53 protein-coding genes and 4 pseudogenes (2 of these 57 running past the window's edge) are annotated in these 56628 nt (G+C 66.3%); 18 read left to right on the top strand and 39 right to left on the bottom strand.

The annotated features are described in order from the left end of the window. From AC1Z3W_RS02085 to AC1Z3W_RS02120, 8 genes are all read right to left on the bottom strand, one after another. Positions 1–537, bottom strand: the 5' end (the start) of a protein-coding gene (locus tag AC1Z3W_RS02085) for an aldose epimerase family protein (RefSeq protein ID WP_260428409.1). The gene continues 582 nt to the left of window position 1, outside the view; only the first 537 of its 1119 coding nucleotides appear in the window; its start codon is at positions 535–537; the stop codon falls past the left edge of the window. After that, complete coding sequence (gene zwf / locus AC1Z3W_RS02090) at positions 513–1985, bottom strand: glucose-6-phosphate dehydrogenase (protein ID WP_124835532.1); 1473 nt, start codon at positions 1983–1985, stop codon at positions 513–515. The genes AC1Z3W_RS02085 and zwf overlap by 25 nt, the downstream gene beginning before the upstream one ends. Further along, positions 1982–2914, bottom strand: a complete 933-nt coding sequence (locus AC1Z3W_RS02095) for a carbohydrate kinase family protein (RefSeq protein ID WP_483506821.1) — start codon at positions 2912–2914, stop codon at positions 1982–1984. Before AC1Z3W_RS02095 ends, zwf begins: the two co-directional genes overlap by 4 nt. A gap of 16 nt (positions 2915–2930) precedes the next feature. Then, complete coding sequence (gene pgi / locus AC1Z3W_RS02100; RefSeq protein ID WP_175827228.1) at positions 2931–4529, bottom strand: glucose-6-phosphate isomerase; 1599 nt, start codon at positions 4527–4529, stop codon at positions 2931–2933. Between the two features lie 33 nt (positions 4530–4562). Continuing rightward, positions 4563–5504: an ABC transporter substrate-binding protein gene (locus AC1Z3W_RS02105; protein WP_483506824.1), complete on the bottom strand. Its 942-nt coding sequence runs from the start codon at positions 5502–5504 to the stop codon at positions 4563–4565. Positions 5505–5590: 86 nt separating this feature from the next. Then, on the bottom strand, positions 5591–6625 hold the full coding sequence (locus AC1Z3W_RS02110; protein ID WP_057924349.1) for an ABC transporter permease subunit: 1035 nt from the start codon (positions 6623–6625) through the stop codon (positions 5591–5593). Positions 6626–6665: 40 nt separating this feature from the next. Continuing rightward, on the bottom strand, positions 6666–8219 hold the full coding sequence (locus AC1Z3W_RS02115; protein ID WP_124833086.1) for a sugar ABC transporter ATP-binding protein: 1554 nt from the start codon (positions 8217–8219) through the stop codon (positions 6666–6668). After that, the gene (locus AC1Z3W_RS02120; protein WP_057930274.1) at positions 8206–9453 is read right to left on the bottom strand and encodes an ROK family protein; all 1248 of its coding nucleotides are present in this window, start codon (positions 9451–9453) and stop codon (positions 8206–8208) included. The genes AC1Z3W_RS02115 and AC1Z3W_RS02120 overlap by 14 nt, the downstream gene beginning before the upstream one ends. Before the next feature lie 644 nt (positions 9454–10097). Here AC1Z3W_RS02120 and AC1Z3W_RS02125 point away from each other — a divergent pair. The 3 genes from AC1Z3W_RS02125 to AC1Z3W_RS02135 are packed head-to-tail and all read left to right on the top strand — an operon-like array spanning position 10098 to position 11693. After that, positions 10098–10646: a DUF4142 domain-containing protein gene (locus AC1Z3W_RS02125; RefSeq protein ID WP_057930273.1), complete on the top strand. Its 549-nt coding sequence runs from the start codon at positions 10098–10100 to the stop codon at positions 10644–10646. After that, on the top strand, positions 10627–10992 hold the full coding sequence (locus AC1Z3W_RS02130; RefSeq protein WP_057930272.1) for a cupredoxin domain-containing protein: 366 nt from the start codon (positions 10627–10629) through the stop codon (positions 10990–10992). Before AC1Z3W_RS02125 ends, AC1Z3W_RS02130 begins: the two co-directional genes overlap by 20 nt. Then, positions 10989–11693, top strand: coding sequence for an RNA polymerase sigma factor (locus AC1Z3W_RS02135; RefSeq protein ID WP_057930271.1), 705 nt, complete (start codon positions 10989–10991; stop codon positions 11691–11693). The genes AC1Z3W_RS02130 and AC1Z3W_RS02135 overlap by 4 nt, the downstream gene beginning before the upstream one ends. 202 nt (positions 11694–11895) lie before the next feature. Here the strand turns inward: AC1Z3W_RS02135 and AC1Z3W_RS02140 are convergent, their stop codons facing one another. From AC1Z3W_RS02140 to AC1Z3W_RS02150, 3 genes are all read right to left on the bottom strand, one after another. Next, entirely contained in the window at positions 11896–13152 is a 1257-nt protein-coding gene (locus AC1Z3W_RS02140) for an MFS transporter (protein ID WP_057930275.1), read from the bottom strand. 166 nt (positions 13153–13318) lie between these two features. Next, positions 13319–14497, bottom strand: a complete 1179-nt coding sequence (locus AC1Z3W_RS02145) for a chromate transporter (RefSeq protein ID WP_483506827.1) — start codon at positions 14495–14497, stop codon at positions 13319–13321. Next, the gene (locus tag AC1Z3W_RS02150; protein ID WP_185734610.1) at positions 14494–15471 is read right to left on the bottom strand and encodes a chromate resistance protein ChrB domain-containing protein; all 978 of its coding nucleotides are present in this window, start codon (positions 15469–15471) and stop codon (positions 14494–14496) included. The genes AC1Z3W_RS02145 and AC1Z3W_RS02150 overlap by 4 nt, the downstream gene beginning before the upstream one ends. A 184-nt stretch (positions 15472–15655) precedes the next feature. On the opposite strand from AC1Z3W_RS02150, the gene AC1Z3W_RS02155 reads away from it, so the two are divergent. From AC1Z3W_RS02155 to AC1Z3W_RS02175, 5 genes are all read left to right on the top strand, one after another. After that, a complete protein-coding gene (locus AC1Z3W_RS02155; RefSeq protein ID WP_057926231.1) occupies positions 15656–15928 on the top strand; it encodes a metal/formaldehyde-sensitive transcriptional repressor in 273 nt (90 codons plus the stop codon). Positions 15929–15939: 11 nt separating this feature from the next. Then, the gene (dmeF, locus tag AC1Z3W_RS02160) at positions 15940–17262 is read left to right on the top strand and encodes a CDF family Co(II)/Ni(II) efflux transporter DmeF (protein WP_483506830.1); all 1323 of its coding nucleotides are present in this window, start codon (positions 15940–15942) and stop codon (positions 17260–17262) included. Between the two features lie 15 nt (positions 17263–17277). Then, positions 17278–17463: a DUF1289 domain-containing protein gene (locus AC1Z3W_RS02165; protein ID WP_057926233.1), complete on the top strand. Its 186-nt coding sequence runs from the start codon at positions 17278–17280 to the stop codon at positions 17461–17463. A gap of 7 nt (positions 17464–17470) precedes the next feature. Continuing rightward, positions 17471–18676: an MFS transporter gene (locus AC1Z3W_RS02170; protein WP_483506832.1), complete on the top strand. Its 1206-nt coding sequence runs from the start codon at positions 17471–17473 to the stop codon at positions 18674–18676. Between the two features lie 397 nt (positions 18677–19073). Then, the gene (locus tag AC1Z3W_RS02175; protein ID WP_057926235.1) at positions 19074–20378 is read left to right on the top strand and encodes a dicarboxylate/amino acid:cation symporter; all 1305 of its coding nucleotides are present in this window, start codon (positions 19074–19076) and stop codon (positions 20376–20378) included. Between the two features lie 288 nt (positions 20379–20666). Here AC1Z3W_RS02175 and AC1Z3W_RS02180 read toward each other — a convergent pair whose 3' ends face one another. Next, positions 20667–21719: an RNA-guided endonuclease InsQ/TnpB family protein gene (locus AC1Z3W_RS02180; protein WP_483506834.1), complete on the bottom strand. Its 1053-nt coding sequence runs from the start codon at positions 21717–21719 to the stop codon at positions 20667–20669. A 149-nt stretch (positions 21720–21868) separates the two neighbouring features. Here AC1Z3W_RS02180 and AC1Z3W_RS02185 point away from each other — a divergent pair, with 149 nt between their 5' ends. Continuing rightward, positions 21869–23803 carry an SMP-30/gluconolactonase/LRE family protein gene (locus AC1Z3W_RS02185; protein WP_483506836.1) on the top strand — a complete coding sequence of 645 codons (1935 nt, stop codon included), beginning with the start codon at positions 21869–21871 and terminating at the stop codon, positions 23801–23803. A gap of 51 nt (positions 23804–23854) precedes the next feature. On the opposite strand, the gene AC1Z3W_RS02190 is transcribed toward AC1Z3W_RS02185, so the two are convergent. The 8 genes and pseudogenes from AC1Z3W_RS02190 to AC1Z3W_RS02225 all read right to left on the bottom strand — a co-directional run bounded on the left by AC1Z3W_RS02190 (position 23855) and on the right by AC1Z3W_RS02225 (position 31145). After that, on the bottom strand, positions 23855–24304 hold the full coding sequence (locus tag AC1Z3W_RS02190; protein WP_175825985.1) for a GNAT family N-acetyltransferase: 450 nt from the start codon (positions 24302–24304) through the stop codon (positions 23855–23857). After that, positions 24301–24570: pseudogene (locus AC1Z3W_RS02195) on the bottom strand (hypothetical protein); the annotation flags it as partial. The pseudogene AC1Z3W_RS02195 and the gene AC1Z3W_RS02190, both read right to left, overlap by 4 nt. A gap of 24 nt (positions 24571–24594) precedes the next feature. Then, on the bottom strand, positions 24595–25560 hold the full coding sequence (locus AC1Z3W_RS02200) for an amidohydrolase family protein (protein ID WP_483506838.1): 966 nt from the start codon (positions 25558–25560) through the stop codon (positions 24595–24597). Then, positions 25538–26485: a YncE family protein gene (locus AC1Z3W_RS02205; RefSeq protein WP_057926239.1), complete on the bottom strand. Its 948-nt coding sequence runs from the start codon at positions 26483–26485 to the stop codon at positions 25538–25540. The genes AC1Z3W_RS02200 and AC1Z3W_RS02205 overlap by 23 nt, the downstream gene beginning before the upstream one ends. Before the next feature lie 70 nt (positions 26486–26555). Further along, positions 26556–27848 carry an MFS transporter gene (locus AC1Z3W_RS02210; protein ID WP_175825982.1) on the bottom strand — a complete coding sequence of 431 codons (1293 nt, stop codon included), beginning with the start codon at positions 27846–27848 and terminating at the stop codon, positions 26556–26558. 101 nt (positions 27849–27949) lie between these two features. Next, entirely contained in the window at positions 27950–28867 is a 918-nt protein-coding gene (locus tag AC1Z3W_RS02215) for a dihydrodipicolinate synthase family protein (RefSeq protein ID WP_057926241.1), read from the bottom strand. Positions 28868–28875: 8 nt separating this feature from the next. After that, on the bottom strand, positions 28876–30048 hold the full coding sequence (locus tag AC1Z3W_RS02220) for an L-rhamnonate dehydratase (protein ID WP_057926242.1): 1173 nt from the start codon (positions 30046–30048) through the stop codon (positions 28876–28878). A 50-nt stretch (positions 30049–30098) separates the two neighbouring features. After that, positions 30099–31145, bottom strand: coding sequence for a 4-hydroxythreonine-4-phosphate dehydrogenase PdxA (locus AC1Z3W_RS02225; RefSeq protein WP_057926243.1), 1047 nt, complete (start codon positions 31143–31145; stop codon positions 30099–30101). 155 nt (positions 31146–31300) lie between these two features. Here AC1Z3W_RS02225 and AC1Z3W_RS02230 point away from each other — a divergent pair, with 155 nt between their 5' ends. After that, on the top strand, positions 31301–32248 hold the full coding sequence (locus AC1Z3W_RS02230) for a LysR family transcriptional regulator (RefSeq protein ID WP_057926244.1): 948 nt from the start codon (positions 31301–31303) through the stop codon (positions 32246–32248). A 327-nt stretch (positions 32249–32575) separates the two neighbouring features. Here the strand turns inward: AC1Z3W_RS02230 and AC1Z3W_RS02235 are convergent, their stop codons facing one another. Further along, positions 32576–33862, bottom strand: coding sequence for an MFS transporter (locus tag AC1Z3W_RS02235; RefSeq protein ID WP_483506840.1), 1287 nt, complete (start codon positions 33860–33862; stop codon positions 32576–32578). A gap of 293 nt (positions 33863–34155) precedes the next feature. On the opposite strand from AC1Z3W_RS02235, the gene AC1Z3W_RS02240 reads away from it, so the two are divergent. Beyond that, positions 34156–34836, top strand: a complete 681-nt coding sequence (locus tag AC1Z3W_RS02240; RefSeq protein ID WP_175825978.1) for a hypothetical protein — start codon at positions 34156–34158, stop codon at positions 34834–34836. A 212-nt stretch (positions 34837–35048) separates the two neighbouring features. On the opposite strand, the pseudogene AC1Z3W_RS02245 reads toward AC1Z3W_RS02240, so the two are convergent. Further along, positions 35049–35187, bottom strand: a pseudogene (locus AC1Z3W_RS02245) (two-component sensor histidine kinase); the annotation flags it as partial. Continuing rightward, positions 35182–35298, bottom strand: a pseudogene (locus tag AC1Z3W_RS02250) (DNA-binding response regulator); the annotation flags it as partial. The pseudogenes AC1Z3W_RS02250 and AC1Z3W_RS02245, both read right to left, overlap by 6 nt. On the opposite strand from AC1Z3W_RS02250, the pseudogene AC1Z3W_RS02255 reads away from it, so the two are divergent. Next, positions 35288–36016, top strand: a pseudogene (locus tag AC1Z3W_RS02255) (acyl-CoA dehydrogenase family protein); the annotation flags it as partial. The pseudogenes AC1Z3W_RS02250 and AC1Z3W_RS02255 sit on opposite strands and share 11 nt — an antisense overlap. A 107-nt stretch (positions 36017–36123) precedes the next feature. On the opposite strand, the gene AC1Z3W_RS02260 reads toward AC1Z3W_RS02255, so the two are convergent. Continuing rightward, positions 36124–36279 carry a DUF3309 family protein gene (locus tag AC1Z3W_RS02260; protein WP_071290498.1) on the bottom strand — a complete coding sequence of 52 codons (156 nt, stop codon included), beginning with the start codon at positions 36277–36279 and terminating at the stop codon, positions 36124–36126. 208 nt (positions 36280–36487) lie between these two features. Here AC1Z3W_RS02260 and AC1Z3W_RS02265 point away from each other — a divergent pair, with 208 nt between their 5' ends. From AC1Z3W_RS02265 to AC1Z3W_RS02290, 6 genes are all read left to right on the top strand, one after another. Continuing rightward, a complete protein-coding gene (locus AC1Z3W_RS02265; RefSeq protein WP_057926264.1) occupies positions 36488–37162 on the top strand; it encodes a histidine phosphatase family protein in 675 nt (224 codons plus the stop codon). A 20-nt stretch (positions 37163–37182) separates the two neighbouring features. Beyond that, positions 37183–38214, top strand: a complete 1032-nt coding sequence (locus tag AC1Z3W_RS02270; RefSeq protein ID WP_057926265.1) for a phosphotransferase — start codon at positions 37183–37185, stop codon at positions 38212–38214. A gap of 76 nt (positions 38215–38290) precedes the next feature. Further along, positions 38291–39055: an SDR family oxidoreductase gene (locus tag AC1Z3W_RS02275; RefSeq protein WP_057926436.1), complete on the top strand. Its 765-nt coding sequence runs from the start codon at positions 38291–38293 to the stop codon at positions 39053–39055. A 7-nt stretch (positions 39056–39062) separates the two neighbouring features. Continuing rightward, on the top strand, positions 39063–39821 hold the full coding sequence (locus tag AC1Z3W_RS02280) for an SDR family NAD(P)-dependent oxidoreductase (RefSeq protein ID WP_124833997.1): 759 nt from the start codon (positions 39063–39065) through the stop codon (positions 39819–39821). Positions 39822–39854: 33 nt separating this feature from the next. Further along, entirely contained in the window at positions 39855–41099 is a 1245-nt protein-coding gene (locus tag AC1Z3W_RS02285; RefSeq protein ID WP_124833996.1) for an acyl-CoA dehydrogenase family protein, read from the top strand. A 363-nt stretch (positions 41100–41462) separates the two neighbouring features. Continuing rightward, entirely contained in the window at positions 41463–42368 is a 906-nt protein-coding gene (locus AC1Z3W_RS02290; RefSeq protein ID WP_483506843.1) for a LysR family transcriptional regulator, read from the top strand. A 50-nt stretch (positions 42369–42418) separates the two neighbouring features. Here AC1Z3W_RS02290 and AC1Z3W_RS02295 read toward each other — a convergent pair whose 3' ends face one another. From AC1Z3W_RS02295 to cynR, 15 genes are all read right to left on the bottom strand, one after another. Then, complete coding sequence (locus AC1Z3W_RS02295; protein WP_057926269.1) at positions 42419–43546, bottom strand: J domain-containing protein; 1128 nt, start codon at positions 43544–43546, stop codon at positions 42419–42421. A 98-nt stretch (positions 43547–43644) separates the two neighbouring features. Continuing rightward, entirely contained in the window at positions 43645–44352 is a 708-nt protein-coding gene (locus AC1Z3W_RS02300; protein WP_175825974.1) for a GntR family transcriptional regulator, read from the bottom strand. Between the two features lie 64 nt (positions 44353–44416). Beyond that, complete coding sequence (locus AC1Z3W_RS02305; protein WP_483506845.1) at positions 44417–45463, bottom strand: proline racemase family protein; 1047 nt, start codon at positions 45461–45463, stop codon at positions 44417–44419. A gap of 15 nt (positions 45464–45478) precedes the next feature. Beyond that, entirely contained in the window at positions 45479–46960 is a 1482-nt protein-coding gene (locus tag AC1Z3W_RS02310) for an aldehyde dehydrogenase family protein (protein ID WP_483506847.1), read from the bottom strand. Positions 46961–46975: 15 nt separating this feature from the next. Beyond that, positions 46976–48268 (bottom strand): NAD(P)/FAD-dependent oxidoreductase, encoded by a 1293-nt coding sequence (locus tag AC1Z3W_RS02315; RefSeq protein WP_483506848.1) that lies wholly within the window; start codon positions 48266–48268, stop codon positions 46976–46978. Beyond that, positions 48265–49281, bottom strand: coding sequence for a 4-hydroxyproline epimerase (locus AC1Z3W_RS02320; RefSeq protein ID WP_124833991.1), 1017 nt, complete (start codon positions 49279–49281; stop codon positions 48265–48267). Before AC1Z3W_RS02320 ends, AC1Z3W_RS02315 begins: the two co-directional genes overlap by 4 nt. A 63-nt stretch (positions 49282–49344) precedes the next feature. Next, complete coding sequence (locus AC1Z3W_RS02325; protein WP_483506850.1) at positions 49345–50223, bottom strand: dihydrodipicolinate synthase family protein; 879 nt, start codon at positions 50221–50223, stop codon at positions 49345–49347. A gap of 34 nt (positions 50224–50257) precedes the next feature. Further along, positions 50258–50923: an amino acid ABC transporter permease gene (locus tag AC1Z3W_RS02330; RefSeq protein WP_124833989.1), complete on the bottom strand. Its 666-nt coding sequence runs from the start codon at positions 50921–50923 to the stop codon at positions 50258–50260. A gap of 10 nt (positions 50924–50933) precedes the next feature. After that, positions 50934–51605 (bottom strand): amino acid ABC transporter permease, encoded by a 672-nt coding sequence (locus AC1Z3W_RS02335; RefSeq protein ID WP_124833988.1) that lies wholly within the window; start codon positions 51603–51605, stop codon positions 50934–50936. A 10-nt stretch (positions 51606–51615) separates the two neighbouring features. Further along, positions 51616–52455 carry an amino acid ABC transporter ATP-binding protein gene (locus AC1Z3W_RS02340; protein WP_483506852.1) on the bottom strand — a complete coding sequence of 280 codons (840 nt, stop codon included), beginning with the start codon at positions 52453–52455 and terminating at the stop codon, positions 51616–51618. A 100-nt stretch (positions 52456–52555) separates the two neighbouring features. Further along, positions 52556–53389 carry a substrate-binding periplasmic protein gene (locus AC1Z3W_RS02345; protein WP_483506854.1) on the bottom strand — a complete coding sequence of 278 codons (834 nt, stop codon included), beginning with the start codon at positions 53387–53389 and terminating at the stop codon, positions 52556–52558. A 406-nt stretch (positions 53390–53795) separates the two neighbouring features. Beyond that, complete coding sequence (locus AC1Z3W_RS02350) at positions 53796–54119, bottom strand: DUF4148 domain-containing protein (RefSeq protein ID WP_057926270.1); 324 nt, start codon at positions 54117–54119, stop codon at positions 53796–53798. Between the two features lie 153 nt (positions 54120–54272). Further along, on the bottom strand, positions 54273–55238 hold the full coding sequence (locus AC1Z3W_RS02355) for a LysR family transcriptional regulator (RefSeq protein WP_244104888.1): 966 nt from the start codon (positions 55236–55238) through the stop codon (positions 54273–54275). Between the two features lie 37 nt (positions 55239–55275). Further along, positions 55276–55581 carry a hypothetical protein gene (locus AC1Z3W_RS02360; RefSeq protein WP_124833985.1) on the bottom strand — a complete coding sequence of 102 codons (306 nt, stop codon included), beginning with the start codon at positions 55579–55581 and terminating at the stop codon, positions 55276–55278. Positions 55582–56034: 453 nt separating this feature from the next. Next, on the bottom strand, positions 56035–56628 hold the 3' portion of the coding sequence (gene cynR, locus AC1Z3W_RS02365) for a transcriptional regulator CynR (protein WP_242431812.1). 354 nt of this gene lie beyond the right edge of the window; 594 of the gene's 948 nt are visible here — the last part of the coding sequence; its start codon lies off the right edge, out of view — the gene reads right to left on this strand; its stop codon occupies positions 56035–56037.

Raw genomic sequence — 56628 nt, forward strand, 5'->3', positions numbered from 1 at the left:
GTCCAGGGCGGCGCAAGCCGGATCGGCGCGCACGATGCGGGTGAGTCGCGCGATTGCCGACGTTTCCGGATATTCGATGCCGATTTCGATCTCATGCGGCGTCCGTCTGACGAGCGACCACGTGCCGGTGCACCCATAACCATGCTGCAGATCGTCGCTCGCATCACGTGCGGCGTCATGCGGGGTCGACGGCGTCGCAGCGGTTTCCCGCCAGCCGGCGGGCAGTTGATCGGGGGAGTATGGGACACCGAACGGTACGCACGGGAATTCGCTGCGCATGACGCCCAGCAGCCCGGAGGGTTGTGGTTCGGCTCGGCCGATCCACGGGGCTTCATAAAACGGACGGATCGTTCGGTTGCCTTGCTGAAGCGCAACGCCGCCAAGCATGCCTCCGGCTGCATGGAGATCGAACGCACCGTGCGTCCATTCGAGATGCCAGACTGTATCCATAGCTTCGTCAGGTGTAATCGGATAGGGCGTTGGGTCGATAGGAAGAGGCATGCTCGCGCGGATCAGTTCTCTTCCTCGCTCCAGCATGTGCCGTGTCTCGCCAGCAACGCGCTTGCCTGTGCGGGGCCCCAGTTTCCGGCGGAATACGGTCTGGGCTCCGTCTTCAAGCCGAGAATCGGCGCGACCCAGCGCCATGCGGCCTCCTGTTCGTCGCGACGCACGAACAGGGCGAGTCGGCCGGCGATCACGTCGAGCAACAGGCGCTGATACGCTTCCATCCGGTCTTGCTGAAAGAAGCGGTCGAACGCGAGGTCAAGGGAGACGCCTTGCAAGGTCATGCCGAGCCCCGGCCGCTTCGCGAGGGTGCTCAGGCGAATCGATTCGTCCGGTTGCAGCTGAATCGTCAGCCGGTTCGGCCCCGCCCAAAGTGCCGTCGGGCCGAGCGTCGAATGCGGCGGGCGCTTGAACGTAACGACGATCTCGGCCACGCGTCGCGCCAGTCGCTTGCCGGTGCGGAGGAAGAACGGAACACCGGCCCAGCGCCAGTTTTCGACCTCGGCCTTCAGCGCCACGAACGTTTCGGTCGTGCTGTCGGCCCGGATCCCGGATTCGTCGCGGTAGCCCGGTACCGGCTGCCCGCGGACCACGCCCGCGCGATACTGTCCGCGCACGACGTTCTGATGCAACGTTTCTTCGGTGAGCGGCTTGAGCGCGCGCAGCACGCGCAGCTTCTCGTCGCGGACCGCGTCGGCTTCCATCGAATGAGGCGGTTCCATGGCGACGATCGCGAGCAACTGCAGCAGATGGTTCTGCACCATGTCGCGCAGTGCGCCAGTCTGGTCGTAAAACCCGCCGCGCCCGCCGACGCCGAGTTCCTCGGCAACCGTGATCTGAATGTTGTCGATCCATTCGCGACGCCACAAAGGCTCGAACATCACGTTGCCGAACCGCAGCGCGAACAGGTTTTGCACGGCTTCCTTGCCGAGGTAATGATCGATACGGTAGATCTGCTCTTCCGAAAAGATCTGGCCGACCGCGTCGTTGATCGCCGTCGACGAGGCGAGATCGTAGCCCAGCGGTTTCTCGAGCACGATGCGCGAGGTCGGCTGGGCGAGCCCTGCCTGTGCCAGCGCGCGGCAGATCGGCACGAAAAGCGACGGCCCGGTCGCCAGATAAAAAATCTGGCGCGACGATGTCGGCGAAAGCACGCTGGCCAGGCGCGAGAAGCTGCCGGGCTGGCTTGCGTCAAGTGCCACGTACGAGAGCCGTGCGCAGAAATCGCGCCATGCGCTTTCGTCGAACCGGGCCTCCGTCAGGTGCGGCCGCACCGACGCGTCGACCCAGTCCAGGTAGCCGGCGGTATCGAGCTCGTTCTGCGCAACCGCGATGATGCGGCCTTCGGGGGCGAGCAGGCCATCGCGATGAGCGGAATAGAGCGCCGGCAGGATCTTGCGCATCGCGAGATCGCCGGTGCCGCCGAACAGCACGAATTCGAACGGCGCCGGGGTAGAGGAAGACGGGGTGTGCGCATTCATTGGGCTGCGCTCGCGGTTGCGATTGACGCTGCGATCAGCGCTTGTACTTCGGCCGCCGTCGGCGCATAGGCGCCGGCGCGCGAGGCGACGAGCGCCGCACAGGCGGCAGCGAATCGCAGATGCTCGGCCGCGGCGGCTTCCGGGTGCGTCAGCAGGCTTGCCATCCAGCTGCCGACGCATGCGTCGCCGCAGCCGACCGTGTCGGCGACCGTGACCTTGAATCCCGGCTGCACCACCGTTTCCTCGCCTGCGAAGAGTTCCATGCCAGCCGCTCCGCGCGTGACGAGTACCGCAGCCTGCGGTGCCCATGCACGGATTCGCGCGAGCGCAGCTGCCTCGTCGAGCTCGGGGAACAGGCCGGTGAGATCCTCGTCGGACACTTTGATGTAGTCCGAGAGACCTACCATCGTGCGCAAGGTGTCGCGGTACGACGGATCGGCCATCGGCGCGCGAAAGTTGGGGTCGAACGAAATCCGCTTGCCGGCAGCACGCACGACACGCGCAATGTCGATCAGACGCGACGCGAGGGGCTCGCGCACCAGGCCGAGGCAGCCGAAATGAACGATTTCGACGGCCTCGAGCCAGTCCGGAGGCAGTGCGGTCGGATCGAACGCGAGATCGGCGCTATTCTCGCCGACGAAGAAATACTGCGGCGGCCGCGTCGCTACCACCATGGCAAGAAGCGGCGCGCGGTCGACCTGCTGCGTGAAACGCATGTCGAGGCCGGCTTCGGCGCTCTTTCGCATGAGTTCGTCGCCGAATATGTCGGCGCTCACGGCACCGGCAAAGCCGGTCGGCGCGCCGAGGCGCGCGCCGACGCGCGCGACGTTCCAGCATGCGCCGCCGGCAACGCTGTGCCAGCGGTTCGTGTCGTCTCGAATGAAATCGGTCAGGGCTTCGCCGAAGATGACCAGTCGCGGTAACTTCATCATGGGATCCGGGATGTCAGGCCGCGGCGTGACGCTGCGTCTTGAAGCGGTTGATCAGTTGGTTCGTCGAACCGTCGTGCGAGTGAACCTGCCCTGGGGTGAGCAACTCGTCCTCAATCGCCACCGCGAGCTTCTTGCCGAGTTCGACGCCCCACTGGTCGAACGAATTGATCCGCCATACCACGCCTTGCACGTACACCTGGTGTTCGTACAGTGCGATCAGCGCGCCGAGCGACGCCGGATCGAGCGTGTCCAGGCAAATCGTGTTGGTGGGCCGGTCGCCTTCGAAATTGCGGTGCGGCTCGGTCGTCGAGCGCGATCCGTTCATCAATGCCTCGGACTGTGCGAAACAGTTTGCGACGAGGACGGCATGGTGATCGTCGAACGCGTGATGCGGCCGCATGCACACGATGAAGTCGGTAGGGATGATGGCGGTACCCTGGTGCAGGAGCTGGAAGAACGCGTGCTGCCCGTTCGTACCCGGCTCGCCCCAGATGACCGAACCGGTGGCGTAGTCGACGCGCTCGCCGCCGAGCGTCACCGACTTGCCGTTGCTTTCCATGTCGAGCTGCTGAAGATACGCGGGCAGCCGGTGCAGATAGTTGTCGTACGGCGCGATCAGATGGCTCGTCATGCCGAGGAAATTCTGATGCCAGATGCCGATCATCGCGAGCAGGACGGGCAGGTTGCGTTCGAGCGGGGCTTGCGCGAAGTGACGGTCCATCGCGTGCGCGCCGTCGAGCAGCTGCTCGAACGCATCCATGCCGGCCATGATCGCGATGGGCAGCCCGATGGCGGACCATAGCGAGTAACGTCCGCCCACCCAGTCCCAGAACTCGAACATGTTGTCGGTATCGATGCCGAATGCCGAAACGGCCGCGGCATTCGTCGAGACGGCGACGAAATGCTTCGCGATCGCCGAGTCCGGCATACCGCTTTCGAGCAGCCAGGCTCGGGCGGTGTGGGCGTTCATGAGCGTCTCGCGGGTCGTGAACGTTTTCGACGACACGATGAACAGCGTCGTTTCCCGGTTCACGCGCTTGAGCACTTCGGCGATGTCGGCCGCGTCGACATTCGAGACGAAATGCATCTGCAACCGTTCATGCGCGTACGGCTTGAGCGCCTCGCACACCATCTTGGGGCCCAGGTCCGAGCCGCCGATGCCGATATTGACGATATCGGTGATCTGACGGCCCGTATGACCGCGCCATTCACCGGAGCGCACGGCATCGGAGAAGCGCCGCATCCGGGCAAGCACGTCTTTCACTTGCCGCGACACGTCGACGTCGTCGACGATTCGCGGCGTACCCGAACGGTCACGCAGTGCGACGTGCAGCACCGCACGGTTTTCCGTGCGATTGATTCTCTCGCCGGCGAACATTGCGTTGCGATGCACGTCGACATCCGCCTCGCGGGCGAGCGCGACGAGCAGGGCGATGGTTTCGTCGTCGACAGGGTTCTTCGAGTAATCGACGAAGAGCCCGGCCGCCTCGAGGCTGAAGCGTGATGCGCGCGCCGAGTCGTGGTCGAATCGTGCACGGATCGAGACGCCGGACAACGCGTCCCGATGGCTGGCGAGCGCGCGCCACGCGCGCGTTTGGGTCAATGAGGTCATGTTCGTGTCAGGCCCGGAATGTGTTGGGACAGGTTAGTGCGAGCTCCAGCCCTTGTAGCTCTTCACGTTGTCGCGCGTGACGAGCGTCGGCTCGATCAGGATCATCGGGTTGGCCGGCTTCTGGCCGTTCATGATTCCGTAGCCGACGTTGACGGCCTGCTGCGCCATCGCCCACGGATCCTGGCTCGACGACGCCTGCACGAGCGTGTTGGACTTCAGCGCCACCTCGATGTCCGGCGCGCCGTCGACCGACGTGATCACCACGTTCGGGCGATTCAGCTGCTTCGCCGCGAGATCGCTGCCGATCGCCTGCGGGTCGTTGATCGTGAACACGCCGTCGAGCTTCGGAAAGCGCGTCAGGTAACCCTGCATCGTGTTCATCCCGCCTTCGCGCGAGCCCTTGCCGTCCTGGTCGCTCGACAGCAGCTTGATGCCCGGATTCTTCGCGAGCGCGGCCTTGCAGCCGTTCACGCGATCGATCACGGCCGACACCTGCGGGCCGTTCTCGATGATCACGTTCCCTTTACCGTTGAGCTTCTTCGCGAGGTAGTCGCACGCCAGCTCGCCGGCCTTCACGTTGTTGGTCTGCACGGTCGCGTTCGCGCCGGCGGCCGCGACGTCCACCGCGACGACCGTGATGCCGGCCGCCTGCGCCTTCTTCACCGCCGGCTCGATCGCCTTCGGATCGGTCGCGTTGAGCAGGATCATGTCGACGTGCGCGGAGATGAAGTTGTCGATCTGCGTGAACTGCTTGTTCAAGTCGTAGTCGGCCGATACCGCGGTGACCTTCGCGTTCGGATTGAGCTGTTTCGCGCGCGCTTCGGCGCCTTTCACGATCGTGACGAAGTACGGGTTGCCGAGCGATCCGACCGTGACGCCGATCGATTTCAGCGGCTTGTCGGCTGCATGGGCGGCGGCAGTGCCGAAGGCGAGCGCGCAGGCGACGGCGGTCAGGGCGGCTTGGTGCTTGAACATGTCGTTGTGTCTCCGGAAGGTCCGTTGGCGAACGGGCGCAGGAGGACCTGCCCGCGCCCCGATGGTTGAACGGTGAGGAATGCGTGTCAGGTACGAGCCGAGTCGCGCTGGCGATAGCGGTCGAGTGCCACCGCGCCGATGATCACGAGCCCCTTGATGATGTATTGCCAGATGTCGGACACGCCGAGCAGCACGAGGCCGTTGGTCAGCACCGCGATGATCAGCGCGCCGATCAGCGTGCCGACGATCGAGCCGACGCCACCGACGAAGCTCGTGCCGCCGAGGATCACCGCGGCGATCGCATCGAGCTCGTACGACTGGCCGAGCTGCAGGCCGTTGGCCGCATAGAGGCGCGCGGCCGACATCACCGCGCCGAGACCGGCGAGCAGGCCCGACGCCGCATACACGAACAGCTGGATCGCCCGCACGTTGATGCCCGACAGCCGTGCGGCTTCCGGGTTGCCGCCGACCGAATAGATCCGCATCCCGAGCACGGTGCGACGCAGGATGAACCACGACAGCGCGATCACGGCGCAGGCGATCACGACGAGCCACGGCACGCCGAGGATGGTGCCGTTGCCGATGAACGCGAACGGCAGTTGCGGGTTGAAGATGGTCGTGTCGTTGCCGATCAGGCGGGCGACCCCGCGCACGGCCGTCATCGCGCCGAGCGTGACGATGAACGGCGGCAGGCGCAGGAACGAGATCAGGCCGCCGTTGATCGCGCCGAACACGAGGCCGACGGCGAGCGCGATGGGCACGCCGAGCCAGCCCCAGCCGGGGATGGTCGAGGCGAGCAGCGCGGCGACGGCCGACGCGGCGAGCACCGAGCCGACCGACAGGTCGATGCCGCCCGTCAGGATCACGAAGGTCATGCCGGCGGCGAGCACGATGTTGATCGAGGCCTGCTGGGTGACGATCGACAGGTTCTGCAGCGTGAAGAAGCCGTCGGTCAGGAATCCGAAGCCGATGCAGAGGACCAGCAGAACCGGCAGCATGCCGGCGGTGCGCATCAGCGACTGCATGCGCGCGCGATGATCGGCGCCGCGCAAGAGCGGCGTACGGTTGGCCACCGGGGCCGTCGCGGAAGCGAGGTTCCGCTGCTTGGTCGGGTTGATCATTTCGGTACCTTGAATGAAGAGGGAAATGAAGGGGCCGTGGTCAGTGCGCGTCGGCGAGTTCGGCCTGCGAGCCGGTCGCGAGCGCGATGATGGCTTCCTGCGTGATCGGGGTGTGCGTGTGGCCGCCGAGTTCGCCGGCGATCTCGCCTTCGCGCATCACGAGCACGCGGTCGGCGACACCGATGATTTCCGGCAGTTCGCTCGAGATCACGATCACGCCGACGCCCGCGCGGGCCAGTTCGTTGATGATCCGGTAGATCTCGGATTTCGCGCCGATGTCGACGCCGCGGGTCGGTTCGTCGAGGATCAGCACGCGCGGCTTCGTCTCGAGCAGGCGCGACAGCAGCACTTTCTGCTGGTTGCCGCCCGACAGCGCGCCGACGTTGACGTTCGCGTGCGGCACGCGGATCGACAGCGAGGCGATCGCGTCGCGTGCGCGTTCGGCGCCGCGCGCGAGATCGAGCGCACCGAGCCGCGCATCGCGGTTGCATACGGAGATGTTGATGTTGTCGCGCACGCTCATGTCGAGGAACAGGCCCTGGCGCTTGCGGTCTTCGGTCAGGTAGATGAGGCCGGCGTCGATCGATTCGCGCGGCGAATGGGTGCCCAACGTGCGCTCGCCGAGCTTCACGTCGCCGCGGGTGCGCGTCTCCGCGCCGAAGATCAGCCGTGCGAGCTCGGTGCGGCCGGCGCCGACGAGCCCGGCGATGCCGAGCACCTCGCCGGCATGCAGGTCGAGGCTGCAGCCGCGCACGCGTTCGCCGTCGGCGATGTCGCGCACCGACAGCAGCAGGTGGCCGGGGTCGTACGGGGCATGTTCCTTCTTGTAGAAGCCGGAGATGTCGCGGCCCACCATCATCGCGACGAGCCGCTCGGCCGACAGCGATTCGCGCTCGAGCGTGCCGACGTACGAGCCGTCGCGCAGCACCGACACGCGGTCGGACAGTTCGTAGATTTCCGCCATCCGGTGGCTGATGTAGATGATCGCGAGCCCTTCCTCGCGCAGCTGGCGGATCAGGCCGAACAGATGCTCGGTCTCGCGCGAGGACAGCGGCGTCGTCGGTTCGTCCATCACGAGGATGCGAGCGCGGGTGTGCACGGCGCGGGCGATCTCGACGAGCTGCTGTTCGGCGATCGACAGCGTGCCGACGAGCGTGTCGGGCCCGAACGGCGCACCGAGGCGCGCGAGCACGTCCTGGCAGCCGCGCGCCATCGCCGCGCGGTCGATGGTGCCCCAGCGCCGGTTGCCGCGCCGCAGTTCGCGGCCGACGTAGATGTTTTCCGCGACGGTGAGGTTGGGTGACAGGCACAGCTCCTGGTAGATCACCGCGACGCCGGCATCGCGCGCGGCGAGCGGGCCGTCGACGTCGATGCGCTCGCCGTCGATCAGGATCTCGCCGCCGGCGTCGGCGCGGTAGGCACCCGAGAGGATCTTCATCAGCGTCGATTTGCCCGCGCCGTTCTCGCCCATCAGCGAATGAATCTCGCCGGGATAGACGGTCAGGCTGACGTTGTCGAGTGCGCGCACGGCCGGGAACGTCTTGCTGATTCCGCGCATCTCGAGCAGCGGTCGGGGCGAGTTAGAACGAGACATAGGCGACCTCTTGCGTATCCAGACCTGCACCTCTCAGAATCCCGGAGCGCGGTGAAAAGTTGAAGAACATCGGCAGCGTCGCGGCGCCGATCGCACCGGCGTCGGCACCGAACGTGCCGCGCACGAGTTCCGGAGCGCTGCGCGCTTCCGGCGTGATGTCGGCGAGCGCGACTTGCAGGCGTTGCATGAGCGTGTCGAGCAGGCCGGCATCGATGTCCGAATCGAGGACGACAACCGGCGAATCGAGTACCGACAGCACCGCGCGCAGGGCGAACGCGAGGGCATCGACACAGTCGTCGATCCATTCGTCGACGGCCGGCAGGCCGCGCGCGATGCAGTCATCGAGATCCGCGCGGTTCTCGACCGTCTCGCCGCAATAGCGCAGATGCCGGATCAGCGCGCTCAACGACGCACGCGTCAGGAGGATGTCCCAGGCGCCGTGCGGCGCGGGCGCCGAGCGCAGGCGACTCGGTTGCACGGGCATCACGGCGAAATCGCCGGCGTTGCCGGTGCGGCCATGCAGGCAGTCGCCGTCGATCGCGATCCCGCCACCGATGACCGGTCCGAGGAACAGATAGACGAAATTGTCGCGTTGACGGCCGCAGCCGTAGAAGAGCTCGGCGATCGCGGCGGCATTGCCGTCGTTCTCGCTGAACACCGGCAGCGGAATGACGCGGGCGAGTTCTCTGGCCAGGTCAATTTCCGCCCACGCGCGGAAGGCTTCGGCCGGAAGACCGAGTTCGCGCAGCCAGCTACCCAGGTTGAAAGGGTGGGCAACGCCGACGCCCGCCAGCCGATCGCGGTCCTGTGCGGGCAGAAGCCGTTGCAGTTCCTCGATGTCGCGGCGAACCAGTTCGAGCACGGTCGCGGGCGGCGGGAGAAGGGTGTCATGGGAGCGGCGGCCGATGACGTCGCCCGCGAAATTGACCAGCGCAGTTTCGATGCGCATGCGGTCTACGCGTACGCCGATGCCGAATGCCCCATTGGGATCGAGACGAATCAGCGACGCCGGCTGGCCGCGCTGGCCTTCGGTGCGGCCGGCGAATTCGATCAGCTTCGCGTCGGCAAGGGACGTGATGATGCTGCCGACCGCCGTGCCCGTCATGTTCGCGTGACGGGCGAGATCGGCCTTCGACGCACTGCCGGCACGGCGCAGCGCCTTCAGCAACAGGCGCTCGTTGTAACGGCGCACGTTGACCGAGTTGCTTCCCTGGCCGATGTGCGGGCTTCTCATGGCGTCTCCGTCTCCTTCCATATCGCGCCGTCTGTCGACGCATTAAATAAATCAAGTTGATTTATTTAAGCATGCGCCCTTGGCAAAGTCAGTTAGGTAAAACCCCGGAAGTGGCAGGGTCGCGGTCGACCATGGTTGGAAACCTCGATTAATCAGATGGTTGCCGTTCTCATCGGTTTCCTGTTCTTCCCGTCGATCCGTGCTGCTCGTGACTGCAGCGGGCGTGTCTCGCGCGATGTTTTGTAGGGTGTTTGTAATATTTATCTGGTTCGTGGCGTTCAGAGGGAGTCGAATGGCGCGGCACTGCTCGTCTCGGTACGGGGATTCGCGGCCGCCGGGCGGATTTGCTTTGCGACGTCATTTCACTCGAGACGGGAGCGCCGGAATGAAGCAGCGAACGTACGTTCCGGGTCTGCAAGCATCCAAAATCGATCTGCATCAGTGGCAGTCATCAATCGCGGAGTGGCGTGACCATGTGGGAGGTCTCCCAAAGACGACGTGTCCGAGAATTTCCGTGCCCAAGGAAACCTTTTCCGAGCGCCCATGGAAACGCAGCCGAAAGTCGTGACGTCTATCGCCACAGAGCCATCCATCGTCGAGCGACGTGGATGATCGTTCCGCTTCGATTCCACTGGAGAAATCACATGACACTCATGCACAAGCTATCCGTCGCGGCATTGCTTTCCACGCTGCCGCTTGCGGCCTCCGCGCAAGGGACGCAACTGACGGACCCGCAGATCGCGGCGATCGTCGTGACGGCCAACCAGGTCGACATCGATGCCGGCACCCTCGCGGAAAACACGACGCATACGAAACCGGTCAAGAACTTTGCCGAGTTGATGGTCACCGATCACACCAATGTGAACAAATCGGCGGTCGCGCTCGCGACCAGGCTGAACCTGAAACCGGAAACCAACGCGACGAGCGACGCGTTGAAGAAGGAGGGCGATGACAACGTCGCCGCGCTCAAGGCGCTCAAGGGGCATGCATTCGACAAGGCGTATGTCGATCACGAGGTGGCCTATCATCAACAGGTGATCGATGCGATGGACAAGATGCTCATTCCGTCGGCGAAGAACGACGAACTGAAGGCGCTGCTGGTGAAAGTGCGGCCGGCATTTGTTGCCCATCTCGAGCACGCTCGCGCGTTGCAATCAACACTCGGCGGCGGCAATGAGAAGAAGTCCTACTGAGCCCCGGCGCTCGACGGCGCGGCGGCGCGCCGCGTGCCGGTTCATCGTGCTGGCGGCGCTGGCGTGTGTGGCCGCGGACGTCGCGGGCGGCACGACGCACCGGATCACCATCGAAGGCATGCGCTTTAACCCGGCCAGCCTGACGGTCGAGCGCGGCGACACGATCGTCTGGGTCAACCGGGATCTCGTCGCGCACACGGCCACGGCAGCGGATGTGTTCGATTCGCACGAAATCGCACCCGATGCGTCGTGGACGTATGTCGCGAATACGCCAGGCCGCCATGCGTATATCTGCACGTTTCATCCTGCGATGAAAGCGACACTGATCGTAAAGGGCAAGCCATGATGCGCAATGCGGGCGATCGTGAATCGCCCACCGTGCCGCTTTCCGAGGAAGACGACCGCACGCTAGCCGCGCGCGTCGCGAGCGGCGACCGCGCTGCGTTTGAACAGTTGATGCGTCGCTACAACCGGCGGCTCTACCGGCTGGCCCGTGCGACGCTGCGCGACGACGCGGAAGCCGAGGACGCACTGCAGGAGGCCTATCTGGCGGCGTTCCGCGCGATTCCGCATTTTCGCGGTGACGCGTCGCTGTCGACCTGGCTATCGCGGCTCGTGCTCAACGAGTGCCATACGCGCCAGCGCCGCAGCGCACGGCGCGACACGATCGCGCCGATGGTCGCGCTGTCGGCGATCACCGACTTCGAGCGGGAAATCATGGATGCAGACCAGAACGAATCCCCGGACCGGGCGCTGATGCGAGCCGAATTGCGCGCATTGCTGGAGCGCAAGCTCGATGCATTGCCCGAAGCGTTTCGCATCGTGTTCGTGATGCGCTGCGTCGAGGAATTCAGCGTCGAGGAAACCGCCGAGTGCCTCGGCATACCCGAGGCGACCGTGCGCTCGCGGCATTTCCGCGCAAGGAGCCTGCTGCGCGAGTCGCTCGCGCGCGAAATCGACCTGGCCGAGCGCGACGTGTTTTCATTCGACGGGGAACGCTGCGACCGGATCGTGCTCGGGGTGCTGGCGAGAATCGGTCCGGTTTGACGGTCGGCGGCCGCGGCAACGGCCGATAGGCCGCCGAGCGTTTCAGATCGGTCGGGGAGGTGTCGCGTGACGCAGGGTGTCACCGATCTTCCTCGCCGTCACGGCGTCACGTTTTTGCACCCTTCGCCAGATCGACGGCCTTGCCCTTGATGCGTCGCGTTGCATGGTCCCTCGTTTCCCTGTCGTTCGAACATGGGCGCATTTAGCGCGCTCGGTCGTCGTTTGGTTTGACGTGCCGAAAAGCGGTCAGCAGCGACAGGTCATACGCGATTTTCAGTGCGCCGCATGCAACCAGTGGTGCACCAAGCCAGCCAAGGCTGAACAGACCTCCGGCCAACGTCGGCGCGACAGCAGCCGCAAGGCTGCGCGGGACGGATGTCAAGCTGGCCGCTGCCGGTCGCTCCGCCGGCGTGACGACCGCCATCACGTAGGCGGTCCGTGTCGGTACATCCATTTGCGACAGTGCGCTTCGCATCAACAGCAGCGTCAACGTCAGCGGCAGCGACGGTGCGAGAGCGGCGCCGATCAGGCATACGCTCGACGGGATATGCGTGAACACCATCGTGTTCAGCAGGCCGATCCTGCGGGATAGAGGAGCGGCCGCGAGCTGCGAGCCGGCCGAAAGCAGGCCTGCCCAGAAGAAGAACTGGCCGGCAGCGGCGATCGAGAGCCCGAAACGCTGCATCAGCCACAGCGACAATAGCGAGTTGACGACGAGACCACCCGCGAACGCGTCGACGCTGAACAGCATCGCAAGCCGCATGACAATCGGGCGCGACGGGCCGAGCGGGGGAGCGGCCTTCGACGCGTGGATATCGGAGTGCGGCAATCGCCGGTACAGCACGAAGACGGCAACGCCCGTCACCGCATAGACGAGAAACATGCCGCGCATCGCGCCAAGCGCGGGGATTCCGGCATGCGACGCAATCCAGATCGGCAGTCCCGCCGTCAGGGAGCCGACCGCCGCCGATACGGCCCCGACGAGGCTGTATCGTGCAAACAGCGTCGTGCGCGCGTCGCCGTCGGCGGCTTGCGCCAGACGCGACTGTTCGAGCGGCAGAAACAGGCTGACATCGCCGGAACTCGGATTGAGCGTGCCCGCGAATGCGATGACGAACAGCGGCCACAACGTGGAGAAGCTCGCGAAGCCGATGCCTGTTGCCGCCATCAACGCCGCCGCGAACGTCAACATGCGTCGCTGCGTGAAGCGACTCGCCAGCATGCCCACTATGATCGTCGCGATCGCGGAGCCCAGCAGCGTCGTGGTGCCGATCAGCCCGACGTCCAGTTTTGATAACCCGAGCGACAGCAAATACGCGGGCAACAGCACGGCAATGAATCCATCGCAGAAGCCACGCATGCCGCGGCTTGCGAGGATGAGCCATGCGGCCCGATCGGCGCCTGCCGGTAGCATCCGGCCGGCGAGCCATGACGCGGACCGGCCGCTAGGCAAGTGCATCACGCCGGCACCATGCGTCGCGTGCGTCTGCGGTGCGATCGATATTCGCCCGTTCACGCGTCATCCGCTTCATTGCGTTTCTCCTGTTCAGCGGGCCGAGGTTACGCGGCAACACCGCTGCACGAACGTCGTCCGATGCGTCTAGATCGCTCCCCCGCAGCGCGGATCAATGATGGAGCAACGGGTAGGCCACCAGCCCGACGAGCGCGGCGGCGGTGACGACGACCGGCTCCTGCAGCTTCTTGAAGCGCCACAGCAGCAGCACGGTCGCGACGGCGAGCAGTGCGGTCGGCATGTCGACGATCGAGCGCTTTGCGATCACGAGGACGGAGCCCGTGATCGCACCGACGGCTGCGGCGGTGATGCCGTCCACGAACGCCTTGACGGCTGGACGGTGCCCGTACTTCTTCACGTACGGCGCGGGAATGATCGTGAACAGGTAGCAAGGCAGGAACGTGCCGAGCGCCGCGACGCACGCGCCGGGAAAGCCTGCCACCAGATACCCGATGAAGCCGACGGTGATCACGACCGGGCCGGGCGTGATCATCGCGACCGCGACGGCATCCACGAACTGCTTGTCGTTCAGCCAGTGATGTTCGGTGACGACGCCGCCATAGAGGAACGGCACGATCGCGAGCCCCGAGCCGAACACGAACGCGCCGGCCTTCATGAAGAACGCGCCGATCTGGACGAGCTGCGGCAGATCGATGCCGCTCAATATTCCGCTGGCCGCCGGCAGGTTGGCGGCGGCAACCGCACTCAGCCCGCCCCGGTGCAGCCACTTGGGCGGGGCGCGCCACAGCCAGCCGACCAGGCCCGCGACGACGAACAGCCACGCGATTTCCGATTCCGTGATGAAGGTCACGGCGGCAAGCGTCAGGAAGATCGCCCGGAGCAGCTTGTCGTGGCCGACGGTTTTCGTCGTGAGCTTGTAGGCGCTCATCGCGATGATGCCGACTACCGCGGCGCCGACGCCGTAGAAGACGGCCTGCATCCAGGACAGCCCGCCGAAATGCGCGTACGCGAACCCGAGTGCCAGCACCATCAGGAACGACGGCAGCACGAACGCGAGGCCGACGAGTGTCGCACCGAGAATGCGGTAGTGAACGAAGCCGAGATAGATCGCGAGCTGGGCCGCCATGGGCCCGGGCGCGAGCTGGGCCAGCGTGAGTCCTTCCTTGTAGTCGGCTTCCGTGATCCAGCCGCGACGCTCGACCAGGTCGCGGCGCATGTAGCCTGCGAGCGCAACCGGCCCGCCGAAACCGAACGTACCGAGACGCAGCATGTAGGCGACCAGCTCGCCGAGCGAATAGGTCGGTTCGGTCGTGGCGATGGCAGTGGTCATGACGTGGTTCCGGCGTCGTTCTTTCCGGTCGACGAGAAATGCGCGTACACGGCGTCGAGCACGGCGCCCATCTGCTCGAGCAACTGGTCGTCGTTCTCCGCGCGCTGGCGCGTGCCGGCCATCACGGCCTCGAAGCCGACCGCTTCGGGCGCCACGCGGCCGCCCACGTCGAGCGCGTGCACGATCTCGCCGAGCCGCAGCAGCGCAGGGTCGTCGTCGAGCCCGAAACTGGCCAGCAGCACCTCGAACGTCACGCGTTCGCCGACATGCGTGAATGTCGCACCGTCGAAATCGAAGCCCAGTGCGTCAGCCGGGCAATCTGCGGGCGACGCGAGCCAGATGAAGCGGGCGCGTGCGTCGATGAAGCGGCGGATCAGCCACGCACTCGAGACGCGATCGACCCACATCCGCTGCCGCGTCGCCCACGTGCGGCCCTGATACGCGTCGATTGCCAGCGGACGGATCGCCCGGTCCGCGGCGTGCGGCTCACCCGGCGACAGCACGGTGTCGACCAATGCGATGAAATCCTTCAGTGCGACTTCGGCGCGGGTGGCTGCGTCATTCGGGAAGTAATCGATCGCCCGGATGACGTCGAAATCCTTGCGTACGCGTCGCAGCAGGCGCGTGAGTTCCGTGGCGGATTGTCCGGCGAGGGCCTTGCGGGCTTCCGCAAGGGTCTGGATAAACGCGGCGTAATCCTCCCCGCGATCGAAGCGCGCTCGGAATTCCAGTTCCTGCGACGCGTCCTGGCTCGGGGCGCGTAACAAGTGAGCCGTGCCGCCGCTTTCGGCAATGGCCCCCGCCAGGTCGCGCAGCGTCCCTTCATGCGCTTCGGTGTACGGCAGCAGATAGATGCCGTCGCGCAACACCGCGCAGCCCTTTGCCTTCAGGGCGCGCCAGAACCGCATGCGCGCCGTCGCGTTTCCTGTCGGAAGGGTCAGAACGAGGAGCGACCATGTCGTGAGCGAATTCATGTAGTAAATGCTACTCAAGCGTTACGAGTTCTACAAACCGACTTTGACGACGGCTGCAAGGGCGTGACGGCCGGCGATCTGCGAGGTGATCCTTGTTTGTCTGATTGTTCGCGGATATACCCCCTCCCCCTATACGGAAAAGCGATTCGGTATATAGTCCCCCCCGGTATATGAAGGGACTGCCATGAGCCACACCATCAAGGAAAAGCAGAAGCTGCTGAACCGCGTCCGTCGAATCAAGGGACAGGTCGAAGCGATCGAACGCGCGCTGGAGGATGAGCGCGGTTGCAACGAGATCCTCCGGCTCATCACGAGCGGCCGCGGCGCGATGAACGGCCTGCTCGCGGTCGTGCTCGAGGATCACATCCGCAGCCATCTGGTCGACGCCGAAGAGCACGCCGACGAAGGCAGTGCGACCGAACAGCTGATCGAAGTCGTGCACAGCTACTTCAAGTAATCGAGGGCGGAATGAGCCATTTCAGTGACGACGCCTTCGGCGCAGGACACGACCACATCTTTCTCGGCGCCGCGCACGAGCAGAACGAACGCAGGACCTGGATGGTCATCGGGCAGTGCGCGGCGATGATGGTGGCCGAGATCGTCGGCGGGTCGATCTTCGGTTCGCTGGCGCTGATCGCGGACGGCTTGCACATGTCGACGCACGCGGGCGCGATGCTGATCGCCGCGTTCGCCTATACCTATGCGCGCAAGCATGCGAGCGATCCGCGCTTCGTGTTCGGCACGGGCAAGCTCGGCGATCTGGCCGGCTTCACGAGCGCGATCGTGCTCGCGATGATCGCACTGCTCATCGGCTACGAGGCGGTCGCGCGCCTGCTCGCCCCGGTGCCGATCCATTTCGGCGAGGCGATTCCGATCGCGGTTGCCGGCTTGCTCGTCAACATCGCGAGCGTCTGGCTGCTGAGCGGCGATCATCATGGCCATAGCCACGGTCATGGTCATCACCATCATCACGGGCATGCTCACGACGAACACGAACACGAACACGAACACGAACACGAACACGAACACGAACACGAACACGAAGAGGAAGCGCACCGGATCCTCGATCGGCAGGGCGTATTTCTCGTGTCGGTATTCGAGGATGGCGTCCCGCCCGTTTTCCGCGTGACCCCTGCGACGAACGATACGAAGCACGTCGACGCGAGCGCCGTGTCGGTGACGACGATCCGTCCGGACGGTACCCGGCAGGTGTTCGCGATGGACAGCCGCGGCGGTTACCTGGAGTCGGCCGATGCCATCCCCGAACCGCATGAATTCAAGGCGATCGTCCGCTTGAACGGCCGCGAGCACGAACTGGCGTTCGAGGAGCACGACCATGGCGCGTCCACGGTCGCCGCGCGCGATCACAACATCCGCTCCGCATACATCCACGTGATCGCCGATGCGGCCGTCTCGGTGCTGACGATCGTCGGGCTGCTGCTCGCGCGCGCTTTCGGCTGGGTCTGGATGGATCCGCTCGCCGGCATCATCGGCGCGCTGGTGATCGCGAACTGGTCATACGGGCTGATGCGCGACACCGGCGGTATCCTGCTCGACATGAATTCGGACCGTCGTCTGACGGACAACGTGCGCGGTGCCATCGAGGGCATGGGCGATCGCGTCGGCGACCTGCATGTCTGGCGGCTCGGGCCCGGGCACATGAGCGCGGTCGTGTCGGTGGCGACGGACGACCCGAAGCGGGATGCGCGCTTTTATCACGGCGTGCTCCAGCGGTTCAGGAACCTGTCGCACGTCACCGTCGAAGTCGTGCCTGCGGCGCGCGGGCAATAAGCGAGGGCAATAAGGATGGCGGTCAAGTCCCCTTGCGTCGACGTCTGTTCGTTCGACGGCAGGACCGGTTATTGCGTGGCGTGCCTGCGAACGCGCGAAGAGGCGCGCGGCTGGAAGAAGATGACGGATCACAGGCGTCATCAGATCGTGAACGACCGCGCGCGGCGGCACGCGAAGCTGACACGGGATACCACCGACTGATCACATCATGAACGCTCCATCGCCGATTGCCGGCAAGCCTTCGATTCCGCGGACCGTGTGGGCGTTGGGCCTCGTGAGCCTGTTCATGGATCTGTCGTCCGAGCTGATCCATGCATTGCTGCCGATCTACCTGGTATCGACGATGGGGATGAGCGTCGCGGCGCTCGGCATCCTCGAAGGGGCGGCCGAAGCGACCGCGATGATCGTCAAGGTGTTCTCCGGCGCGATCAGCGACTGGCTCGGGCGCCGCAAGGGGCTGCTGCTCGTCGGTTACGGCCTCGCGGCATTGACCAAGCCGTTGTTTCCGCTGGCGTCCACGCCGGCCGTGGTCGTGGCGGCCCGTCTGCTCGACCGCGTCGGCAAGGGCATTCGCGGCGCGCCGCGCGACGCGTTGGTGGCCGACCTCGCACCCCCCGAAATCCGCGGCGCGTGCTTCGGCCTGCGTCAGTCGATGGATACCGTGGGCGCGTTTCTCGGCCCGATGCTCGCAATCGTGCTGATGCTCTGGTTCGGCGACCACATCCGGACCGTGCTGTGGTTCGCCGTGGTGCCGGCCTTCGTCGCGATCGCGCTGATCGTCTTCGGCGTGCGGGAACCCGATCAGGCGAAAGCGCACCGGCGCTTTCACTCGCCGCTGCGCTGGCGCGCGCTGCGCGAGTTTCCCCGCAGCTACTGGTTTGTTGTCGCGGCCGGCGCGACGTTTACGCTCGCGCGCTTCAGCGAAGCGTTCCTGGTTCTGCGTGCGCAGCAGACCGGGCTCGACGCCGCATGGATCCCGGCGGTGATGGTCGCGATGAGCATCGCTTATTCGCTGTCCGCGTGGCCGATCGGTGCCTTGTCGGACCGGCTCGATCGCCGCGTGCTGCTCGCAGCCGGCATGGTGCTGCTGATCGCGGCCGACCTGCTGCTCGGTATCGGCACGTCGACGATCTCGATGTTCGCTGGCGTGGCCGTGTGGGGGCTGCACATGGGCTTTACGCAGGGCATCCTCGCCGCGATGGTGTCGGAAACGTCGCCGGCCGCGCTGCGCGGAACCGCGTTCGGCGTATTCAACCTGGTGAGCGGCATCTGCATGCTGCTCGCGAGCAGCGTCGCCGGCGCGCTGTGGACGCGCTTCGGCGCGTCGACCACGTTTCTTGCCGGCGCTGCGCTGGTCGTGGTGCCGCTGTGCCTGTGCCGCTTCATGCCGCGACCGGGCACGCCAACGGCGTGAGGCTTCGCCTGCGGTTTCTGTCGTTTCTGCCGGCGTTCCGCGTTCGGCCGGTGTGACGCCCGGGCACGACAGGGCACGACAGGGCACGACAGGGCACGACAGGGCACGACAGGGCACGACAGGCGCGGGTTGCGAACCGGCGTCGCGGTCCGCCGGCCGCCGATCGGCGAAAGCCCGCCACACGCGCCTTTCCGCGTCGCACCCCGCCTTTGCTTTCAGATTTGAAAGATTGTCCGGCGTTTGCGATAGAATGCCTCCCCTGTTCGCCGTGGCCATGCCCACGGACGGACTCCGGCACGCGAAACGGCGCTCGCCGCACTGGCGGAATTCCGTCTTCATTTCGATGCCGGCGATCTGCCTGTCATTGGAAACACACGTACTGTAATTTGGATTGCTAATGAAGAAGCACAACATCACCCGGTACATCGTCATCGCGATGGCGCTGGGCATCGCCGTGGGCTACGCCTGTCATAGCGCGTTTCCCGACCCGAAAATGGCCAAGGAAGTCGCCGGCTACGTGTCGCTGCTGTCCGACGTGTTCCTGCGCCTGATCAAGATGATCATCGCGCCGCTGGTGTTCGCGACGCTGACGGTCGGCATCGCGCAGATGGGTGACAGCGGGTCGGTCGGCCGCGTGGGCGTGAAGGCGTTCGGCTGGTTCTTCATCGCGTCGTTCACGTCGCTGGTACTCGGTCTCGTGACCGCGACGATCCTGAAACCGGGCAGCCATCTGAGCCTGCCGCTGCCGGCCGCCGATGTGGCGCTCAACCTGAAGACGGGCGCATTCACGCTGAAGGACTTCGTCGTCCACCTGGTGCCGAAGTCGATCGCCGAGGCGATGGCGAACAACGAGATCCTGCAGATCGTCGTGTTCTCGATCTTCTTCGGCACCGCGCTGTCCGCGCTCGGCGACGCCGGCAAGCGCCTGACCGGCGTGATCGACGATCTCGCGCAGGTCATGCTGAAGGTGACGGGCGCGGTGATGTGGTTCGCGCCGGTCGCGGTGTTTGCCGCGCTGGCGTCGACGATCACGACGGAAGGGCTCGGCATCCTGCTCACGTTCGCGAAGTTCATGGCGAGCTTCTATCTGGCGCTGGCGCTGCTGTGGGGCGTGCTGACGCTCGCCGGCGTCGCATTCCTCGGCAAGCGCGCGTTCACGCTGATCCGCCTGATTCGCGAGCCGTTCCTGCTGTCGTTCGCGACGGCGAGCTCCGAAGCCGCGTATCCGAAGCTGCTCGACGCGCTCGACCGGTTCGGCGTGAATCGCAGGATCTCGAGCTTCGTGCTGCCGATCGGGTACTCGTTCAACCTCGACGGCTCGATGATGTACTGCACGTTCGCGGTGCTGTTCATCTCGCAGGTGTACGGGATCGACCTGCCGCTCGGCACGCAGATCACGATGCTCCTGATGCTGATGGTGACGTCGAAGGGGATGGCGGGCGTGCCGCGCGCATCGCTCGTCGTGATCGCGGCGACGCTCAGCCAGTTCCATCTGCCGGAAGCCGGCCTGCTGCTGATCATGGGCGTCGACATGTTCCTCGACATGGGGCGCTCGGCCACCAACGCGGTCGGCAACTCGATCGCGGCGGCCGTGGTCGCGAAGTGGGAGGGCCAGCTCGGCGATCCGCGCGACGACGTGGATTCGGGCGGCGGCGGCGAGATCAAGCAGGTGGAGGTGCGGGAGACGGCGACGTCCGCGTGATGTTCCGGTAGTCAATGATGTTTTCCGGCCTGGATTCGACAGGGATTCAGGCCGGCGCGAGACCCGCCGGCGACCTTCCCGATTCGCCGAACAAGCCCTCCGCCAGTTCTTCAATACGCCGCATTCCAGCCAGCGGTGACATGCCCGCAGGCGAACACCCGTTTTCCCCGATAGTCGTGCCGGACGCGTAAGTGGTCATTCACTCTCGCGCAGTCGTCTGCAGCGCATCTCTCGCATGCGCGGGCGGTCCGCAATTTTTTTCGATTTATTTGACGTCATCCTCCGTGTCTAAAGGCGGAGGATTCCCACACCTGGCGATGCACGTCCGCATCGGAGAATGTTCACGGCAGCGTTGGTATCTCGATCATGCTCGACACCACAGTCACGGCAGGCCCACTCTCTTATTCGCAGTCCCGCGATACCTTTCGGCCGCGTCGTGCTGTCTTTCGACCCGCACGCCGAACAGGACTGGGTAGAACCGCTTTCGTCCACTTCCTCGAACGTGGCTCCGTGCGCGATCGCCTTGTAACGGAGCTTGTTCCGGAAGGACGACCAGGATGCGTCGTAGACGCTCTTCGCCATCCTGGTTCTGGCGAGCTTCGCGGCCGACACGTTGCCGACCGCGATGTAGTCAAAGCGCCGTACCAGATCGAGCGCGAGCTTGTGTTGGAAATCGGCACGGGCATTTGCCACCTTGGCGTGCAACTTCGCGATATGCCGCTTGTGCTTTCGCGCCCATTGCGCTTTCGCGAGCTTCTCGGCCGCGCATCGACCGAACCGATCGTTAGGCAGCTTTTCGCCGGTCGAAAGTGTGGCGAAGTCTTTCAGGCCGAGATCGATGCCGATACCGGAACGGATCGGGCGGGCCTGAATATCGGGTATCTCAATCACGATGTTCAAGAACCAATGGCCGCGCGCATCCTGCGCAAAGTTGGTTCCGTCTTTGATCTTGCCTTCAGGAAGCGGGCGGCTGTTGAACACGCGGAAAGTGTTGCTGGCGAAGCGAAACGCGTCGCCCTCGCGCTTCAGGTGACAGCCCTTCAGCGGCACCCAGCCCAGCGATTTCCTGCCGCGATAGCGCAGGTAAGGCCGACGATGCTGACTGCGCGACTTCGCGTATTGCTCGCATGTCGCGTTGATCGTGCCGGAGTGGATACCGAGCGCCTTGCTGCTCCCCGTCGTCAGCATGTTCAGATCGAATCCCGTCGGCCACTTCTTGCTCCACTTGAGCGCGTGCTTCTGCGTATCGTTGCAAAAGTTCCAGACGTAGTTCACCGCACGGCTCTGCTTGTTGAGCAGTCCGTTGAGCGACTTCACGCGGTAGCGGTAGACAAGGATCATGCCGTTGATCCTAACCCGTGGAAGAAGCTGTCTGTCAACAGCAATCCTTTCCTTCCCGCCATCCGCCCCGAAGGAAGTCCCCTTGGGGGAAATAGCGGGGTCTCTCGGAGCAAATTCTGATGAAAAAGCCATTCAGGAGAGCATTAACCATGGTCGCCAGAAAACCGATTCAGGCCGTGCTGCTCGCCGTCGCGATCGCCGCGATTGCGCCGGCGGGACATGCAGGCAACACCACCGACTGGCTGGCGAACACCTATGGCACGCTCGCGGCGCACGTCGGCAACGTCGCGCGTTCGATGTGGGTTGCGCCCGAAGGCGTGATCTATACGGCATCGATGTGGGACGAGTATGAAGGCGGTGTCGCGATCTATCAGAACGGCAAGAGCATCGGCTCGATCGGCACGCATTCGGAATTCCAGGGCAGCGCGATCACGGGCAACGCGACCTCGCTGTTCGTCGCGCTGCAGCCCGGCAGCGGATACGGCAGCGGCGCGGTCGGGCGCTACAACCGCGCGACGCGTTTTCGCGACAAGCTCATTCAGGTCACCGCCGCGACGAACCAGCCGCGCATCGACGTCGTCACCGGGCTCGCCACGGCCGGCTCGCTGCTCTATGCGAGCGATTTCTACGGCAATCGCGTGCGGGTGTTCACGACCGACGGCGTCTGGCAGCGGGACATCAACGTGTCCGCGCCGGGCGCGCTCGCGATCGACGGGGCGGGGAACGTATGGGTCGCGCAGAAAAGCGCGGGCTCGGTCGTCGAGTTCAGCCCGACCGGTGCGCTGCTGAACACGATCCGGCTGGCCGCCGGGTCGCAGCCGTCGGCGCTCTATTTCGATGCGGCGGCGGCACAGCTGATGGTCGGCGACGAAGGTCCCGACATGAACATCAAGCGCTATGGCGTGTCGGGCCGGCCTGCGCTGGCCGGCACGTTCGGCGTGCGCGGCGGCTATCTGGACACGACGACGGGCATCAAGGGGCAGGTCGGCGCGAAGCGCTTTACCCGCATCGCCGGGATCGGCAAGGACACGGCCGGCAACCTGTACGTGCTCAACAACCCGTGGGGCGGCAGCTGGGATCTCGGCCGCAATGGTGCGACCGACATTCACGCGTACAGCAGCGCCGGCAGCCTGCGGTGGACGCTGCAGTCGCTCAACTTCGAAGGTATCGCCGCACCGGATCCGGTCACGGACGGCGCGCTGTTCTACAGCGGTACGCACGTGTACAGCGGCACCGCGGGCGGCACCTTCGTCGCGAACACCGTCGATCCGTTCACGTATCCGTCGGATCCGCGCATCAATATGAGCGACACGCAGCGCGACGAGCACTTCGGGCTGCTGACGTCGGTCGGTGCGAACCGGATCCTCGTTGCAGCGGGACAGAATCCGCCGGTTTACTACTTCTTCCACTTCAACGCGGCCAACGGTTACGTCGCGATTCCCGACGGCTCGATTCCGGGGCCCGCGTTCAATACGACCCGGCGCGTGTCGGCCGGCTTCAGCCTCGACAGCAAGGGCGGCGTATGGGCCGGCCTCGACAAGACGGGCGCCATTTATCACTATCCGCTGACCGGCTTCGATGCGAGCGGCAAGCCTGCGTGGGGGCCGGGCGTGCCGACGCCGGTGCCGGCCAGCATCCAGCCGCTGACGCGCGTCGTCTATCTCGCCGACAGCGACACGATGGTGCTCGCGCAGGGCGTGGTCGGGAGCACGGACTGGACGTCGATCGGCACGCGCATCGAGGTGTATCACGGCTGGAGCGCGGGCAACACGACGAAGCCGAATCCGGTGATCACGCTGCCGCACAGCGGCGCGAAGTCGATCGACGCGGCCGGCAACCATCTGTTTGTCGGCTACTGGTTCAGCAGCAGCGGGCCGCTGTGGCCGAACATCGACGCGTTCAACCTCGACACCGGCAATCTCGACACGACGCTCGTCAACGCGAGCCCCGCGACCGTCGATACCAGCAGCGCGATCGATGCGATGTACAGCGTGCGCGCGTACCGCCGTTCGAACGGTGAATACGTGGTGACGAAGAACAACGTGAAGGGGAACAGCATCACCGTTTATCGGTGGACGCCTTGACGGTGGCTGCGCGGCGCACGCGATGACGCGGCGTCGGAACGCCGCGCCGCTTCATGCGCGCCAAATCAGATTCGCACGGGTTTCCGTTTCCGACGCAACGCGGAAGCCGAGGCGTTCGTAGAGGCGCCGCGCCGGATTGCCGTGCAGCACGCTGAGCGACACGGGCACGTGTTCTTGTGCCGCTTCGATCAGCAGTTCGCGCAGCACGGCTTCGCCGATGCCGTGTCCTTGCCGTGAAGGGTGGATCTGGATCTGGTGGACGTGCCATTCAGCGGCGGAGCGCGTGACCTTCAGCAAACCGATCGCGTTGGTGTCGGTGTTCGTGCCTTCGCAGACGATCATCGCATCTTCGAAGTTCGCCGCGATGCGCAGGTGGTGTGCTTCATCGTCGGTGGGCGCACCGACGCGTTGCAGATGCTCGGTCATCGTGAGCCGACGGAGCGTCAGCAGAAAGGGCAGGTCGGACGGAGACGCGGGGCGCAGGTGGATCGCCGGTTTCATGATCGATGTGGATGTGCTCGGAGGCCCAAGCCTCGCAGCCGATGATTCCAGCATTCGCGACGCAGGTCAAAGGCCGGCCAGCGGAATCTGCCGCCCGGCCGGGCGACCCGCTCGCGGATTTCGGGCGACGCCAGGCACATGGTCACGGCTTCGTAGCCGGGCGCGCCACGGTAAGGCGCTACGCGGGAAGGCGGACTGTGGTTCGCCGGGCACCGGATGATCGCGTCATTCGGCCCGACTGTTGATAGATCGAGGATCGCCGATGAATAAAGGCGACCCCAAGGGCCCGGTCAAGCCTGCCTCGAAATCCGGTACACCCGCATCGCATTGTCATGCCAGATCGCCCGACGCGCCGCGTCGTCGAGGTCCGCCATCGCACGGGCAAACGTCCGCAGCAGCGCGGGATACGACACGCGCAACCCCGCCACCGGAAAGTTGCTCGCGAACAGGCAGCGCCGCCACCCGAATATCGCGATCGTGTCGCGGATGATCCGCGCGTTGTCCGCCTCGTTCCACGCCGCATCGCGCAAGCCGAGTTCAGAGATCTTCACGGTCACGCGCGGCGATGCGGCCAGCGCCTGCATGCCGCTGCGCCAGCGCGCGAGCCCCGCCTCCGAGCGATCCCACGGCAGTCCTGCATGTTCGAGCACCACGTCGACGCCGGGCGCATCGGCCAGCAGCGCGGCCGCGTCGCCGAGATGCCAGAACGGCACGCGCAGATCCCAGCTCAGGCCATGCGCGGCCAGGCGTTCCAGCGCGGCCGGCCAGCGTGGGTCGCGCAGCGTGCCGGGCCCGTCGACCACCGCATCCGGCGACGCGGCGGTGCGCGGCTTGAACCGCACGCCGCGCACGCGCGGCCACGCGGCCTGTTCGGCGAGCCGCTCGTGCGCATCGTCGGCCAGCAGGTCGACCCACGCGACGACCGCCGACGGCAGCCCGTGCGCGGCCGCGACCTCGTGCAGCCAGCGCGTTTCCGCGAGCGCTTCGCCGCGCGTCCGTTCGGCCTCGACGTGCACGCTCGCGACGATCGGCGCGCGTTGCGCGGCGTGCCGGTAGTCGTCCACGCCGAAATCGCGGCACAGCACCGCATAGTCGCCGAACATGAAGTGCGCCGGGTCGTACCGGTCCTGCAGCCACGGGTAGTGCGCGCCGGTGCCGAGCTGCCACAGGTGATGATGCGCGTCGACGAGCGCGGCCGGCATCGCGTCCGGCGGCGGTGCGTCGCGGTGCGGCTCAGCGCGTGCCTGCGAGCACATACGACGCATCCGGTTCGCGCAGCGTCGGCAACGCGCCGACGAATCGCCACGCATCGAGATCGAGCTCGCGCACGTAGTCGTCCTGGAACGACACGTACGCGACGCGCCGCGACGGATGAAACGACAGCGCGGTCGGGTTCGCGGGCAACGCGACGCGTTCGATCTCTTCCAGTTGCCGCGCATCGAACACCGAGATCGACCGTTCGCCGGAATTCGTCAGCAGCAGCAGGTCGCGGCCGTCCGGCGCGCTGGTGCGGTAGATGCGGTTCGGATCGCTGCGCGTCTTCACGCGGCGGCCGCAGGTCATCGTGTCGGTGTCGATCTCGACGAGTGTGTCGTCGCCGCGATTCGCGACGAACAGCGTACGCTCGTCGCTCGACAGCGCGTTGCCTTCGGGACGCGGGCCGGGCATCACCGCGCGCGGCGCGACGGTCGCATCGCGCGGATGGAACTGCGTGACCGTGTTCGACAGCAGGTGCACGCCGTATGCGCGGCTCGCGTCGCGCGTGAGCGTCACGAGGTGGGTCTTCACGCCGCCGGACGGCACGGCCATGTTCGGCACGGCCTGGCGGGTCGGTTCGTCGAACACGAGCAGCATGTCGTGCGCCTCGCTCATCGCGTACAGCCGGCCGTCGCGATCGGTCGCCATCCCGTGCGGCCGGTAGTACGGCCACAGGTCGAGCATCCGCGTATGCGTGCGCTCGACGAGGTCGATCTCGGCGATCCGGTGATCGCCTTCATGGCCGCGCGACCATGCGGTCTCGATTCCGAAGATGCCGACGTAAGCGAAGCGGTTGTTCACGTCGACGGTGAACTCGTGCGGGAAGTTCGGCAGCACGACGTGCTTGAGCGCGGCTTTCGTTTCGAGGTCGTAGAAGCTGAAGGTATGGGCGCATTTCTGCACCAGCAACAGGATGTCATTCATGGTGTGTCTCCGTGGTTTTGTTCGCGTGTTCGCGTGTTCGCGTGTTCGCGTGTTCGCGTGCCGGCGCGCGTCAGTCCTCGCAGCGCCGGGGCAGCGTCAGCGCGAGCAGGCCGGCCACCGCGAGCGTGACGGCGAGGCTGTACACGCCGGCCGCCGCGCTCACGTGCTGGGTCAGCACGCCGACCGCATAAGGGCCGCAGAAGCCGCCGAGGTTGCCGAGCGCGTTGATCAGGCCGCGCGCGCTGCCGGCCGTCTCGACGCTGCACAGCTTCGGCGGAATCGCCCAGAACACACCGGCGGCCGCCTGCAGGAAGAAGCCGCAGCCGATCAGGAACGCGAACGACACGGCCATCGACGCATGCGTGAGCACCGACAGCGCGAGGCACGCGGCGAATCCGACGAGCGGCAGCAGCACGAACAGGCGGCGCTTGCCGGTCCGGTCAGACAAATACGACGTGGCGAACATCCCGATCATCATCGCGACGTACGGCAGCATCGCGAGCAGGCCGACCTTGCCCATCCCGCCGTGCGTGAGGTTTTTCAGCAGCGTCGGCAACCACATCGTATAGCCGTAGATGCCGACCTGATAGCAGAAGTTGATCGCAATCAGCAGCCAGATCGTCGGGTTGCGCAGCATCGCGCCGAACGATGCGGCGGCCGGCGTGCCGGCGGCCTGCTTGCGCGCCTGCTCTTCGCGCAGCGCGTCGAGGATGTACGCCTTCTCGCGCGGCGACACCCAGCGCGCGGTTTCCGGGCTGTCGTCGGCGAACATCAGCCACGCGAACAGGCACAGCAGCGACAGCGCGCCGGCGCTGAAGAACAGGTGACGCCAGTCGTACGCGGCGAGGATGAAGCCGGACAGCGGCGCGGTGATCATGCCGGCGAGCGGCACGAACATGATGACCATCGCGTTCGCGCGGCCGCGTTCGCGGTCGGGAAACCAGTGGCTGACCATCGTCAGCACGACAGGCAGCATCCCGCCCTCGGCCACGCCGAGCAAAAAGCGCAGCGTCAGCAGTTGCCATGTATGCGTGACGAGCCCGGTCAGCACCGACAGCACGGCCCAGCTCACGAGCGACCAGGCGATGAAGGTCTTGCCGCTGCCGCGCGCCGCGCGCCGGCCGCCGGGGATCTGCAGGAACAGGTAGCCGAAGAAGAAGATGCCGCCAGCGAGGCCGGCCATCGTCGCGTCCATGCCGAGATCGGCATTCATCCCGCCCGGCATCGCGAATGCGATGTTCACGCGGTCCATGTACGAAACGATGCACGCGAGCAGCAGCGGCGGAATCACGCGCAGCCAGCGGCGGCGCGGAATGGCTTCGCCGGCTTCATAAGCCGGGGTGGCCGGGTTCAACAGGTTCATGACGTCTCCAATCCATGTGATGAGCGGCGGCGGCCTTCTGTCGGGCCGCCGTCACGCCGATGCGCAACGCACGCGCGTTGCAGGGGCAAACGGGTGCCGGGCTAGCGCCCCCAGCGCAGTACGAGCGGATCGAGCCGCCGCGCCGCGTCGAGCAGGCCCGCGCGTACCTGCGGATGCAGCTCGGGCCACGGCGCGCGCGGCCGGTCGCACGCGATCACGCCGCCTTCCTTCATCAGCGCCTTCGCGGTCAGGAAGCCTGACTGGCGGTTCTCGTAGTTGATCAGCGGCAGCCAGCGCGCGTACTGCTCGCAGGCTTCGTCGCGGCGTCCGGCGAAATACGCGTCGGTGATCCGGCGAACGCCGTCCGGATAGCCGCCGCCCGTCATCGCGCCGGTCGCGCCGGCATCGAGGTCGGCGAGCAGCGTGATGCCTTCCTCGCCGTCCCACGGCCCCTCGATCGCGTCGCCGCCGAGCGCGATCAGCTCGCGCAGCTTCGACGCGGCGCCGGGCGTCTCGATCTTGAAGTACGACACGGCGTCGATCTCACGCGCGAGCGTCGCAAGCAGCGACGCTGGCAGCGCGACACCGCTCGCGGGCGCGTCCTGGATCATCAGCGGAATGTCGAGGCCGTCGGCGACTTCGCGGAAGAATGCGCGCACCTGTGCTTCGGGCACGCGGAACGTCGCGCCGTGGTACGGCGGCATCACCATCACCATCGCGGCGCCGAGTGCCTGCGCCTGGCGATTGCGCTCCGCGCAGATCCGCGCGCTGAAGTGCGACGTCGTGACGATCACCGGCACGCGGCCAGCGACGTGCTCGAGGGTGGTGCGCGTGATGAGGTCGCGTTCGTCGTCGCCGAGCGCGAACTGCTCCGAGTAGTTCGCGTGGATGCAGATGCCCTGCGAACCGGCATCGATCATGAAGTCGAGGCAGCGGCGCTGGCCGTCGAGGTCGAGCGCGCCGTGCGCGTCGAAGATCGTCGGCGCGACCGGAAAGACGCCCTGGTAGCGTGCGTTCATGGCGGGCCTCACTCGACGATGTCGAACTGGTCGAGGAACTCGGTCTTCAGCGTGAGACCGAGGCCCGGCACGTCGTCGCGCAGCTGCAGGAAGCCGTTCTCGGCCACCGGTTCGCCGTCGAAGATGTAATAGAACAGCTCGTTGCCGACTTCCACGTCGAACATCGGGAAGTACTCGCTCATCGGCGACGCGAGCGTGCTCATCGTCAGGTGATAGTTGTGCATCTGGCCCGCATGCGGAATCACCGGCACGCTGTATGCCTCGCACAGCGCGTTGATCTTGTGCGCCATCGTGATCCCGCCGACGCGGTTCGTGTCGTACTGCACGACCGACACGGCCTTGCGGTCCAGCAGCTGCTTGAAGCCATACAGCGAGAACTCGTGCTCGCCGCCGGAGATCGGGATGTTCGTGAGCTGGTTCAGTTCCGCGTAGCCGTCGATGTCGTCGGCGATCACCGGCTCCTCGAGCCAGCGCGGCTGATATTTCTCGAGCTTCGGCAGGATGCGCTTCGCGTACTCGAGATTCCAGCCCATGTAGCACTCGAGCATCAGGTCGTTGTCGTAGCCGATCACCTCGCGGATCGCCGCGACCGACTTCAGGTTCTCCATCACGCCCTGCTGGCCGTGCGCGGGCCCGTAGCCGAAGCGCATCTTGAACGCGCGGAAGCCTTCCTTCAGATACTGCTGCGCTTCTTCCTGCATTGCCCTCAGGTCGGTGCGGTAGAGCTTCGAGTAGTAGCAGGGGATCTTTTCCTTGGTGCGGCCGCCGAGCAGCTTGAACACGGGCTTGCCGACGCTCTTGCCGAGGATGTCCCAGATCGCGATGTCGACGGCCGAGATCGCCGCCATGCCGATGCCCTTGCGGCCCCACGCATGGGTCGCGCGGTACATCCGCTGGTTCAGGTATTCGTAGTCCCACGGGTCCTGGCCGATCACGAGCGGCGCGAGGTACTGGTCGATGATCACCTTCGCGACGTGCGGTGCGAGCGCGACGTTGCCGAGGCCGACGATGCCGTCGTCGGTCTCGACCTCGACGACCGTCCACGCATGGAAACGGAACGTGCTCATGGTTTCCTGCGGCGCGTATAGCAGGTCCATCGCGTTCGAGCAGAAGTTGCCTTGCGGCGGGACGGTCTTGCCTTTCCACTGGAATACGCGGGCGCGCACGGAGCGGATTTTCATGATGGTGTCTCCTGTAATCGATGTTGTCGTGTGGGGATGGCGTGCGAGCGTCACGCCGAAACGGTGGGGGTGCGGCGCGCGGCGCCCATCCGGCAGGCGATCTGCAGCGCCTGCCAGGTCGCGCCGACGTCGGCGCTGCCGCGCCCCGCGATGTCGTACGCGGTGCCGTGCGCGGGCGTCGTGATCGGCACGGGCAGCCCGCCTTGCACGGTCACACCGCGCGAGAAGCCGAGCAGCTTGATCGCGATCTGCCCTTGGTCGTGGTACATCGTGACGATCGCCTGGTAGTCGCCGGCCTGCGCCTTCAGGAAGATCGTGTCGGCCGGGAACGGGCCGTGGAACGGCGCGTCGGTCGGCCACGCGCGCGCCTGCAGCTTGCGCACGGCGGGCTCGATGGTGTCGACTTCCTCGCGGCCGCAACTGCCGCCGTCGCCGCCGTGCGGGTTGAACGCGGCGACGGCGACCTTCGGCGCGGCGACGCCGTTCGCGAGCAGCGACCGGTAGATCAGTTCGGATGCCTGTTCGATGCGCTCGACGCTCAGTTGGGCCGCCGCGTCCTTCAGCGGGATATGCGACGAGATCCGCGCGGTCCACAGTTCGCCGAGCGTGTTGAATTCGCAGAAGTAGCCGGTCACGCCGAGCGCGGCGGCGAAGTGGTGCAGCTCGTCGTCGTGCTTCAGCCCGCCGAGCTTCATCGCGTACTTGTTCAGCGGCGCGAAGCAGATCGCGTCGATGTCGCCGGCGAGCGCGGCGTCGAGGCACTGGTCGAGCACGGTCAGCGTCGACCGGCCGCCGGCGGCGCCGGCCTGGCCGACGGTGACCTGCGCGGGATCGATCGTGTCGACTGCAACGAACGCGGCGCGCGCGGTGGACGGACGGCCGCGCACGGCGGCGAGCGATTCGACGGGCTCGACCTCGACCGTCACGCCGGCGACGCGTTGGCCGGCTTCCCACAGCCAGCGGTCGCCGATCAGCACGAGGTTCGCGCGGGACGTCGCGTCGGGCCGCGCGAGCAGTTTCGCGATCAGTTCGGCGCCGATGCCGGCGGGGTCGCCGAGCGTCAGCGCGACGACGGGCAGGGGAGCGGCGGTCGTCATGCGGCGCCTCCGTGGCGGACGGCGGTCGGGTGCGTGTTCATGCTGTGTCTCCGGTGGCGGCGCGTGGCCGTTGGTGTATGGGGTTCATGCTAGGTAGACGGAATGAGTCGGTAAATTGAAAACTCTTGATGAATCGATAACCTGGAGTAATCGAAATGGGCTCGATCGATCGACGAGACTCGACTCCCCAATTGCTGAACCGGCTGCGGATGCGGCAGATCGCGCTGTTGCTCGCGGTGGATGAATGTTCGACGCTGCGCGCGGCGGCCGGGCAGCTCGGCCTCACGCAGCCGGCCGCGACGAAGATGCTGGCCGAACTGGAAAGCGCGCTCGGCCAGCGGCTGTTCGACCGCGTCGGGCGCGGGCTCGTGCTGAACCCGGCCGGCGAGCGCGTGCTCGGCTATTTCCGCGGGATCCGCGGCAGCGTGGAGGCGCTCAATCGCGAGCTCGGCGAGCTGCAGCTCGGCAGCGCGGGGCGGCTCGCGATCGGCAGCATCATGGCGGCGTCGCCGGGGCGGCTCACCGAGGCGCTGGTGCAGTTGAAGGCGCGCTATCCGCTGCTCGCGATCGACATCGCGGTCGATACCAGCGACCGGCTGATGCCGCAGTTGCGCGAAGGCGTGCTCGAGGTGGTGATCGGCCGCAACGTCGGCACCGATTGCGACTTCCGCGTGGTGGACGACGAGGCGCTCGCGATCATCGCGGGCCGCGACCATCCGCTCGCGGGCGCCGGGCCGGTCGAATTCGACGCGCTGCTCGACTACACGTGGATCCTGCAGCCGGCTGGCAGCCCGGCGCGCGAGGTCGTCGAGCGCGAGTTCCGCGCGCGTCACCAGCCGATGCCGCGCGGGCTGGTCGAAACGGGCTCGATCCTGACGACGATGAACCTCGTCGACCGTTCGCACATGCTCGGCGTGATTCCGCGGACGGTCGCGCAGCGCAACGCGGAGCACGGGCTCGTCGCGATCCTCGATTACGAGCTCGACCAGAAGCTGCCTTCGTACGGGAGCCTCGTGCGGCGCGACCGGCCGTTGAGCATTCCCGCGCAGCAGTTTCTCGCGCTGTTTCACCGCGACGGAGCCGGAAATGACGGCGGCGCGTAACGGCACGGTTTGTCAGCCGAGGCGGCCGAGCCAGCCGCGCCGGCCGCGCTGGCCGAACCAGCCGAATCAACCCAGCCGACCGAATCAGCCGAGCCAGCCGAATCATCCCAGCCGGCCGAATCAGCCGAGCCAGCCGAATCAACCCAGCCGGCCGAATCAGCCGAGCCGACCGAATCAACCCAGCCGGCCGAGCCAGCCGAGCCAGCCGAGCCGGCCGAGCCAGCTGAGCCAGCCGAGCCGGTCATGCACCACCATCGCGGAACGCAATGAAGCGCGATGGTGCCGCCGGCGAGACGGATAAGTCCGGCGAACCCTGAGCGAACGGCCTCAGCGCGCCGACGGCGCGGCCGGCGCTTCGGCGAGCGACGGCGTCGATTCCGACAACGCGCGATCCGGCCGGATCCGCAGCGCGGCGACGATGCCGATCACCAGCATCGCGACCGACCCGATGAACGGCACCGTCCAGCTGCCGGTGCGATCGACGAGATAGCCGAACAGGATCGGCGACAGGATCCCCGAGACCGCCGAACCGGCGTTCATCATCCCGCTCGCGATGCCCGCGTGCTTCGGCGCGATGTCGCTCGGCACGGCCCAGATCGGTCCGATCGTCAGTTCGAGGCACAGGAACGACCCGGACAGGCACAGCGCGATGCCGGCCGTCGAGTGCACGAAGGCGAGCGGCAGCATGAACGCGAGTGCGCCGGTGAAGCTCGCGACGATCACGCTCTGGCGCGACAGCGCGAGATTGCCGGTCTTGCGGTAGATGCGGTCGCACAGCCAGCCGCCGAGCGTGTCGCCGACGACGCCCGCGAAGAACACGCCGGACGCGAACAGCGCGGTCGACTTCAGGTCGAGGCCCTTGCCGTTCAGGAAGAACGTCGGCAGCCACGTGAAGAACAGCCACGCGGTCCAGCCGTAGCAGAAGTACACGAAGATCGTCGGCGCCATCCTGCGGAACAGCGGCCCCCACGGCGTCGTGCCGGACGCCGGAGCCGGCCGGGCGGCGGCAGCGGTGCGGGTCGAGCCGTTGCCGTCGTCGTCGCCGAGCGGATGCTCGCGGAAGCCGACGATCCACCACACGAGCCACACCAGCGTGACCGCGCCGATCACGAAGAACGCCGCGCGCCACGACAGCCACGTCATCAGCGCGGCGACGATCGGCGGCGTGACCGCGTTGCCGAGCCGAGAGAACGAATGCGTGAAGCCCTGCACGACGCCGCGTCGTTCGCGCGAGAACCAGTGCGTGATCGCGCGGGCCTGCGCGGGCAGCGTCGCGCCTTCGCCGATGCCGAGCAGCAGGCGGGCGGCGAACAGCAGCGCGAGGCTGTGCACGAACCCGGTCATGAACGTCGACGCGACCCAGATCAGCCCGCAGCCGATCAGCGTGATGCGGGCGCCGAAGCGGTCGGCGATCCAGCCGCCGAACACCTGGCAGACGGCGTACGAGTACGCGAAGGCGGAGAAGGCGACGCCGAGTTCGGTGTTCGATAGCCCGAGTTCGGACTTGATCGCACCGGCCGCGGTCGCGAGGTTCACGCGGTCGACGTAGAGGATGAACGAAAGCGCGCACAGCAGCCACAGTGTATGGCGCCGTTGACGATGATCGGTAGTCATGTGTCTCGCTCCAAGGTCGTGCACGGCGTTGCAATGACGCCGCGTTCACGGGCCGGGCCAGCATCGCGTGCTGGGCGATGCATCGTCTAATGAATCTTTTGGATCAATTGATAACCTGAGGCATTCGGTTTCGCCGTGCCTGGACACCGGGGCGGACGTGCTGCGGGTTTTCCATGGGCGGTTGCGGCATGATGCGGAATGGGCGTGCAGCGGGCGCGCGCATCGACGCCGGTGCAGTGGCGCTGCGATGATGAAGTGACGAAGCGATATTGCCCAGTCGGGAATGGACGGACATGGAACGACAACTTTCACGCCACCGGGACAGCCGTTTCTGGCAACTGCCGCCGGTGAAATGGTGGATCCAGGGGCATGGCCGCGACGGTTATTCGTTCCGGCTGCTGCTGGTGCCGCTCGTTACCGTGTTCGTGCTCGAATCCGTCTGCGTGATGTTGGGCACGCTGTACGGCGCGCTGCTCGTGAGCGGCGGGATGACGCTGTTGCTCGGGTTCGCCGGGTTTCACGGCGCGAAACGCGAATGGCTCGTGCCGTCCGCGACGGCGCGCGCGCTCGTGAAGGCGCGCACCAAGCAGGCGGCCGAGCGCTTCTCGTCGCTCGGCGCGGGCGCGACGGTACTGGCGATCTTCGTCAGCGCGACGTCGCTGTCGCTCGTGCTGGCGGGCCAGCCGATGCTGGACAGCGTGTCGAAGGACACGGTGTCGATCTTCATCGCGCTGGTGTTCCTGCCGGTGTACGTGTCCGGCGCGGTGCGCAAGCTGGCGATCGCGCGCGTCGAGGAGCTGGAAGCGCTGCGTCAGGCGACCGTGGGCACGCGGCTGAAGTTCGACCGGGCCGGCGCGGTGCGGGCCGTCGTCGTGCAGGGGCCGGAGGGGAAATCGACCGTGTCGGTCGCGGAGTACACGCTGCTCGGTTTCGAGCCGCCGCTCGAACGCGTGGGGCGCGAGACGGGTGTCTAAGGAAGAAGGCTGCGCGCGAGCGCAGCCGTTCGGTGTGATGGCCCGCCGTGCGGGCGTCAGGCCGGATCAGTCGCCCGTGCGGGGAAGCGGGTTCGACGTTGCGGCTGACTGTGCGGGGAAACGTCGCTCGTCGGGCGTCAGCGTGAGATCGTCGGGCCAGCACACGTCGAACCGCGTACCGCCGCCGGGCGCCGGCATGCAGACGGCTTCGCCGCGATGCGCATGCGCGACTGCCGTATTCCAGAACGTCGGCTCCTCGGTCACGCGCTGCGGCTCGCTCGCGAGCGCGTTGAAATTGTCGGCGAGCCGCGCTGCTTCGTGCAGCGAACGATCGCGGGCCGGCGACGGCGCGCGCGCGCGCTGCGCGAGCAGCTTGAATTTGGTGAGCGTCCGCACGAGCGTGTGCCGGGTGCCGTCGACTTCGACCGTCGCTTCGTGATGTTCGAGATCGATCTCGAACGGGTCGGTTGCGCAGGTCGCGCTCGCGTACATGGCGGCCGACTACGGCGACGGATTCTACGGCGAGGGCGAGCGCAGCATGTTCACCAACGGCATCGCGATGATCCTGCCGCTCGATCTGCCGGGCGTGTCGCGCGGCAAGCCGCTCGACAAGATCGGCCAGCGCTCGTTGCCGCAGGGCGAGATCTATTTCGACAACGTGAAGGTGCCGAAGCGCTTCGCGATCGCGCTGAAGGACGATTATCTGGGCAATCTCGCGTCGACGTGGTCGTATGCCGGCACGCACATGTGCCAGGTATTCGTCGGCGCGGCGCGCGCGGCGTTCGAACTCGCGCTCGCGTATTGCCACGAGCGCAAGCAGGGCGGCGCGCTGCTGATGGATCACCAGATGACGCACCTGCGCATCGGCGAGATGCTGCGCCGGCTGGAGATGGCGCGCGCGATCGCGCGGCGCAGCCTCGCGTTTTCACGCATGTCGCCGCAGAGCCATCCGTATGCGACCGCGCAGGCGAAGGTGAGCGTGACCGAGGAAGCGATGAAGGTGACGCACGAGGCGTTTCAGCTGTTCGGCGGCAACGGCACCACGCGCGAGTTTCCGATCGAGAAGCTGTTCCGCGACGTGCGTTCGGCGCTGATCGAGGACGGCGAGAACTACGTCCTCGCGTCGCGGCTCGGCGTGCTGGCCGGGGAGCTTTATCAGAACGGGTGGACGCGAGAGTAGGCGCGCGCCGCAGCCGGGCTTCCCGCCGCCGCCTGGTTTTTGTAAAAGAAGCCACGGCGCAGGCATCGGCGGGCGGGTGCCCGTGTCACGGGCACCCGCCCGCCCAGTCAAATGCGCCCCAGCAACACCAGTATCACGACGATGATGACGACGAGCCCGACGGTCCCCGACGGCCAGTAGCCCCAGCTTCGGCTGTGGGGCCATGAAGGAAATGCTCCGATGAGCAGCAGAATCAGAATGATGATGAGGATCGTACCGAGCATCGCACCCCTCCTTGACGTGTTCGACATGACGGTATCGGCTGCCGCAATTCCCGTGCCGCTGCACCCGGCGGGGTGACAGTCGCCGAAAGTGCGTTGTATGGATACCCGGAATTCATGCGATGAATACTGTTTGATTCAGAAAATAAATTTCAAAAATGCAACCCGCGTCGCTATGCTGGGCTCTCGGTATCACTCACGCGGACTGGCAATGGCTGAACTCTTTCTGGTACGGCACGGGCAGGCGTCGTTCGGCACGGACGACTACGACCGGCTGTCCACTTCCGGCGAGCAGCAGGGCGTCTGGCTCGGCGAGTACTTCGCAAAGCAGGGCCTGACGTTCGACCGCGTGATCTGCGGCACGATGAACCGGCATGCGCAGACGGTCGACGCGATCCTGCGCGGGATGGGCCGCGAAGGCGTGCCGGTCGACCGCCATCCCGGCCTGAACGAATACGACTTCCACGGGCTGTTCGCGGCGGCCGCCAGCGACTATCCGGAGATCGCGCGGCTCGCGGCCGGCTCGATGAAGGAGCATTTTCGTGCGCTGCGGCAGGTGCTGCACCTGTGGGCCGACGACAAGCTCGGCGACACCGCGCCCGAAACCTGGGCGCATTTCCAGCAGCGCGTCGCCGACGCACGCGCTGCGATCCGCCACGGCGGCAGCCAGCGCGTGCTCGCGGTGAGCTCCGGCGGCCCGATCGCGGTGACCGTGCAGCAGGTGCTCGCCGCACCGCCTGCGAGCGCGATCGCACTGAACCTGCAGATCCGCAACAGCAGTCTTTCGCAGTTTTTCTTCAACGCCGACGCGTTCCACCTGGCGTCGTTCAACGGCATCCCGCATCTCGAGGATCCCGAACGACATGCGTGGCGCACCTACGGCTGACCCTACGAACGATCGCGACGATGACGAACCCTTCCCAGCCCCTCGACGTAGCCCGCCTCACGCGCTATCTGGAAGCGCACGTGCCGGGTTTCGAAGGCCCGCTCGACATGGAGAAGTTTGCCGGCGGCCAGTCGAACCCGACCTTCTTGCTGCACGCGAAGAGCGGCCGCTACGTGCTGCGCCGCCAGCCGCCCGGCGAACTGCTGAAATCCGCGCACGCGGTCGATCGCGAGTTCCGCGTGCTGAGCGCGCTGTCGGGCACCGCGGTGCCGGTCGCGCATCCGTATCACCTCTGCGAAGACCGCGACGTGATCGGCAGCCTGTTCTATGTGATGAGCTTCGAGGACGGGCGGATCTTCTGGGATCCGGCGCTGCCGGAGCTGCCGAAGGCCGACCGGGCGATCTGCTACGACGCGCTGCTGCGCACGATGGCGGCGCTGCACGACGTGGACGTCGACGCGGTGGGTCTCGCCGACTACGGCCGTCCCGGCAACTACTTCGAGCGCCAGATCGGCGTGTGGACGAAGCAGTATCGCGCGGCGGAAACGGAGCGCCTCGACGCGATGGAGACGCTGATCGACTGGCTGCCGAAAGCCTGCCCGGAGGACACGGGCCGGCCCGCGCTGGTGCACGGCGACTTCCGGATCGACAACCTGATGTTCGCGCACGACGACTATCGCGTGCAGGCCGTGCTCGACTGGGAACTGTCGACGCTCGGCAATCCGCTCGCCGATCTCGCGTACTTCTGCATGTGCCTGCGGCTGCCGTCGGGTGGCCAGGTGTGCGGGCTCGCGGGCCAGGATCGTGCCGAACTCGGCATTCCCGACGAAGCGGCGATTGTCGCGCGTTATTGCGAACTGCGCGGGATCGAGCCGATCCGCGACTGGCATTTCTATCTCGCGTTCAGTTTCTTCCGGCTCGCGGCGATCGCGCAAGGCGTGAAGGCGCGCGCGCTGCAGGGCAATGCGTCGAGCGAGCAGGCGCTGCGCGTGGGCGCGATGACCGGCCGGCTGGCCGAAATGGCTGTCGGCGTGATCGACGCGCACCGCTGAAATCGACGAAAGCGCCGCGAGCACCGATCGCGCCGCGCGACGGCACGACAACACATCAATGGAGGAGCACAGCAACATGGCAACGAATCTGTTCGACCTGACGGGCAAGATCGCGCTGGTGACGGGCGCGAGCCGCGGCATCGGCGAGGAAATCGCGAAGCTGCTCGCGGAGCAGGGTGCGCACGTGATCGTGTCGAGCCGCAAGCTCGACGACTGCCAGGCCGTGGCCGACGAGATCGTCGCGGCGGGCGGCCGCGCGGAAGCGCTGGCCTGTCACGTCGGGCGGCTGGAGGACATCGCCGCGACGTTCGAGACGATCCGCGGCAAGCACGGCCGGCTCGACATTCTCGTGAACAACGCAGCCGCGAATCCGTACTTCGGGCACATCCTCGATACCGATCTCACCGCATATGAAAAGACCGTCGACGTGAACATCCGCGGCTACTTCTTCATGTCGGTCGAGGCAGGCAAGATGATGAAGGCGCAAGGCGGCGGCGCGATCGTCAACACTGCGTCGGTCAATGCGCTGCAGCCGGGCGACCGGCAGGGCATCTATTCGATCACGAAGGCCGCGGTCGTCAACATGACGAAGGCGTTCGCGAAGGAATGCGGGCCGTTCGGCATCCGCGTGAACGCGCTGCTGCCGGGCCTCACGAAGACGAAGTTCGCGGGCGCGCTGTTCGCCGACAAGGACATCTACGAAACCTGGATGGGCAAGATCCCGCTGCGCCGCCATGCGGAACCGCGCGAGATGGCCGGCACGGTGCTGTATCTCGTGTCGGACGCGGCGAGCTACACGAACGGCGAATGCATCGTCGTCGACGGCGGCCTGACGATCTGAGCGCGCGATGAAACTCGACAGCTATGACGGGCAGGCCGTGATGATCACCGGCGCCGCGAGCGGCTTCGGTGCGCTGCTCGCGAGCGAGCTGGCCGCGATGGGCGCGCGGCTCGCGCTCGGCGACCTGAACGGCGACGCGCTCGAACGCGTGGCCGCGCCGCTGCGCGCGGCCGGCGCCGACGTGATCGCGCAGCGCTGCGACGTGCGTATCGAAGCGGAGGTCGAAGCGCTGGTGCAGGCGGCGGCCGCGCGCTTCGGGCGGCTCGACGTCGGCATCAACAACGCGGGCATCGCCCCGCCGCTGAAGGCGCTGATCGATACCGACGAGGCCGATCTCGACCTGAGCTTCGCGGTGAATGCGAAGGGCGTGTTCTTCGGGATGAAGCACCAGATCCGCCAGATGCTCGCGCGGCGCGAAGGCGTGATCCTGAACGTCGCGTCGATGGCCGGGCTTGGCGGCGCGCCGAAGCTGGCCGCCTATGCGGCGTCGAAACACGCGGTGGTCGGGCTCACGAAGACGGCCGCGCTCGAATACGCGCGGCATGGCATTCGCGTGAACGCGGTGTGTCCGTTCTACAGCACCACGCCGATGGTCACCGACAGTGACATCGGCGATCGCCAGGACTTTCTCGCGCAGGGCTCGCCGATGAAGCGGCTCGGCCGACCCGAAGAAATCGTCGCGACGATGCTCACGCTGTGCGCGAAGGAAAACACTTATCTGACCGGGCAGGCCGTCGCCGTCGACGGCGGTGTCTCGGCCTTCTGAACGAACGGAAAACGGAATCTCGAGGAGTCGATCATGGACTTTGGCTACACCCCGAAAGTGGAAGAACTGCGCGAACGCGTGCGCGCGTTCATGGACGCGCACATCGTGCCGCGCATCCGTCAGTGGAACGAGGAAGTGCATGCGGGGCAGTATCCCGTGTCATTCATGGAGGAGCTGAAGGAGCGCGCGAAGGCCGAAGGGCTGTGGAACCTGTTCCTGCCGCACCTGAAGAGCGACGAGCCGGGGACGGCGCTGACGAACCTCGAATACGCGCCGCTCGCCGAGATCATGGGGCGCGTGGCGTGGGCGTCGGAGGTGTTCAACTGCAACGCGCCGGACACCGGCAACATGGAGCTGCTGCACCTGTTCGCGACGCCCGAGCAGCGCGAACAGTGGCTGCTGCCGCTGCTGCGCGGCGAGATCCGGTCGGCGTTCGCGATGACGGAGCCCGACGTGGCTTCGTCGGATGCGACCAACATCACGACGCGCATCGAGCGCGACGGCGACGATTACGTGATCAACGGCCGCAAATGGTTCATCACGAACGCCGCGCATCCGAACTGCAAGATCTTCATCGTGATGGGCAAGACCGATCCCGATGCGGAATCGCACCAGCAGCAGAGCATGATCCTCGTGCCGCGCGACACGCCGGGCGTGACGGTCGTGCGCAACATCACCGTGGTCAACCACTACGCGCCGGAAGGGCACTGCGAGATCACGTTCGACAACGTGCGCGTGCCGGCGCGTAACCTGCTCGGCGAGGAAGGCAGCGGCTTCGCGCTCGCGCAGGCCCGCCTCGGGCCCGGCCGCATCCACCACTGCATGCGCTCGATCGGCGCGGCCGAGCTCGCGCTGGAACTGATGATCGACCGCGCGCAGTCGCGCGAAGCGTTCGGCAAGCCGCTGAACCGGCACGGCACGATCGGCGAATGGATCGCGCGCTCGCGCATCGAGATCGACCAGGCGCGGCTGCTGGTGTTGAAGGCCGCGTGGATGATCGACAAGGTCGGCGCGAAGGCGGCGCGCAAGGAAATCTCGATGATCAAGGCGCTCGTGCCGACCGTGTACACGGACGTGTGCGATCGCGCGATGCAGGTGTTCGGCGCAGCAGGGTTGAGCCCCGACACGCCGCTCGCAGACATGTGGACCTGGGGCCGCGCGCTGCGCTTCGCCGACGGTCCGGACGAGGTGCACCTGCAGGCGATCGCGCGCATGGAGATCAAGGACGCCGTGCGCGGCTCGACCGAGCCGTACCTGACGCGGCCGCCGCGCGGCTGAGCATCGCGTCGCGCGAGCAAGCGACGTGGGCGAACGGGAGGCGCACGCCGTATTAAGATGTGGGGCCTGTTCCCGCTCATAACGGGCTTGCGCTGGCCGTCAGAAGGGCCGAGCGCAAGGATTGCGACGAAGCGAATACTCGACGTATTCGCAAGGAGCATGACGCGGCGATCGGCCCTTCTGGCGGCCAGCCCCGCGAATGACTTTTTCCAAACAGGGGAACGTGCCTTGCCGGCCGTATTGCGGCGTCGATCGTCGCTTGTTTGGCATGGCCAAACGGCGCTCCTCTCTCCTTGCACTACGACCGGCAAGGCACGTTCGCAAGCCCGTTATGAGCGGGAACAGGCCCCTGGAGATCCGGCGATGCGCCTTTCGAAGATTGATCTGAACCTGTTCGTCGTATTCGAGGCGATCTACAACAAGCGCAACCTGACGCGCGCGGCCGAGGTGCTGAACCTCACGCAGCCGGCCGTCAGCAACGCGCTGGCGCGGCTGCGCAAGACGCTGAACGACCCGCTGTTCGTCAGCACGCCCTCCGGGATGATGCCGACCCCGATGGCCGAGAACATCGTCGGCCGCGTGCGCGAGGCGCTGCAGCTGCTCGATTCGAGCGCGCACGAAGGCGACGTGTTCGATCCGGCCTCGTCCGAGCGCGTGTTCCGGCTCAGCATGAGCGACCTGACCGAAGCGCTGCTGCTACCCGCGCTCGGCGAGCTGCTGCAGACGCATGCGCCGGGCATGCACGTGCGCAGCTACACGATGGACCGCCGCGAAGTGGCGACCGCGCTCGCGAACGGCTCCGTCGACATCGCGATCGACGCACCGCTGATCGGCGATCCGCATCTGCACCAGGCGCTGCTCGTGCGCGACCGCTACGCATGCATGATCCGCGACGATCACCCGTTCAAGGGCGACACGCTGACCCTGGACGACTACCTGTCGATGGGGCACATCCACGTGTCGAGCCGCCGCAAGGGCAGCGGGCACGTCGATGCGGAACTGACGCGGCTCGGGCTGCGCCGCAATATCCAGATGCGCGTGCAGCACTACATGGTCGCGCCGCTGATCGCGATGCGCGGCGATCTCGCGCTGACGGCGCCGCTCAGGCTGCTGCAGCGCTATCCGGCCCGGATTCTCGAACTGCCGTTCGAGATGCCGGGGCTCGAATACTTCTGCTACTGGCATCGCAGCGCCGATCAGGATCAGGGCAGTCAGTGGCTGCGGGAGCAGCTGATGATGCTGATGGGCGGGATGAGCGAGCAGCGGTGATCTGCGGGGCGTGCGCGTCGCGCGTTCACCGGTAGCTGCCGGTCCGCCCCTTAAAACGACTCGTCGTCGAAGCGCGACGATGCCGGCCGGCGCTTCATGTCCTTCAGCCAGTCCCTGACCTTGTCCGGATCCTCGAACTCGCGCAGTGCCACGCCGAGGTCCTGGTTGCTGCGCTGCATGCCGGCAATATCGCGCGTGAGCATGCGGATGACGGTATCGGGCGCGACCTTGACGGACGATGCGATGCCGTACGTCCTGCGGAAATCGTTCTCGACGTGCTGGATCTCCTGATCGAGCTCGCGAAGCTGCTCTTCCAGGATGCCGTTGTAGCGCGCAAGCCGCGCTTCGCCGAGCCCGTCGATCGCACGCCGGTCGATCTGCTCGATCTCCAGTTGCAGTTCCAGCAGCTGCAGCAGGTTGCCCTTCGCATAGGCGTGATTGACCCGCTGCATCAGCACCGTCTTGCGTTCCTGTTCCCGCGGATCGGTTTCGCGATCGGGATGCAGCGCGCTCGCGAGCTTGCGATAGATCTCGCGAATCGACCGGCTCGATTCGGCCTGCTCGGCTTCTCGCCGGGCCTGCGCAGCCGATTGCTTCGGCGCCTTCTTGCGCTTCGCGCGTTGCGCCTCGCGGGCCGCGTGGGCGGCCATGTCGCGCTCGAACTGTGCGTCGAGTTCGGCCTGCATTCGCGCGGCAAGTTCGTCGGGCGACAGCGCGTCGAGATCGTCCGCCGGTTCCATGCCGGGCGTCGGCTTCGATTCCGGCTTCGCCGGTTCGGGATCGGCCGCGGCGCTGCCGACGCTCCCGGATGCGCGATGCCGGTTGTAAATGATCATCAGCGCGGCATCGTCGCTGACGTTCAGCAAGTCGCGCGCCATGTCGGCGATCAGGTCGGAGAGCGTGCGCTGCTCGGCCTTGCTCAAGCCCTTCCGCAGGAAGGCATCGTCGAGCAGATGGATCAGCCTGATCCGCAGCGCGGTCGCTTCCTGTTCGAGCGGCAACAGCCCGTCGACGAATTTCTTCTGGAAGGCCGGCATGACGGCTTCCCACGCCCCGAGACGCGCGCGCCGCTTTTCGATGTGCTCGACGAGCGTATTGAACGTCTTCTGGGCTTTCGACAGGCTGGCTGTCTCGTGACCGGGCGCGATGGCGACCGCGGCACCGCGACGTGCGGTCATGATGAATGTCCTCCGGCCGCGGCAGGAGGCGCGGCAGGCCGGTATTTTAGCCGGATGGGCGTGTGCCCGCCGGCCTGCGGTGCGCCGCTGCCGATGCGTTACAGCACGGCCATCGATTCCGTCATGTTCTGCTTCATGTAGTCGAGGAAGCGCTTCTGGAACAGCATCGTGTGCTCGTGCGCGGCGCGCTCGGCGGCGTCCGCATCGCGCCGCACGATCGCGTCGATCAGTTCGTCGTGGTCGCGGCCGAGCTTGGCGGCCGTCGGCGAACTCACGGTGAAATCGAAGTGCAGATGAAGCAGGCGCTGCCCTTCGCCGAGCAGCCGTTCGTAGTAGCCGACGAAGTATGGGTTGTTCGCGGCATGCGCGATCGCCATGTGGAGTGCCTTGTTGGTCTCCGACATCGCCTGGAAGTCGCCGCTCTCGACGGCCGCCATGTAGACGTCGTCGGCCTTGCGGATCTTCGCGAGATCGGCTTCGGAGCGCTGCGTGGCCGCGAGCCGCGTGACCGCGCGCTGGATCAGGTCGAGCGCCGAGATGTACTTCGGGAATTCCTCGATCTCGAACGGCGTGACGAGCGTCGTGCGGTTCGGCAGGATCGTGACGAGGCCCTCGCTGCTCAGTCGCGCAATGGCGTCGCGCACCGGCGAGCGCGACAGCCCGAACTGCGCGGCCAGCGAGATTTCGTCGAGCTGCACGCCCGGTTTCAGCTTCAGCGTCAGGATCTGCTTGCGCAATTCCTCATACACATACCGCCCGCCGTGCCGGCGGCCGCCACCTTCGGTTTCAACGGCCTCTTTGCTCATCTCGCTACCCTTCCTGTAATCGGCCCGGGTCGCCGGGCGCGCTCTGGAGTTTAGCATCGCGTCTTCACGCGCCTGACGGTGCCGATGGCCCGAATCCGTCGCCCCACGTGTCGCTGAGCATGAACCCGGCGGCCAGCGGGTCGTCGGGATCCACGCCGAGCTGCTGGAACCCGAACACCCACGCGCGCCCGGTGACGCGCGGCAGCACGGCCGGCCGCCCGCCGACGTCGGTCGTGCCCAGCAGCTCGATGCGGAATTCGCCGCCGATCGTCGAGCGCGACGTCAGGCGGTCGCCGACCTGCACGTGCCCGCGCGCGACGAGCGTCGCGAGATTGGCCGAGCTGCCGGTCCCGCACGGCGAGCGGTCGACGCGGCCGGGCGGCAGCGTCGTGCAGGTCTGGTACACCGTGTCGTCGATCCGGTTGCGGAACATCACGTACGCAACCTCGTTGATCTCCGGGACCAGCGGATGCTGCACGGCGACCTGCCGGTTGATGATCTCCTTGAGCCGCACGCCTTGCGTCGCGAGCTGCCGCGCGTTGCCCGGCGCGATGGCGAGCCCGATCTGATCGACGTCGACGAGCGCGTAGTACACGCCGCCGAATGCGATGTCGGCCTTGATCGTGCCGAATGCTTCCGTCTGCACGTCGACGTCGAGATGTTCGACGAACGCCGGCACCATGTCGAGCGATACGCCGACGCAGCGGCCGTCGCGGCAGGCGGCCCGCGCGGTGACGAGACCGGCCGGCGTGTCGAGCACGACGGTGGTTTCGGGCGCTTGCATCGGCACCATCCCGAGTTCGAGCAGCGCGGTCACGACGCAGATGCAGTTGCTGCCCGACATCGGATGCGCCTTGTCAGCCTGCAGCACGATGAAGCCGGCATCCGCTTCCGGCCGCGTCGGCGGCAGCAGCAGGTTGACCGACATCTGCAGGCAGCCGCGCGGTTCGAGCACGACCAGGCGCCGCAAGCTGTCGTCGGTCTCGTTGATGTAGTTCATCTTGTCGAGCATGGTCTTGCCCGGCACGTCGAGGACGCCGCCGGTGATGACCTTGCCGATCTCGCCCTCGCAATGCACGTCGACGAGCTGCAGCGTTTTGTTCCAGCGCATGATCGATTTACCTTCCTACTTGATGTACCAGGCCCAGGGTTTGTCGCTGTCGTAGCGCGTGATCTGCTTGATCTCGAGGTAGTTGTTCAGGCCCCACTCGCCGAGTTCGCGTCCGATCCCGCTCTGCTTGTAACCGCCCCACGGCGCCTCCGTGAACGTCGGCTGCGAGCAGTTGATCCATACGATACCCGCGCGCATCGCGCGTGCCACGCGCTCGCAGCGCGGCAGGTCGGCCGACATCACCGCCGCCGCCAGCCCGAAGCGCGAATCGTTGGCCGAGCGCACCGCTTCGTCTTCCGAATCGAACGGCCGCACGCAGACGACCGGGCCGAAGATCTCCTCGCGCCAGATCCAGCTGTCTTCCGGCACGTCGGCGAACACGGCCGGCTCGATGAAGTAGCCGCGCTCGAGATGCGCGGGCCGGCCGCCGCCCGTCACGAGCCGCGCGCCTTCGTCGCGGCCGCGCTCGATCGCCGCCCGTACCTTGTCGTACTGGCCGCGGCTCACCAGCGGGCCGAGCAGCACGCCGTCGTCACGACCGTTGCCGATCCTGATCTTGCGCGCTTCCTGCGCGAGCCGCTCGACCAGCGGCGCATACAGCGAGCGCTCGACGAGCACGCGCGACGTCGCCGAACACACTTCACCCTGGTTCCAGAAGATGCCGAACAGGATCCATTCGACCGCCGCTTCGAGATCGCTGTCGTCGAACACGATGAACGGCGACTTGCCGCCGAGTTCGAGGCTCACGTTCTTGATGTCGCGCGCGGCGGCCTGCATGATCCGGCTGCCGGTCGGCACGCTGCCGGTGAACGCGAGCTTGTCGATGCCCGGATGCTCGGCGAGCGGCGCGCCGGCGTCAGCGCCGAGGCCCGTCACGACGTTCAGCACGCCGGCCGGCAGCCCGGCCGCGTCGGCGATGCCGGCCAGCTCGAGCGCGGTGAGCGGCGTCAGTTCGGACGGCTTGAGCACCATCGTGCAGCCGGCCGCCAGCGCGGGCGCGACCTTCCACGCGGCCATCAGCAGCGGAAAATTCCACGGGATGATCGCACCGGCCACGCCGATCGGCTCCTTCCGGACCACCGTGCTGAAGCGTTCGTCCGCCAGCGGCACTGCGGTTTCGGCGCCGCTGTCGAGCTGTTCGGCGAGTCCTGCATAGAAGTCGAAGCAGCCGGCGGCATCGCCGAGATCCCACAGCGCTTCGGGCAGCGGCTTGCCGTTGTCGCGTACTTCGAGCTCGGCCAGCTCGGGCAGCCGGTCGCGGATGCCTTGCGCGATCTTGCGCAGCACGGCGGCGCGCTGCGCGCCGATCATGCGCGGCCACGGGCCTGTGTCGAACGCGCGGCGCGCGGCGTTGACCGCGGCGTCGATGTCCTGCGCGGTAGCGGCGGCCACTTTCGCGATCACGGTTTCGTCGCTCGGGTCGAGCGTGTCGAAGGTACGGCCCTGAACGGGCGCCACCCAGCGGCCGTCGATGAAAAGTCGTTCGTAAGAATGCATGAAAGGTCTCGAATGTCAGGCGAAGCGATAAGCGCTGAATGGCGACAAGTCCTGCCGCGTCGGGCGACCGGCCGCGAGGTCGCCGACCAGGCGGCCCGTGGTCGCGCCGAGCGTGAGGCCGAGCTGGCCGTGGCCGAATGCCATGATCACGTTCGGCAGCCGCTTCGAGCGGTCGATCACCGGTTTCGTGTCGGGCAGGAACGGCCGATAGCCCACGCCGTACTCGACGCGTGCGGTCTGCAGCTCGGGCAGGATCCGTCGGGCCTTCTCCAGGATGATGTCCGCGCGCCGGAAGTTCGGTGCCGCATCGCGGCCCGCGAACTCGATGGTGCCGCCGATCTGCAGCCCGCGCGTCATCGGGCTGAAGCAGAAGCCGCCGTCGGCGTAGATGACGGAGTGGCGGAACTCGACGCCCGGGTCGGTCACGAGCGCCTGGTAGCCGGCGATGCCTTCGAGCGGCACGCGCACGCCGAGCTGCCCGAAGAACTGCCGCGAACCGGTGCCGGCCGCGACGACGACATGCTCGGCCGCGACGCGCTCGCCGTTCGCGAGCGTTACGCCGCTCGCGCGTCCCGACGCCTCGTCGATGCGTGCGGCGGTCGTGCGGATGCGGCGTCCGCCTTGCGCTTCGAAGCTGGCCGTCAGCGCCGCGATGAAGCCTTCGGTATCGTTGACCGCGCGCCAGTCCGGAAACAGCAATCCGTGCCGGAACCGGCCGGCGAGCGCCGGTTCGAGATCGCCGATGTCCGCGGCCGTCAGCCGCTGCGAGGCGAAGCCGAGCGACTGCCGCAGCGCGAGATGCGGCTGTTCGTGCGCGATGCCGGCTGGATCGTCGAACACCTCGAGCACCGGGCGCTGGCCGAGCAGCGCGCGATCGCCGCATGCATCGAGCAGCGGCGCGTAATCGGGATAGACCTCGTGCGTCAGCGTGGCCATCGCCTGCGCGATCGACACGATCTTCGCGTGGCGGGCGGATGCGACGAACCGGAAGAACCACGGCAGGATGCCCGGCAGTGCGCCGGGCCGCAGCGCGAGCGGCCCGTTCTGGTCCATCAGCCAGCGCGGCACCTTCATCAGGATGCCGGGCTTCGACAGCGGAATGACCTCGCTGACGGCCATCTGCCCGCAGCTCCATTTTGCGGTGCTGTCGCCCGGGGCGGCCGGATCGATCAGCGTGACGGCGTGACCGTCGCGCTGCAGATAGAGCGCGCAGCACACGCCGACGATCCCGCCGCCGATCACGACGGCCGTTGTCGCGCGTGCGGTGCCGGGGGCGGCGGACACGTGTTGTCGCGGAATCGCGTTCAATTGACGAACTCCTGGAGGCTGAAGCCGTGCGCATACGGCTGGGACGAATCGACGCGATACTGCGCGCGCCCGGTGACCCACGCGCGTCCTTCGATGCTCGGCCGCACCGCGTCGAGCCCGCTGTCGAGTCGCATGACCGATTCGACGCGGCCGATGAAGCGGCTGCCGATCAGGCTCTCGTGGCAATACGCATCGCCGGCCTGCAGCCAGCCGCGCGCGAAGCGCTGCGCGACGCGTGCGGAGCTGCCGGTGCCGCACGGCGAACGGTCGACGAGGCTGTCGCCGGCAATCACCACGGCGCGCCCGTGTGCATCGTCCGCAATCGGCTTGCCGGTCCACATGCAATGCCGCACGCCGCGAATCGCCGGATGATCGGGGTGCACGACGTCGAGCGCCGCGTTGACCGCGCGTTGCACGTCGCGGCCCCACGCCAGCAGTTCGTCCGGCGTGAAGTGCTCGCAGCCGGGGAAGTTCGGCTGGACCTCGACGATCGGGTAGAAGTTGCCGCCGTACGCGACGTCGACGGCGAGCCTGCCGAGCGCGGGAATGTCGATCTCGACGTCGCGCGCGAGCAGGAAGCTCGGCACGTTGGTGAAGCGCACCGAGCTCACGCGTGCGCCGTCCATCTCGTAGCGCGCGACGATCTGCCCGGCCGGCACGTCGACCGTGACCGTGCCCGGCTCCTTCGGCACGACGAGGCGTTCCTCGATCGCGAACGCGATCGAGCCGATCGTCGCGTGGCCGCACATCGGCAGGCAGCCCGACGTCTCGATGAACAGCAGGCTGAAGTCGGCGTTGTCGTTGACCGGCGGATAGAAGATCGTGCCCGACATGTGTGCGTGGCCGCGCGGCTCCAGCATCAGCGCGCGGCGCACCCAGTCGTGATGCGCGACGAAATCCTCGCGGCGCGCGTTCATCGTCGCGCCCGGCAGCGTCGGCACGCCGTCGATCACCATGCGCACCGGCATGCCCTCGGTGTGGCCTTCGATGCAGGTAAAGCTGTGAATCGTCATGTTGAGGTTCCTCGGTCGGCGTACCGGCACCGAGCGGCGCCGGTACGGATGCGCATGACGGCCTTACGCCTGCGACGCCTCGAAGATCGCGCGGAACTCCGTCTTCTCCTGGTCGGTCAGCGGCTGCAGCGGCATGCGGGCATTGCCGACCTTGAAGCCGGCCAGTTCGCAGCCGTATTTCACCTTCTGGATGAACTTGCCCGATTCCATGCTCGCCATCACCGGGAACAGCGAGCGCATCACGTTCTGCGCGCCGGCGATGTCGCCCGCCGAGAATGTGTCGTAGAAGCTCAGGACCTGTTTCGCGAAGCAGTTTGCCGGCCCGCAGATCCAGCTCGTCGCGCCCCACAGGAAGAAGTCGAGCGCCTGGTCGTCGGAGCCGCACGACAGCTGATAGTGGTCGCGGTACTTGCCGCCGATCTCGATCGCACGCAGCAGGTTGCCGCTGCTTTCCTTGATGCCGATCACGCGCGGATGATCCTTGAAGGCGTCGAGCACGCCGAAGCCGACCTCGACGTTCGTGCGTACCGGATAGTTGTACAGGATCACGTTCACGTCGGTCACCGCGGCGAGAATCGCGTCGTAGTGCCCGATCAGTTCGTCCTGCGACGGCAGCGCGTAGTACGGCGGCGCGATCAGGATGTTCGTGTAGCCGGCGTCGCGCGCCTGGCGGACCTGCTCGATCACCTCGCGCGTCGACGAGCCGTTCGCGCCGGCGATCAGCGTGCCGCGGTTGCCGACCACTTCGCGAACGGTCTTCATCACCGCGCGGCGCTCGTCGTTCGTGAGCGCGTAGTACTCGCCGGTCGAACCCAGCGGAACGAAGCCGCTGACGCCTGCGGCGAGCTGATATTCGAGGATCGACGCGAGCGTGTCGTGATCGACCGCGCCCGATGCATCGAACGGCGTGACGAGGGCGGGCAGAATGCCTTTCAGTTGCATGAGATTTCTCCGGCTTGGGTGAGAGCGTTGCGAGTTAATAGGCATAGCGCCTGAGCATCCTGGACTCCACTACGCCGACCAGGCGGGTCAGCGGAAAGGCGACGAGGAAATAGATGACGGCGACGGTCGTCAGGAACTCGACGGGCCGCGCGGTGCTGTTCGACACGTTCTGGCCGACGAACATCAGGTCGGCGATCCCCACCGACGAGATGAGCGCGCTCTCCTTGAACAGGCTCACGACGTTCGACAGCAGCGGCGGGATCGCGCGCAGCAACGCCTGCGGAAAGATCACGTAGACGATCTTCACGTGTGGCGACAGGCTGAGCGCGATGCACGCGTCGTGCTGCTCGCCGGCGATCGACTTCAGCGAGCCGCGAAACGTCTCGCTCGTGATCGCGGCCATGTACAACGTCAGCGAGATCAACACCGACAGGTACGGCGGGATCGGCAGCCGCAGCACGACCGGGAAGCAGAAGAACACCCAGAACAGCTGGATCAGCAGCGGCGTGCCGCGGAAGAATTCGACGAACGCGGTGACCGGCCCGCGCAGCCAGCGCGACGGCGACATCCGCAAGAGGCTCAGCACGAAGCCGAGCAGGCTGCCGACGAGCGCGCACGTGACGGTGAAGGCAAGCGTCAGCCCGAGGCCTTTCGCGAGCACGAGCCAGTACGGCCAGACGACGGAAAAATCGAGATTCACGACGGGCTCCTCAGCGCTGGACGGCGACGTCCTGACGGCGCTCGATGACGTGGACGAGTTTCGCGATCGGCAGCGACAGCGCGAAATACACGAGCGCGACGACCGAGTAGGTTTCGAGCGGCCGGTACGCTTCGGTCGCGATGCTCTTCGCGACGTACATCAGGTCGGCCACCGCGACGATTGCCACCAGCGCGCTTTGCTGCAGGCTGCCGATGCCGTTCGTCAGCAGCACCGGCATCGCGCTGCGCAGCGCCTGCGGCAGTACGACGAAGATCGTGCGTTGCCACGGCCGCAGGCCGAGCGCCACCGCGGCGTCGAGATGCTCCTTCGGCACCGCCTGCACGCCGGCGCGGTAGGCTTCCGCGTTGAAGGCGGTCAGGTTCAGGCCGAGCGCGAGCACGCCCATCGCGACCGGGTCGATGAATACGTCGACCATCATCGGGATGCAGTAGAAGAACCAGATGATCTGCAGCAGCGCCGGCGTGCAGCGGAAGAATTCGATGAAGAGCTGGGCGGGCCAGCGCACGAGCGCCCAGCGGCTCATCGCGAGCAGGCACAGCACGAAGCCGAGCACGAGGCCCATCGCGTTCGCGGCCACGGCCAGCACGACGGTGACCTTGAGCCCGTCGAGCAGCGCGCCGAGGCTGCCGGCGAGGAAGCTGAAATCGAAGTGGTAGTTCATGGCTTCGGCCTTAGTCGAGATGCAGGACTTTCTCGAGGAATTCCCGCGTGCGCGCTTCCTTCGGACACTTGAAGATCTGGTCTGGCGCGCCTTCCTCGACGATCTTGCCGTTCGCGCAGAACACGACGCGCGTCGCGATGTCGCGTGCGAAGTGCATGTCGTGCGTGACGATGATCATCGCCATCTTCTGCTCGGCGAGCTGCAGCATCACGTTCTGGACTTCGACGACCATCTCCGGATCGAGCGCGGACGTCACTTCGTCGAACAGCATCAGTTTCGGTTCGAGCATCAGCGCGCGCGCGATCGCCACGCGCTGCTTCTGGCCGCCGGAGAGCTGGCTCGGATATGCATGCAGCTTGCTTTCGAGGCCGAGGCGCGCGAGATACATGCGCGCGCGTTCGGTCGCTTCCGCCTTCGACAGCCCGCCGACGCGCACCGGCGCGAGAATCAGGTTGCCGAGCACCGACAGGTGCGGAAACAGCGTGTAGTGCTGGAACACCATGCCGACCTGCTTCTGCAGCTTCGCGTCGATGCGCCATCCGCCGCGCGTATCGCCGCCGCGGATGTACGACGCGCCCTGGAACGCGATCTCGCCGCGCTGGATGCCTTCCAGGCCCATCATCACGCGCAGCAGCGAGCTCTTGCCGCTGCCGCTCGGGCCGATGATCACGAGCCGGTCGTCGGCGCGCATGTCGAGGCTCATGCCGTCCATCACGACGAGGTTCGGGCCGTACGCCTTGTGCACGTCGCGCAGCCGCACGAAATCGCCGTCCGGCGCGGACGCGGCGAAGCGCGTGGTCGAAAGGGGATGCATGGCCGATCTGACGGCCGTCGTTTGAGGCGACAACATGACAGTCTCTCCAGCGGCGCCCGACGTCGGCGCGCAAAGTGCGAATCGGAAAATCGGCGCCCGGCGGCGCTCCGCCCGGGCTCGTCTGTGCGGTCGGCGCTTACTTGCCCGGAACGAGCATCGCCTGCACCGAGGTCTTGATGAGACGGTTCACCGCGCCCGACTTGACCTGCTGTGACAGGTAGTCGTTGAGGACGTCGAGGTCGGCCTTGGGCGTGTCCTTGCGCAGGCCGAACGCCACTTCCTGCTGCGCCAGCGGCGGCGCGGGGTTGAAGCTGGCCGCCCATTCCGGGTGCGCTTCGGTCAGCAGCATGTTGGTGATGTTCGCGTCGGCGAGCAGGTCGGCGCGCTTCGAGATCAGCGACAGGCGCGTCTCGTCGTTGCCCGGCAGGCGCATGATCCGCGCCTGTTTCAGTTCGGCCGAAATCGCCTTGTCCTGCGACGTGCCGGACATCACGGCGATCGTCACGTTCGGCTTGTCGATGTCGGCGAGCGAGCGCAGGTTCTTCGCGATCTTCGGATTGTTCTTGTTGTAGACGAACGAGACGTTGTAGTCGGTCGCGGGCGCGGAGAACGCGACGGCCTTTTCACGCTCGGGCGTGTCGTTCAGCGCAAGCGACAGATCCCATTTGTCCGATTGCAGGCCGGCCACGATGTTGTCCCAGCTCGTGTCGACGAACTCGACCTTCACCTTCAGCACGTTCTGCCCGAAATCGCGGCACAGATCCGAGAAGAAACCGCTGTAGGCGCCCGTCTTCGGGTCGCGCATCACATACGGCGGCGCGACCGCGGCGCCGCAGCGCAGTACGCCGGCCTTCTTCACGGCGGCCCAGGCGTCGGGCCCCGCGGCGTGCGACGGGGCGGCCGCGATGAGCGATGCCGCCACCACGGTGCACGCGGTGATTTGACGGGTGAAACGAGACAGTCGATTCATGGTGACCTCACTTGAGATGGGTAAACCCGTATGCCTGCTGTTTTCTACACACATCAATGTGTGTTTTGTTGTGTGCAGCGTTGTGTGCATATTAGAGGGGCAAAAATCGACGTGTCAACGAGAAGTTGGGCTGTGAGGTGGTCGGGTTTTCCCCGGGGCGCGCGTGGAGCGGCGCGGAAGGACGAGCGGAAAAGGCGGGACGACGCGGGCCGGTGAGGGCTACGCGAGGACGGGGACGGGAAAGATCAGGGGATTGCTGCGGCCGGTCAGGCGGTGGCGCGCGTGTGGTGCAAGGACGGAAGGGGGCTGGCGGATGCCGTCGAGCGGGTTGCCGACGGCATCGGGCTGGCTGGCGGCGAACGGGGCGGCTTCGGTAAGCCGTCCCGCCGCGCCGTTCGTCGGCGCGTTATCGCTTCACCGCAGCGACAGCCGGCGCGCCCGAGAACGTGCCCGGTGCGCCGGTCGAACCGTAGGCGGTTTCGCTGCTCTTGTGTTCGGCGAGGCGCTTCGCGGCCAGGCGCTCCTGCGCGGCGACGATGTCGTCCGGATAGTTGTCGCCGTCGCCGGTCGACGGGTTGTAGCCGACCGATTCGAGGTCGAGCAGTTCCTGGCGAACCTGCGCACGTGTGAGCGTCGAATGCGACGACTGAGCGTACGACGCGCTCGGTGCGGCGAGCAGAGCGGTGGCGGTAGCGGCGACGGTGGCGATGGTGACGATGATGGATTTCACGATTTCCTCAGAAGGTTTCGGCGCAGTTCGGCGTGTATTCGATGGCCTGAACCGATGTGACAAGTTTAGGAACCCGGATTGACCGGATATAGGGTCAATCCTGGCGAGCTGTGTTCCAGAATGAGCGAGAGTGGCGACGCATGACGATGCCGATTACGCATCGGCAACCGCGACGGCGGCGACCCTCGGGTTGGCCGCGCCGACCGCGCGTGGCGCGGTAATCGACGGCAACCTGAACCGTTCGGCGGCGAGATCGACGAACGCGCGCACCTTGCCGGGCAGGAATTCGCGGCCCGGGTACACGAGCGATACGGTCACGCCGTCGTTCACGATCCGGTAATCGCCGAGCACGCGCGTCAGCGTGCCGATGCGCAGGTCGTTGGCGACCGCGTATTCCGGCAGCAGTGCGATGCCGCTGCCGGCCAGCGTGAGTTGACGCTGCATCAGCACGCTGTTCACGGTGACCGGCGCCTCGAGCTGGAGCGCGTCGAGCGTGCCGCTCGGGCCTGCCCACCGGTAGGTTCTCGCGCCGGCCGCGAGGCCGACGATCCGGTGGCCGTCGAGGTCGGACGGCCGCCGCGGCGCCGCCGCGTCGAGCAGGTAGCCGGGCGATGCGACCGCGACGAGCGGTGCATGTACCAGCGTGCGCGAGACGACGGACACCGACGTGATCATCGTGTCCGCGACGATGCCCGCGTCGAATTCGCCGCCGAGCAAGTCGACGTCCGATTCGGTCAGCGTGATGTGCAGCGACACGTCCGGATGGCGCGACTGGTATTCGGCGAACAGCCCGGCCAGTTCCGTCGACATCAGGCTGTGCAGCGCGACGACGTTCAGGTCGCCGCAGATCCGGCTCGACTCCTGCGTGGCGCGCGACTCGATTTCGGAGAGATCCATCAGCAGCGCGCGGCACCCTTCCGCGTAGCGGACGCCGACCTCGGTCAGCACGGTCTTGCGCGTCGAGCGTTGCAGCAGCTTCACGCCCAGGTGCGATTCGAGATCGCCGACGTAGCGCGTCACCAGCGACGGCGAAAGATTCAGTTGGTGGGCTGCATGGGAAAAATGATGCGTGTCGGCAACCTTGAGAAAAACCCGCATCGCACTGAACAGATGGTTCACGACGGTTCCTGTAGCAGGGGCGTTGGAGAAGGCGCGATCAGCTGCCGAAATAGACGTTGCAGAAGCTCACGGGGCCGACGCAGTCCGAGTCCGGCGTGGCGGGAGCGCGGGCCGGCGTCTGGCGAAGCGGGACCACGACTTTCGGTGCGGCATCCGCGTGCATGCCGCTGCCGTCGTTCGCATGCGCGGCGAGTTGCGTGGCGTTGGCCGCAACGGTCGCATTCGATTGCTGCTGGATGGCAGGCGCTGCCGCTTGTTGTTGGGCGGATGCGCTGGCGGTGACGGTGAAGCCGGAGAGCACGACGAGGGTTGCTGCGACAGGGGTAATGACAGACTTGAGCATTTAGGATTCCGATAAGACGAATGTAGTTTTCCACCAATTCGATTCGGGATGTCGGCGTGGTCGAGTCGTCTTGTCGATGGCCGGGGGCGTGTCGGATTCTTCTTGTCGAGTGTGTCGGCGTAGTGCGGAAGGATCGTGCGACATGGGCACCGGGGCCCTCGACGCCGGGATTCGGCGCGACCGATTCACCAGGAATCGATGACGAAAGGATGAAGGAAAACCCTGATCGTGTCCAAGGCGAATTTCCGATGTAGTCGATAAGGCAAATCGATCGTGTGCCGGCGAATCGACCGTGCATATTCGAATCAATAAAATGTGGAATCCGAAATGAAATGAAGCTTGCATGCAGGTAGGCGAGCGCATGCAAGCGCGGCATCCGGCATACGGATGCGGCATCGAACCGGAACGACTATTCGAACGGGACGCGTCGCCCGAAGCGCGACGCAGCAGGCCTCAGGATGGGGCGCGCGCCGTCAGCGTGCGCAGCGACGACAGGCTGCCGTGATCGAGCATCTCGCGCACCAGCTCCGCGAACGCCGTCGACGCAACGGTGCGATACGCACCCTTGCGACGCAACAGCGCGACCGTGCGCACCGGAAACGGCGGATCCAGCGGCACGTACTGCAGATCGCGATGCTCGAACTCGATCGTGCCGGGCAGGATCGTCGCGATCTTGCCGCGGCTCACGATCTTCAGCACCGCGCTGATCGAATTCGCCTGCAATGCGACGTCGGGCTGCATGTCGTACGACTGGAAATAGCTGTCGACGTAGAAGCGCGACACGAAGCTCGTCGTCAGCAGCGCGAGCGGCGTGTCGGCGAGCTGCGTCGGCGTGACGGGCTCGCGCTGTGCGGTCAGCGGATGCGTGCGGCCGACCACCAGCATCAGTTGCTCGGGAAACAGCGCTTCGGCCTCGATCTCGTCGGAGCGGACGTCGACGAAGCCGAACGCGAGGTCGACCTGGTCGTCGCCGAGTGCGGTTTCGACCGCATCGAGCGACATCTCGGTGATCTCGATGACGACGCCCGGATAGCGCTCGTGAAACTG

It is taken from the genome of Burkholderia sp. 10_S31 (assembly GCF_056930375.1).

Coding starts and splice junctions, on each gene's coding strand:
- zwf (WP_124835532.1), bottom strand. CDS start 1,985: ATGAATGCGCACACCCCGTCTTCCTCTACCCCGGCGCCGTTCGAATTC.
- AC1Z3W_RS02095 (WP_483506821.1), bottom strand. CDS start 2,914: ATGAAGTTACCGCGACTGGTCATCTTCGGCGAAGCCCTGACCGATTTC.
- pgi (WP_175827228.1), bottom strand. CDS start 4,529: ATGACCTCATTGACCCAAACGCGCGCGTGGCGCGCGCTCGCCAGCCAT.
- AC1Z3W_RS02105 (WP_483506824.1), bottom strand. CDS start 5,504: ATGTTCAAGCACCAAGCCGCCCTGACCGCCGTCGCCTGCGCGCTCGCC.
- AC1Z3W_RS02110 (WP_057924349.1), bottom strand. CDS start 6,625: ATGATCAACCCGACCAAGCAGCGGAACCTCGCTTCCGCGACGGCCCCG.
- AC1Z3W_RS02115 (WP_124833086.1), bottom strand. CDS start 8,219: ATGTCTCGTTCTAACTCGCCCCGACCGCTGCTCGAGATGCGCGGAATC.
- AC1Z3W_RS02120 (WP_057930274.1), bottom strand. CDS start 9,453: ATGAGAAGCCCGCACATCGGCCAGGGAAGCAACTCGGTCAACGTGCGC.
- AC1Z3W_RS02125 (WP_057930273.1), top strand. CDS start 10,098: ATGACACTCATGCACAAGCTATCCGTCGCGGCATTGCTTTCCACGCTG.
- AC1Z3W_RS02130 (WP_057930272.1), top strand. CDS start 10,627: ATGAGAAGAAGTCCTACTGAGCCCCGGCGCTCGACGGCGCGGCGGCGC.
- AC1Z3W_RS02135 (WP_057930271.1), top strand. CDS start 10,989: ATGATGCGCAATGCGGGCGATCGTGAATCGCCCACCGTGCCGCTTTCC.
- AC1Z3W_RS02140 (WP_057930275.1), bottom strand. CDS start 13,152: ATGCACTTGCCTAGCGGCCGGTCCGCGTCATGGCTCGCCGGCCGGATG.
- AC1Z3W_RS02145 (WP_483506827.1), bottom strand. CDS start 14,497: ATGACCACTGCCATCGCCACGACCGAACCGACCTATTCGCTCGGCGAG.
- AC1Z3W_RS02150 (WP_185734610.1), bottom strand. CDS start 15,471: ATGAATTCGCTCACGACATGGTCGCTCCTCGTTCTGACCCTTCCGACA.
- AC1Z3W_RS02155 (WP_057926231.1), top strand. CDS start 15,656: ATGAGCCACACCATCAAGGAAAAGCAGAAGCTGCTGAACCGCGTCCGT.
- dmeF (WP_483506830.1), top strand. CDS start 15,940: ATGAGCCATTTCAGTGACGACGCCTTCGGCGCAGGACACGACCACATC.
- AC1Z3W_RS02165 (WP_057926233.1), top strand. CDS start 17,278: ATGGCGGTCAAGTCCCCTTGCGTCGACGTCTGTTCGTTCGACGGCAGG.
- AC1Z3W_RS02170 (WP_483506832.1), top strand. CDS start 17,471: ATGAACGCTCCATCGCCGATTGCCGGCAAGCCTTCGATTCCGCGGACC.
- AC1Z3W_RS02175 (WP_057926235.1), top strand. CDS start 19,074: ATGAAGAAGCACAACATCACCCGGTACATCGTCATCGCGATGGCGCTG.
- AC1Z3W_RS02180 (WP_483506834.1), bottom strand. CDS start 21,719: ATGATCCTTGTCTACCGCTACCGCGTGAAGTCGCTCAACGGACTGCTC.
- AC1Z3W_RS02185 (WP_483506836.1), top strand. CDS start 21,869: ATGGTCGCCAGAAAACCGATTCAGGCCGTGCTGCTCGCCGTCGCGATC.
- AC1Z3W_RS02190 (WP_175825985.1), bottom strand. CDS start 24,304: ATGAAACCGGCGATCCACCTGCGCCCCGCGTCTCCGTCCGACCTGCCC.
- AC1Z3W_RS02200 (WP_483506838.1), bottom strand. CDS start 25,560: ATGTGCTCGCAGGCACGCGCTGAGCCGCACCGCGACGCACCGCCGCCG.
- AC1Z3W_RS02205 (WP_057926239.1), bottom strand. CDS start 26,485: ATGAATGACATCCTGTTGCTGGTGCAGAAATGCGCCCATACCTTCAGC.
- AC1Z3W_RS02210 (WP_175825982.1), bottom strand. CDS start 27,848: ATGAACCTGTTGAACCCGGCCACCCCGGCTTATGAAGCCGGCGAAGCC.
- AC1Z3W_RS02215 (WP_057926241.1), bottom strand. CDS start 28,867: ATGAACGCACGCTACCAGGGCGTCTTTCCGGTCGCGCCGACGATCTTC.
- AC1Z3W_RS02220 (WP_057926242.1), bottom strand. CDS start 30,048: ATGAAAATCCGCTCCGTGCGCGCCCGCGTATTCCAGTGGAAAGGCAAG.
- AC1Z3W_RS02225 (WP_057926243.1), bottom strand. CDS start 31,145: ATGACGACCGCCGCTCCCCTGCCCGTCGTCGCGCTGACGCTCGGCGAC.
- AC1Z3W_RS02230 (WP_057926244.1), top strand. CDS start 31,301: ATGGGCTCGATCGATCGACGAGACTCGACTCCCCAATTGCTGAACCGG.
- AC1Z3W_RS02235 (WP_483506840.1), bottom strand. CDS start 33,862: ATGACTACCGATCATCGTCAACGGCGCCATACACTGTGGCTGCTGTGC.
- AC1Z3W_RS02240 (WP_175825978.1), top strand. CDS start 34,156: ATGGAACGACAACTTTCACGCCACCGGGACAGCCGTTTCTGGCAACTG.
- AC1Z3W_RS02260 (WP_071290498.1), bottom strand. CDS start 36,279: ATGCTCGGTACGATCCTCATCATCATTCTGATTCTGCTGCTCATCGGA.
- AC1Z3W_RS02265 (WP_057926264.1), top strand. CDS start 36,488: ATGGCTGAACTCTTTCTGGTACGGCACGGGCAGGCGTCGTTCGGCACG.
- AC1Z3W_RS02270 (WP_057926265.1), top strand. CDS start 37,183: ATGACGAACCCTTCCCAGCCCCTCGACGTAGCCCGCCTCACGCGCTAT.
- AC1Z3W_RS02275 (WP_057926436.1), top strand. CDS start 38,291: ATGGCAACGAATCTGTTCGACCTGACGGGCAAGATCGCGCTGGTGACG.
- AC1Z3W_RS02280 (WP_124833997.1), top strand. CDS start 39,063: ATGAAACTCGACAGCTATGACGGGCAGGCCGTGATGATCACCGGCGCC.
- AC1Z3W_RS02285 (WP_124833996.1), top strand. CDS start 39,855: ATGGACTTTGGCTACACCCCGAAAGTGGAAGAACTGCGCGAACGCGTG.
- AC1Z3W_RS02290 (WP_483506843.1), top strand. CDS start 41,463: ATGCGCCTTTCGAAGATTGATCTGAACCTGTTCGTCGTATTCGAGGCG.
- AC1Z3W_RS02295 (WP_057926269.1), bottom strand. CDS start 43,546: ATGACCGCACGTCGCGGTGCCGCGGTCGCCATCGCGCCCGGTCACGAG.
- AC1Z3W_RS02300 (WP_175825974.1), bottom strand. CDS start 44,352: ATGAGCAAAGAGGCCGTTGAAACCGAAGGTGGCGGCCGCCGGCACGGC.
- AC1Z3W_RS02305 (WP_483506845.1), bottom strand. CDS start 45,463: ATGCGCTGGAACAAAACGCTGCAGCTCGTCGACGTGCATTGCGAGGGC.
- AC1Z3W_RS02310 (WP_483506847.1), bottom strand. CDS start 46,960: ATGCATTCTTACGAACGACTTTTCATCGACGGCCGCTGGGTGGCGCCC.
- AC1Z3W_RS02320 (WP_124833991.1), bottom strand. CDS start 49,281: ATGACGATTCACAGCTTTACCTGCATCGAAGGCCACACCGAGGGCATG.
- AC1Z3W_RS02325 (WP_483506850.1), bottom strand. CDS start 50,223: ATGCAACTGAAAGGCATTCTGCCCGCCCTCGTCACGCCGTTCGATGCA.
- AC1Z3W_RS02335 (WP_124833988.1), bottom strand. CDS start 51,605: ATGAACTACCACTTCGATTTCAGCTTCCTCGCCGGCAGCCTCGGCGCG.
- AC1Z3W_RS02340 (WP_483506852.1), bottom strand. CDS start 52,455: ATGTTGTCGCCTCAAACGACGGCCGTCAGATCGGCCATGCATCCCCTT.
- AC1Z3W_RS02345 (WP_483506854.1), bottom strand. CDS start 53,389: ATGAATCGACTGTCTCGTTTCACCCGTCAAATCACCGCGTGCACCGTG.
- AC1Z3W_RS02360 (WP_124833985.1), bottom strand. CDS start 55,581: ATGCTCAAGTCTGTCATTACCCCTGTCGCAGCAACCCTCGTCGTGCTC.